The sequence below is a fragment of the Mesobacterium pallidum genome, from assembly GCF_019966535.1.
Lineage (GTDB): Bacteria > Pseudomonadota > Alphaproteobacteria > Rhodobacterales > Rhodobacteraceae > Mesobacterium > Mesobacterium pallidum.
This window is the reverse complement of sequence record NZ_JAIMID010000001.1, coordinates 507,137-562,968: the sequence shown is the minus strand read 5'-3', so window position 1 is coordinate 562,968 and position 55,832 is coordinate 507,137. Positions and strand designations below refer to the sequence as shown.

Genomic DNA, 55,832 nt, shown 5'->3' with positions numbered 1-55,832 from the left:
CACGACGGAAGCCTACGCGGACAATTTCGGCTCGGATTACGAGAACAGCGTGGACAGCCTTTATGCCGAGGTGATCCAGGAATTCGGCGCCGCCACCGTCACCGGCAACCTGCGCCGCGACGAGCATTCGGCCTATGGCACGAACTGGTCGGGCCGCCTGGCGCTGGCCTATGACCTGGGCAATGGCACCACCCTGCGCAGCGCCTATGGCACCGGCTACCGGGCCCCGTCTAACTACGAGCTTTACAGCCCGTGGGAAGGCGATCCGACCCTCCAGGTCGAGCAGAGCCGCAGCTTCGACATCGGGCTGGAAAAGGACTACGGCGCGGGCAGCGTGTCGGTCACCGCCTTCGCGCTCGAGGCCGAGGACGTGATCGCCTACACCTTTGCCTCCGGCTATTTCCAGGCGCCGGGCACGGTCACGCGCCGGGGTCTCGAGATCGCGACCGACTGGAGCTTTGCGAACGGGACCGAGCTGACCGGCGCCTATACCTATGTCACGACCGGCGGCAGCGCCGTGCTTGACCCCTCGGTCGGCTGGAGCACGGCCGTCCCGGCGCATCAGCTCGCCCTTGGCGTCGCGCATGACTACGGCAAGACCACCGTGCGCGCCGACATGCTGGCCGCGCTCGACCGCCCTGGCCTCGACGATTACGCCGTGTTCAACCTTGGCGCGGAATACGAGGTGAACGACACCATGACCGCCTACGTCCGGGTCGAGAACGTCTTCGACACCGAATACCAGACGGTCCCGGGATACGGCACGTCCGACCGGGCGGCCTTCTTCGGCTTCCGTGTCTCGAACTAGGATCATATCCTGTCTCGCGGCCCTGGCGGTTTCCGCCGGGGCCGCGATTGCGGACGCGCCCGGGCGCGTCGTCAGCATGAATCTCTGCACCGACCAGCTGGCGATGCTGGTGGCCGCCCCCGGCCAGCTGGTCGCCGTCTCGGAACTTGGCCGCGATCCGCACCTGTCGGCCATGGCCGAGGCGCGCCCCGAGATCCCCACCCACGGCTCGCAAGCCGAAGAGATCTTCGCCCTTCGCCCCGACCTGGTCATCGCCGGCAGCTTCACCGCCCGCCCGGCGGTCGAGATGCTCAAGCGCCTCGGCCTGCGAGTCGTGGACATGCCACCCGAGCAGACGCTGGACGATGTCGCCGCCCACCTGCGCGAGATGGGCCGCCTGCTGGGGCAGGAGTCGCGCGCCGAAGAGCTGGCGAGCAGGTTCGAATCCGACCTTGCCGCGCTGACTGTCCCTGCCGCCACGCCCCGCCCGCAGGCCGTCGTCTACGGCCCCAACGGCTATTCCGCCGGGCCCAATTCGCTGGCGGGCCAGGTGCTCGAGCTCGCCGGCTACGACAACCTCGCCGCCAAGCTGGGCCTCAGCTGGGGCGGACAGATCCCGCTGGAACGGCTGATCATGGCCGAGCCGGACCTGATGATCACCGGCGGCCGCTACGCTGGCGGCTCGCGGTCCGAGGCGCTGCTGGATCACCCCGCGCTTTCCGCAATCCCGCGCGCCCGCGTGCCCGAGGGGTCATGGTCCTGCGGCACTCCTTATATATTAGGTGCCATCCGCGCGCTCAGCGAGGCGCGGCCATGACCCGCCTGCTGCTGCCCGCGCTGGCGCTGCTGGTCGCCCTGCTGTTCGTCGCCTCGCTGACGATCGGCTACACGCCGGCCGGGCTGGGCGAGAGCCTGGCGGCGCTCGGCACCGGCGACGGCCCGCTGGGGCTGGTGATGCGCGAAATCCGCCTGCCCCGCGCCCTTCTGGGCGTGATGATCGGGCTCTCGCTTGGCCTCGCGGGCGCCGCGATGCAAGGCTACCTGCGCAACCCACTGGCCGAGCCGGGGATCGTCGGCATCTCCTCCGCCGCAGCCCTTGGCGCCGTGTTGTCGATCCAGCTGGGGCTTTCCGCCGCCTTCCCGTTGATCCTGCCCGCCGCCGCGCTTGGCTTTGCCGCGCTGGCCGTGGGGCTGGTGCTGATGCTGGCCGGCCCTCGTGGCGGGTCGATCACGCTGATCCTCGCGGGCATCGCCGTCTCGGCCCTCGCCGGCGCGCTGACCTCGCTGGTGCTGAACCTCTCGCCCAACCCCTATGCGACCTACGAGATCGTGTTCTGGATGCTCGGGTCCCTGTCGGATCGGTCCTTCACCCATGTCTGGATTGCCCTGCCCTTCATGGTCGTCGGCTGGGGGCTGCTGCTGACGCTGGGCCGCGGCCTCGACGCGCTGACGCTGGGCGAGGACGCGGCCGAGGCGATGGGCGTCTCGCCCCGCCGGATGCGCCTGTTGCTGGTGCTAGGCACCGCCGCCTGCGTCGGCGCGGCGACGGCCGTGGCCGGGGCCATCGGCTTCGTCGGCCTCGTGGTGCCGCACCTCTTGCGCCGCGCGGTCGGCGCCCGCCCCTCGGCCCTGCTGCCCGCCTCCGCGCTTGGCGGGGCCGCGCTGGTGCTGGCCGCCGACGTGGCCGTACGGCTGGTCGTGCCCGACCGCGACCTCAAGCTCGGCGTGGTCATGGCGCTGATCGGCGCGCCGCTGTTCCTGCACCTCATCCGCCGCACGCGGGGGGAGGTGCTGTGATGTTGACCCTCGACGCCCTCACCGTCCGGCGCGGCACCTGCCCGGTGGTCGATTCCGTTTCGCTGACCGTCGGCAAGGGAGAGTTCATCGGCCTCATCGGCCCCAACGGAGCGGGCAAGACGACGCTGATGCGCGGCGCCCTCGGGCTACTGCCGGCCGAGGGGCAGTCGTCGCTCGCCGCCCTGCCCGTGGCCGAACGCGCCCGCCAGGTCGCCTGGATGCCGCAAGCGCGCGAGATCGCCTGGCCGGTCAGCGTGGAAACTGTCGTCGCCCTGGGCCGCACGCCCTGGCTGCCCCGCGGTGGCCGCCCCCGCCCCGAGGACCGCGCCGCCGTCGACATGGCCCTTGCGCGCATGGGGCTGGAGGCGTTCCGCGACCGCATCGCCACCCGGCTCTCGGGCGGCGAACAGGCCCGCGTGCTGATCGCCCGCGCCCTGGCGCAGGACACGCCGCTCTTGATGGCGGACGAACCCATCGCCGGGCTCGACCCCGCCGCGCAGATCGCCACGATGGAGGCCTTCGCCACCCTCGCCGCCGAGGGTCACACGATCATCGCCGCGCTGCATGACCTGGGCCTCGCCGCCCGTCATTGCTCGCGCCTGGTGGTCATGGCCCGGGGCCGGAAAGAGGCGGATGGCACCCCGCAAGAGGTGCTGACGCCGGACCTGCTGGCCCGCGCCTTCGGCCTGCGCGCGCATTTCAGCGACGGCCCCGACGGGCCGATCTTTCAACCGCTTTCCGTATTAGGATGATTCCATGCCCTGGACCGAGATCTCCGATTTCCTGACGCGCGGCGGCCCGGCCATGTGGGCCATCGCCGCCCTGTCGGTCCTGACGCTGGCGCTGATCCTGTGGAAGATCTGGCGCCTCAGCCTGATGGGCGCCTGGGGCGGCGCGCGGGCCGAGGCGGCCGTGACGGCCTGGGTGGCGGGCGACCGCGACGGCGCCCGCGCGGCCCTTGCCCGCGCCCGGGGCCTGCGCGCCCGCGCCGTCCGCGCCGCCATCGACGCGCGGCAAAGCCTGCCCGAGGACAAGGCACGCGAGGAAACTGCCCGCGCCGGGCGCGCGATCCTGCTGGGCACCCGCACCGGCCTGCGCGCGCTGGAACTGATCGCCACCATTGCCCCGCTGATCGGCCTTCTGGGCACGGTCCTCGGCATGATCGCTGCCTTCCAGGCCTTGCAGGAGGCGGGCAACCGCGCCGATCCCTCGGCCCTCGCCGGCGGCATCTGGGAAGCGCTCCTGACCACCGCCGCCGGCATGACCGTCGCCATTCCCGCCTCGGTCGCGCTGTCGTGGTTCGAGGCGGTGGTCGAGCGCGTGCAGGCCGACATGGAAGACGCCGCCACCCGCATCTTTACCGCGCCCGATCCCGGTGACGGCGATGTTTGACTTCGCCGTCCCCCGCCGGACCCGCCGCCTCGGCCTCACGCCGATGATCGACGTGGTGTTCCTGCTGCTGGTGTTCTTCATGCTCGCCGCCCGCTTCGGGCAGGACGTCGCGATGGACCTGGCACTTGGCGGCGGCTCGGGCGCGGATTGGCAAGGCCCCCCGCGCCTGCTGACGATTCTGCCCGACGCGATGACGCTGAACGGCGTCCCCGTCGAAGACGCCGCCACCGCCCTCGCCCCGCTGATGCCCACGCCCGACGCGCCGGTGCTGCTGCGCGGCGGCGACGGCACCGACCTGCAACGCCTTCTCGAGGTGATGGAGGCGTTGCGCGCCGCCGGCTTCCCCACCCTCGTGCTGGTGGAATAGGCCATGCGCTTCGCCCTGCCCCTTTCGCCCAGACGTCCACGCGAAAGCGTGGTGCCGATGATCAACGTGGTCTTCCTGCTGCTCATCTTCTTCCTGATGAGCGCGCAGATCGCCCCGCCCGATCCGTTCGAGCTGACCCTGGCCGAAAGCGCGGGTGCCCCAAGCGACCCGCAACCCGGCACAGTGTATATGTCCTCGACCGGCGCGCTGGCGTTCGAAGGGCTTTCGGGCGACGCCGCCCTCGCCGCCGCCTCGGCCAGGCCAGCCCTTGCCCTGCGCGCCGACACCGCCACTCCGGCCGCCGATCTCGCGCGCGTGCTGGCCCGCCTCGCCGCGCTTGGCGCCACCGAGGTGCAGCTGATCGCGGGGGCACGGCCATGATCCTGCGTGCGGCCGAAGCGGTGGGCTTCCTGGCCCTGGCGACCGGGCTGCATGCCCTGGTCCTGCTCCAGCCCGAGGTCCTGCGCCCCGGCGCGCCCCCGGCCCGGGCCGCGGCCCAGCCCGCGCTCCAGGCCGGGTCCGCGCTGTCCGACCTGGTCGCGCGCTGGGAAGCGCCGCCCGAGGTTGCGCCCGCGCCGACCCTGACCAGCCCGGATGCCGACTCGGCGGCCACCCCTGCGCTGCCGGGCCCGCAAGACAGCCCGCGACTCGCGCGCCCCGAGTCGTCAACGCTGACCGCCCCACGCGCCGATTCCGCGCCCGAACGCCCGGCTCAGGCGTTGCGCCCTCCGTCGCTTGCCCCCGAGATGCCGGAGATGGCCGCGATTCCCCTGCCCGACGCCGCGGCGCCGGCTGCCCCCGACTCGCCGCCCGAAGGCCGGGCCACGCCGCAGCGCCCGGCCGTTAGCGCCATCGCCGCACCGCAGCATGATTCCTCCCTGCCCGCGGTCGATACCCGCCCCTCCACGCCGCCGGACTTCGCCGCGCTGGACCGATCCCCGCGTCCGGTTTCGCGCCCGGACCGACCCGCGCCTCGGGCGCAAAAGGCCCCGGCGGCGCCGCGTCCGGCTCCGAATAATCCCCGGCAAAGCGCGGCGCAAAAACCACCCACGGGGCAGGGAACCGTCACGCAAAAATCCCGTCAAGGCTCAGACAAACCGTCACAAAAATCCAATCCCGGCCTGACTGGAACAGCCGCGGCAGCCGCCAGGGACCGCTGGGGGGCCGCGGTCCGCGCGCAGGTCACGGCACGGGCGCAGCGCGACGCGGTCCGCGCCACGGGCAAGGTGCAGATCTCGGTGTCGGTCAGCCCCTCGGGCCGCCTGCTGGGCGCATCCGTCACCCAATCGTCCGGCAGCCCCCGGCTTGATGCTGCAGCGCTGAAAGCGGCCCGCAAAGCCAGCCTGCCGCGCGCGCCCAAAGGGCTTTCAGACGCAAGTACGACTTTCCGCTTTTTCCTGAGTTTTCGTGAGTGACGTAGCGTCAAAACGTTGAAAAGACGTCAATTTTTGGGCACAAAACCCATGCACAAACTGCATGGCAGCTTTGACGAAGCGTCCATTGTGCAGTCGCAGCAAAATACGCATATTCGATGCAACAGAGGGCGGAACAAACCACCACCCACGAGAGACGAAAGACGCAACGATGGCACTCGCAGTTAACAACACCGCCGACTCCGGCTTTGCCGCCAACCTCCTTGCGCGCTTCGGCGCCTACCTGATGGAAGCCTCCGACCGCGCCGCGCGTCGCCAGGTGTACCGCCAGACCTACAACGAACTGGCCGCCCTGTCGCAGCGCGACCTGGCAGACCTCGGCATCAGCCGCGGCCAGATCGGCAGCATCTCCTACGAGGCTGCCTACGGCAAATGAGTTTCGGGGCGCCCGGCCACTCCTCCTCCCGGCCAGGCATCCCACTAAGCGGCGGTCCCCTCTCCTCCTCCCTGGGGGCCGCCGCAAAAGAATGAAGAATACGCAAGCGAACTCCTCCTCCCTTTGTTCGCTTCGTACGCCCGGACCGGCCCACTCCTCCCTCGGGCCCTCCGGACACTGACAGCGGCGGCTCCTCTCCTCCTCCCTGGGGCCGCCGCTTCGTAAGACAGCAGAATTTGCGAGGTCGGACTCCTCCTCCCTTTGTCCGCCTTGCAAGACCAGGGTCGCCGCCTCTCCTCCCTTCGGTGGCGACCCGTTCTAATCGGCGGCGGGGCTTCTCTCCTCCCTCTGGCCCCGCCGCCCCGACATTCGAATTGCACGGCGGCTTCTCCTCCCTTTAGACGCCGGGCATGTCGGGATACCGCCGCCTCCTCCCTCAGGCGGGTCCCGAACACAGACGGCGGTGCCCTCTCCTCCTCCCTGGGCACCGCCGTTTTTCATTTCCAGACATCGCTCTTCAGACAGGCGCCGCCTCCCCGCGCGCCCCCGCTGCTTCATTGTTTCGAAAATACCTCGGGGGAGTCCGCGGCACGCGGACGGGGGCAGCGCCCCCCCCATCAGACCCATCCACCAAACACCCGGTTTCCATTGCCCGCGAAACCCACTAGATCAGGCCCGACAGCCATATTCACATGACGGGGCAGATCCATGGCCATGGAAAAGACCTTTGACGCCGCCAGCGCCGAGCCGCGCCTCTATGCCGCCTGGGAAGAGGCCGGCGCCTTCAAGGCCGGCGCCAACGCGCGGCCCGGCGCCGACAGCTTCACCATCATGTTGCCGCCGCCGAACGTGACCGGCGCGCTGCATGTGGGTCATGCCTTCAACCACACGATCCAGGACATCCTGATCCGCTGGCATCGCATGCGCGGCTTCGACACGCTCTGGCAGCCCGGCCAGGACCATGCCGGCATTGCCACGCAGCTGCAGGTCGAAAAGATGCTGGCCGCGACCCAGCAGCCCGGCCGGCGTGAACTGGGCCGCGAGGCCTTCCTCGACAAGGTCTGGGAATGGAAGGGCGAATACGGCGCCACGATCATCAACCAGCTCAAGCGGCTGGGCAATTCTTGCGACTGGTCGCGCAACGCCTTCACCATGGCCGGCGCCCCGGGCGATCCGCGCACGGGCCACGAGGACAGCCCGAACTTCCATGACGCGGTCATCAAGGTCTTCGTCGACATGTACGAAAAGGGCCTGATCTACCGCGGCAAGCGGCTGGTCAACTGGGACCCGCATTTCGAGACCGCGATCTCGGACCTCGAGGTCGAGAACATCGAGACCCCCGGCCACATGTGGCACTTCAAGTACCCGCTGGCCGGTGGCGAGACCTATACCTACGTGGAAAAGGACGAGGACGGCAATGTCGTCTTCACCGAGGAACGCGACTACATCTCGATCGCCACGACGCGCCCCGAGACCATGCTGGGCGACGGCGCAGTCGCGGTGCACCCGGATGACGAGCGCTATGCGCCCATCATCGGCAAGCTCTGCGAGATCCCGGTCGGCCCCGCCGAGCATCGCCGCCTGATCCCGATCATCACCGATGAATACCCGGACCCGACCTTCGGCTCGGGTGCGGTCAAGATCACCGGCGCGCATGATTTCAACGACTACCAGGTCGCGAAACGCGGCGGCATCCCGATGTACCGCCTGATGGACATGGCCGGCAACATGCGCGCCGACGGCGCCCCCTATGCCGAGGCTGCGACCGAGGCGCAGGGCTATGCGGGTGGCGCCGAATTCACCGAGATGGGCGTCGATGCGCTGAACCTGGTGCCCGACCACCTGCGGGGCCTCGACCGCTTCGAGGCGCGCAAGCGCGTGGTCGAAGAGATCACGGCCGAGGGCCTCGCCGTCATGACCCGCGCCGACGACCCGCGTCTCGGCACCAAGCTGGGCGAAGACGACGATCCCGCCGCAATGGTTCCGCTGGTGGAGTCCAAGCCGATCATGCAGCCCTTCGGCGACCGCTCCAAGGTGGTGATCGAGCCGATGCTGACCGACCAATGGTTCGTCGACGCCGAAAAGGTCGTCGGCCCGGCGCTGGACGCGGTCCGCGAAGGGCGGACCAAGATCATCCCCGAGAGCGGCGAGAAGACCTATTACCACTGGCTCGAGAACATCGAGCCCTGGTGCATCTCGCGCCAGCTCTGGTGGGGGCACCAGATCCCGGTCTGGTACGGGCTCGACCTCTCGGCCCCGCATTTCGAGGATGACGAGGGCGACGGCGATCTCGACATCGTCGAGATGGGCCGCCTGCTGATCGACCAGCACCTGGTGCGACGCGGCGATGTCCACCATTGCGCGGCCAGCTTCGACGAGGTCAAGGACCGCTTCACCGCCGACAACGCGGACATCCCCGTGCCGCTTTCGGCCGCCCGCGTGGTCGAGGTCGAAAGCCGCAGCGCCGCCATCGAGCGGTTCGCGCAAAGCCTGGCCGAATACGCGATGAACCAGGACCCGACGCAGCTGGTCTACCCGGTCTGGCGCGACCCTGACGTGCTGGACACCTGGTTCAGCTCGGGGTTGTGGCCCATCGGCACGCTCGGCTGGCCCGAGCGCACGCCCGAGCTCGCCCGCTACTTCCCGACGGATGTGCTGGTCACCGGTTTCGACATCCTGTTCTTCTGGGTCGCCCGGATGATGATGATGCAGCTCGCCGTCGTGGATCAGATCCCGTTCCACACCGTCTACCTGCACCAGCTCGTCCGCGACGAGAAGGGTAAGAAGATGTCCAAGACCACCGGAAACGTGATCGACCCGCTTGATATCGTTGACGAATACGGCGCAGATGCGCTGCGCTTCACCAATGCCTCCATGGCGGCGATCGGCGGGGTGCTGAAGCTTTCGGAAGACCGGATCAAGGGCTACCGCAACTTCGGCACCAAGCTCTGGAACGCCTCCCGCTTTGCCGAGATGAACGAGGCGCATGCCGCCCCCGCCCCCGACCTCACGGCGCTCGAGGCGACCGTCAACAAGTGGATCGTGGGCGAAACCGCCAAGGTCCGCGAGGTGGTCGACACGGCGCTCTCCGAGTACCGGTTCAACGATGCGGCGAATGCGCTCTATGCCTTCGTCTGGGGCAAGGTCTGCGACTGGTACGTCGAATTCTCCAAGCCGCTGCTGCAGGGCGAGGACGAGGCGCTGAAGCGCGAGACGCAGGGCACCATGGCCTGGGTCATCGACCAGTGCCTCATCCTGCTGCACCCGGTCATGCCCTTCATCACCGAAGAGCTCTGGGGCACGCTTGGCCAGCGCGACGGCATGCTGGTGACCACCGACTGGCCCAGCTACACGGCGGCCGAGATGGTCGACCCGGCCGCGGATGCGGAAATGAACTGGGTCATCGCGGTGATCGACGAGATCCGCTCGGTCCGGGCGCAGATGCATGTGCCGGCGGGCCTGCATGTGCCGCTGATGGTGTCCAGCTGGGACGACGCGGCCAAGGCGGCCTGGGCGACGAACGAGACGCTGATCATGCGCCTCGCCCGGGTCGAGAGCCTGACCGAGACCGCGGCCTTCCCCAAGGGCACGGCGACGCTCAGCGCCGGCGGCGCGACCTTCGGCCTGCCGCTCGCCGACCTCATCGACGTGGCGGAGGAGAAGGCCCGCCTCGAGAAGACCCTCGGCAAGCTGGCCAAGGAAATCGGCGGGCTCAAGGGGCGGCTGAACAACCCCAAGTTCATCGACAGCGCCCCCGAGGACGTGGTCGAGGAAGCCCGCGCCAACCTCGCCGCCCGCCAAGAGGAAGAAGCCGCGCTGAAACAGGCCCATGCGCGGCTGGCCGAGCTTGGCTGAGACCGGGCGTCTGCCTGTATTGAGATGGCAGGAGTGGGGGTTTTGCACCCGTCGCCATTGTCTCTCGGACAAATGGCGCGACAATAGCGACCCCCGCAGAGTTTATCGGCACAATGAAGGGCGGATCGACCCTCCCTTTCATTATTCCCCAAATACTCCCGCCGGAGGCATGGCCCGGGCTTGCTCGGGCCATTTTGCCTGTCCCACGCGCAATCCATTGAGATCACGCGCCAAGTGCCTATCTTGGCCCAAGAGAACACGAGGGCAGCCACTTGGTCATTTCCACCATCGCCGACGGGATCACGCGCACCGCGCAGGGGTTGGGCGACACCGTCTCGGGCGCCTTCTTTGAACCCACCATCCGGCTGGGGGTCACCGGGCTGGCGCGGGCGGGCAAGACAGTCTTCATCACCTCGCTCGTCGCCAACCTGATGGACCGGGGCCGGATGACCGGCCTCGCCGCCCAGGCCGAGGGGCGGATCGAGGCGGCCTTCCTGCAGCCCCAGCCCGACGACACCATCCCGCGCTTCGACTACGAAGAACACCTGGCGCGCCTCACCGGCCGCGCGCCCGAGTGGCCGGACAGCACGCGGTCGGTGTCGGAACTCCGCCTGTCGCTGCGGGTGCGGCCGGGCGGACTGCTGGGCGGGTTCCAGGGGCCGCGGACCATTCACCTCGACATCGTGGATTACCCTGGCGAGTGGCTTCTGGACCTCGGCCTACTGGACAAGTCCTATGCCGAATGGTCGGCCGAGGTGCTGGCCCGGATCGAAGGCCGGACCGAGGCGCAGGCCTACCTGCTCGAGATCGAGGGCGCGACGGGCCAGGACAGCTGGGACGAGCCGCGCGTCAAGGCGCTGGCCGAGCGCTTCACCCGTTACATGCAGGCCGCGCGCAAGGCCGGCTATTACGACCTGACGCCCGGCCGGTTCCTGATGCCCGGCGATCTCGAGGGGTCGCCCGTGCTGACCTTTGCCCCCCTGCCCCCCGAGGACCGCGCCCCGCGCAAGGGCCTCTGGCGCGAGATGGAGCGGCGCTTTGATGCCTACAAGGCGCGGGTGGTCAAGCCGTTCTTCCGCGATCATTTCAGCCGGATCGACCGGCAGGTGGTGCTGGTCGACGCGCTGGGTGCGATCAACGCGGGCCCCCGCGCGGTCGAAGATCTGCAGCACGGCATGGCCGACATCCTGAGCGCCTTCAAACCCGGCCGCAACGCCTGGCTTAGCCAGATCCTGCGTGGGAAGCGGGTGGAAAAGATCCTCTTTGCCGCCACCAAGGCCGACCATATCCATCACACGCAGCATGGGCGGCTGACCGCCTTCATGCAGGCCGTCACGCGCCAGGCCGCGGACCGGGCCAAGTTCGCCGGGGCCAAGACCGAGGCGCTGTCGATCGCCGCATTGCGCGCCACGACCGAGGACCGGATCCGCCATGACGGATCGGACTTGGACGTGGTGCGCGGCCGCCTCATGGGCCAGGACAAGCTGGCCGCCTTCTACCCCGGAGAGCTGCCCGAAGACCCCGGCCAGCTGCTGAACCAGGCCCGCGCCGGGGAGACGAAATGGCTCGACGGCGATTACAAGGTGATGAACTTCGCCCCCGCCAGTGGCACGATGCGCCCCGGCGACGGGCCGCCGCATATCCGGCTGGACCGGGCGGCGCAATTCCTGATCGGGGACCGGCTGTGATCCTGCGCGCGGCGACCCCGCTTGATGCTGGCCCCGTCGGCGCGATCCTGACGGATTTCGCGGAAGCGACGCCCTGGCTGCCGCGCCTGCACAGCGGGGCCGAGGACATCGCCTTTGCCGGACGCATGATCGACCGAGGCTGGGTGACGGTGGCGGAAAAAGGCGCGGTGCTGGGATTTCTTGCCCAGGATGGCGAAGAGGTCGCCTGCCTCTACACCGCCACCCCCGGCAAGGGCATCGGCAAAGCCCTGATCGCCCATGCGAAATCCGGGCAGGGCCGACTCGAGCTCTGGACCTTCCAGGCCAATGCCCGCGCCCGCCGCTTCTACCGCCGCGAAGGCTTTGCCGAGGTCGCGACCAGCGACGGCGCCCATACGGACGAAGGGCTGCCCGACGTGCGGCTGGTCTGGCAACGAAAGGACGTGCCATGAGCGACGACCGCAAGCCCCGTGGCCCGGTGCTGATCGACCTCGAACCCGAGGCCGCCGCGCCTTCGCCCGCTGACGCCCCCCCCGTGGCCGAGCCAGACCTGCCGCAGGCCCGCGCCATGCAGACCGTCGCGCAACTGGCCGCCGGGCGCCCGTCGCGGCTGGCGCGGCTGTTCTGGGGGCTGCTGGTGTCGGTGCTGGGTGCGGTCGTCTCGGTCGCCGCCTGGGATTTCGTGACCGGGCTGATCACGCGCAACTCCTACCTCGGCTACGGCGCCGCGGCGCTGATCGGCGCGCTGCTGCTGGTCAGCCTTGTCATCATCATCCGCGAGCTGGCTGCGTTCGGCCGCCTCAAGCGCATCGACAGCCTGCACCTTGCCGCCGATGCCGCGCTGACCTCGTCCGACCTTGGGGCCGCCCGCGCCCTCAGCGCCCGGCTGCGCGGCTTCTACGCGGGGCGCGACGAGACGCGGCTGGGGCGCGAGACCCTGGCGGCCCGCGAATCCGAGATCATAGATGTCGACGGCCTGCTGACCCTGGCCGAAACCGACCTGCTCGCCCCTCTCGACAAGATGGCCCTGCGCGAGGTCGAGGCCGCCGCGCGCCAAGTCGCGCTGGTCACCGCCATGGTCCCGCTGGCCCTGGCCGACGTGGTGGCGGCGTTGACGTCGAACATCCGCATGATCCGGCGGGTGGCCGAGATCTACGGCGGCCGCTCGGGCTTCTTCGGCTCATGGCGCCTGCTGCGCGCGGTCATGACGCACCTCGTCGCGACCGGCGCCGTGGCCGTGGGCGACGACATGCTGGGCAGCTTCGCCGGCGGCGGCGTGTTGTCGAAACTCTCGCGCCGCTTTGGCGAAGGGGTCGTCAACGGCGCCCTCACTGCCCGCGTCGGCGTCGCCGCGATGGAGGTCTGCCGCCCCCTGCCGTTCCGCGGCGGCCGCCGGCCGTCGGTCTCGGGGATCGTCAGCCGGGCGCTGACCGGCCTCTTCGGGCAAAAGGACTAGCCTCAGGGCGCGCCGAAGCCCTCGGTCTTGGTCAGGTCGTCGCCGGGGTGCATCCAGGGCAGCCGTTCCTCCCAATGGACATGTTCGGTGGGCCTGAGCGACGCGGCCTCGTCCAGCAGGCAGGCGTAGATATGCACCTCGCCCGGATAGCGATCCGCCTGGAAGGCGACGGGGCTGCCACAGGTGCCGCAGAACATCCGCCGCACGCCGGGCGAGCTTTCGTATTCCATCGGCGCCACCCCGGCCCACCGCAGCTGCCGGTCCCGCAACCCGACGAAGGTGGTCATGGGCGAGGCGGTCTGCCGCCGGCAGCTCTGGCAGTGGCAATGCACGGTCCAGCCCAGCGGGCCGGTGATTTCAAGTCGCACCGCGCCGCAGAGGCACTGCCCGTTCGTCGTCATCTCTGGTCTCCCGGCTCTCTTTCCCCCAATCTCTGGCACGACGCGCCGCCAATCGCCAGCCTGACCGGAGCCCGAGCATGAGCCAGCAACAATCCTACCTGCGCGACGCGGTCTACGGCGCGATCGACGGGTCGGTCACGACCTTTGCCATCGTCGCCGGAACCGCCGGCGCCGGGCTCTCGCCGCTGGTGATCGTCGCGCTCGGCATCGCCAACGTGCTGGCCGACGGGTTTTCGATGGCAGCCGGAAACTACGCGGGCATCCGGGCCGAGGCCGAGAATTCCGCGCGTCACCACGCCCTGACCCGGGCCGCGATCACCTCCGACCCCGAGGGCCGACGCGCCGCCCTGCGCGCGCATCTTGCCGAAAAGGGCCTCGCCGGCCCGCTCCTCGACCAGGCGACCCAGGCGCTCAGCCAGGACCCCGAGGTCTGGGCGCAACTGCTGCTCGACAGCGAAGGGCATGCGGCCAGCGGCCTTCACCCCATGCGCGCGGCGCTGACCACCTTCGCGGCCTTCCTGGCGGCGGGGCTCTTGCCGCTGCTGCCATTCCTGCTGTCCCTGCCCTCGCCCTTCATCCTCTCCGGCAGCCTGACCTTCGCCGGCTTCTTCCTGATCGGCGCCATCCGCTCCCACTGGTCGCTGCGCAGGTGGTGGGCTTCGGGCGCCGAGACCCTGCTGATCGGCGGCATCGCCGCGATCATCGCCTTCGTGGTCGGCAGCCTGTTCCACATCTGACGCGCTTCGTGCCCGGCCGCATCTGTGCCCGCACGTCCAAATTGGCGCGACCCCCATTCCTTCATCGTTTAAAAATACCTCGGGGGTATGGGGGCAGCGCCCCCATGCGCGGCGGCTCTGCCGCCGCGCCCCGGTCGGATTGCCCTGGGCAATCCGAACCCTCAAGCCCCGGACCAGTCCACGCCGTCCGCCATCTCGATGGCGAGCGCCCCTTCCGCCGTCGGCACCATCAACTGCCGCACCGCGTCCTCGGTCCCGGTCAGCCACAGCGCCAGGTCCTCCGGTGCCAGCAGCACGCCCATGCGGTGATGGATCTCGGCCACCTCGGCGCTCGGCGCGCAGGTTACCGTGGCGACCTGGTCCAGCACCTGCCCGCCTGGCGCCTCCCACCGGTCGGTGATGGCGGCAAACCACAGCGGGGCCCCGTCGCGTCGCGCCAGCCGCCAGGGCTGCTTGCGCCGTGCGGTGCCCGTCCATTCGTACCAGCCATCCGCCGGCACGACGCCGCGCCCGGTCCCGGCAAAGGCCGACTTGTCGAACAGCGTCTCGGAGCGCGCGTTCACTATGGTCTCCATCACCGGGCGGCCACGGGCATTTACCCGGCCCACCGGCACGATCCCCCAGCGCATCTTCCGCCAGCCGCCAGAGGTCAGCACCAGCACTTCCTGCCCCGGCGCGATGTTGCGGCGCGGCGGGTCGCCGGCGATCCCGGCCTCCACCCCGGCGATCTGCGCCAGATCCTCCAGCGGCGTCTCGAGAAACAGCCGCCCCGGCATCGCCTACTCCACCCGGTCGATCAGCGCCTGCACGCGCGGGCCCAGCGCGGCGACGATCCGCGTGACGCCCTCTGCGTTCGGGTGAATGCCGTCCGCCTGCAAGTAGCCCCGTACCGCGCCCGGATCGCCCTCGGCCGCCAGCCCCTCGAAGAACGAGGGCGCCAGCAGCGCGTCATGCGTCTCGGCCAGGTCCGGGTACATCCCGTCAAAGGCCGCCTTGTAGGCCGCCCCGTAATTGCCCGAGGCCTGCATCCCGACCAGAAGAACCGGCAAGTCGCCGGCCCCTTCGAGGATGGCGTCCAGGTTCGCCCGCGCATCGGCCGGGTCGAGCCCACGCAAGAGGTCGTTCCCGCCAAGCGTCACGATCATCGCGTCGATCTCGGGGTCAAGCGCCCAGTCCAGCCGCGCCAGCGCGCCGGCGGTGGTGTCGCCCGAGACGCCCGCATTGACCAGCACCGCGTCCTCGCCCTGCGCGGCCAGCCAGGCGTTCATCTGCGGCACGAAGCCCTCCGGCTCCGGCAGCCCGTAGCCGGCGGTCAGGCTGTCGCCCAGCGCCAGGATGCGCAGCGGCTCGGCCGACACGGGCAGCGCGAGGCAGATCGCGACAATTGCGGTCAAAACCTTGGATCGCCCCCCCCGCGTCCCATATGTAGAAGCAAAGACAGGCATTTCGGGTGGCTCCTTCTTCATGACCGTCATTCTATCACTTAAGGATGTCTCGCTGTCGCTCAAGGGCAACGCGGGGCCGGTCGAGATCTTGCACGGCATTTCACTGGACGTGACGCAGGGAGAGACGCTGGGGCTGGTCGGGCCGTCCGGCTCGGGCAAGTCGTCGCTGCTGATGCTGATGGGCGGGCTGGAACGGGCGACCGGCGGGACGATCATGGCGCTTGGCCAGGACCTCGGCCCGATGGACGAGGACGCGCTGGCGCGGTTCCGGCGGGACAACATGGGCGTGGTCTTCCAGTCGTTTCACCTGATCCCGACCATGACCGCGCTGGAAAACGTCGCCACGCCGCTGGAACTGGCGGGCGTGCGCGATGCCTTCGACCGGGCCGAGGCCGAGCTGGAGGCGGTCGGCCTTGGCGCCCGGGCCGGCCATTACCCCAGCCAGATGTCGGGCGGAGAGCAGCAGCGCGTGGCCCTCGCCCGTGCCGCCGTAACCCGGCCGCGCCTTCTGCTGGCGGATGAGCCGACAGGCAACCTGGACGGGGTCAACGGCGCGGCGATCATCGACCTGCTCTTCGGGTTGCGCGACCGGTACGGGGCCACGCTGGTGATGGTGACCCATGCGCCCGAGCTCGCGTCGCGCTGCGATCGGGTGATCTCGCTCCGCGACGGGCGGCTCGACCCGGCCCAGAGCGCCGCCGCATGAGCCTACGCATTGCCGCCCGCCTCGCGGCCCGCGAATTGCGCGGCGGCCTTGGCGGCTTCCGCATCCTGCTGGCCTGCCTCGCCCTTGGCGTCGCCGCCATCGCGGGCGTCGGATCGACCCGCGCGGCGATCGAGGCGGGGCTGACCGAACAGGGCGCGGTCCTGCTGGGCGGCGACGCCCAGGCCGAGTTCACCTACCGTTTCGCCGACGCGGCCGAGCGCGCCTGGCTCGAAAGCGTGTCGACCGAGGTTTCGGAAGTCGCCGATTTCCGCTCCCTTGCCACCGTGGGCGACGGCACCGGCGCCGACCGCGCGCTGACTCAGGTCAAGGCGGTCGACAGCGCCTACCCCCTGCTCGGCACGGTCGCGCTGGACCCGCCCATGCCGCTGTCCGAGGCGCTGGCCGGCGACGGCACCCTCCCCGGCGCCGTCATGGCCCGCGTGCTGGCCGACCGGCTGGCGCTGTCGCCCGGAGGAACATTCCGGCTGGGGGATCAAAGCTTTACCCTCTCGGCCATCCTCGACCGCGAGCCCGACAACGCGGGCAGCGGGTTCGCCTTCGGCCCCCGTACCATCGTGCGCCGCGCCGACCTCTCTGCCTCGGGCCTGCTGGCGCCCGGTACGCTGTTTTCCTCGCACTACCGCATGACCCTGCCGCCCGGCACTGACCTCTCCGCGCTGGAAGCCGAGGCCAAGGACCGTTTCGCTGACACTGGCCTGCGCTGGCAGGACGCCCGCGCCGGCGCGCCCGGGGTCGAGCGGTTCGTGGACCGCCTCGGCGCCTTCCTGATCCTCGTCGGCCTCTCGGGCCTCGCCGTGGGCGGGGTCGGCGTGTCGTCGGCCGTGCGCGCCTATATCGGCGCCAAGACCGGCGTCATCGCCACCCTGCGCACGCTGGGCGCCACCCGCCGCGTGGTGTTCCTGACCTACTTCCTGCAGATCGGCGCGCTCTGCGCCTTCGGCATCGTGATCGGCCTCGTGCTGGGCGCCGTCGCCCCCATCGCGCTGGCGCCCCTGATCGAGGCGCAACTGCCCGTCCCCGTCTCCTTCCGCATCTTCCCCGCGCCGCTGGCCGAGGCCGCCGTCTACGGCACGCTCACCGCGCTGATCTTCACCCTCTGGCCACTCGCCCGCACCGAAGAGGTCCGCGCGGCCACCCTCTTTCGCGACGCCCTGTCGGGCGCGCGCAGCCTGCCCGCCCCGCGCTACCTTGTCGCCACGCTGGCTTTGACCGCGCTGCTGCTCGGCCTCGCGGCGCTGTTCACCGGCGCACTGACGCTGACGCTCTGGACCGGCGGCGGCATCCTCTTTGCCCTTGGCCTGCTGACGCTGGCCGGGCTCGGCGTCCGCGCCCTCGCCCGCCGCTCGTCCCGCATCGCCCGCGGCCGCCCGGCGCTGCGATGGGCGCTCGCCGCCATCGGCGGGCCGCGCGACGGGGCGCTGTCGGTGGTGCTGTCGCTGGGCCTTGGCCTCTCGGTCCTCGCCGCCGTGGGCCAGATCGACGGCAACCTGCGCGCCGCCATCGCCCGAGACCTGCCTGACGTGGCGCCAAGCTATTTCTTCGTCGACATCCAGAAGGACCAGATGCCCGGATTCATGGCGCGTCTCGACGATGACCCCGCCGTCAGCCGCGTCGACAGCGCCCCCATGCTGCGCGGCGTCATCACCCGCATCAACGGCCAGGACGCACAAGAGGTCGCGGGCGGCCACTGGGTCGTGCGCGGCGACCGGGGCCTGACCTATTCCGCCGCGATCCCTGACCGCACGACGCTCACCCAAGGCGAATGGTGGCCCGAGGATTACTCCGGCCCGCCCCTCATCTCCTTCGCCGCCGAAGAGGCCGAGGAAATGGGCCTCGCCCTCGGCGACACGCTCACCGTCAACGTGCTGGGCCGTGACATCACCGGCACAATCGCCAGCTTCCGCGAGGTCGATTTCTCGACCGCCGGGATCGGCTTTGTCATGTCCATGAACCCCTCGGCACTTGAGGCCGCGCCGCATTCCTTCATCGCCACGGTCTACGCCGGGGAAGCCGCCGAGGCCGCCATCCTGCGCGACCTGGCCGGGCAATTTCCCAACATCACCGCGATCCGCGTGCGCGACGCCATCGACCAGGTGGCCGAGCTGATGGAGGGCATCGCCGGCGCCACCCGATGGGGCGCGGCAGCCACCCTGCTGACCGGATTCCTGGTGCTGATCGGTGCGGCCGCCGCGGGCGAGCCTGCGCGGGTCTACGAGGCCGCCGTGCTCAAGACCCTCGGCGCCGCCCGGTCGCGCATCCTGCGCAGCTTTGCCCTGCGCTCCGCGCTGCTAGGCGCCGCCGCCGGGCTGGTCGCGCTGGTGGCCGGGATCGCCGGCGCCTGGGCGATCATGACCTTCGTGATGGAGGGCAGCTTTGCCGTGATCTGGCCCAACGCGCTCGCCGTCGTCACCGGCGGCGTGGTGGCGACCCTCGCAGCGGGCCTCGCCTTCGCCTGGCGCCCCCTCGCCGCGCGCCCCGCCCGGGTGCTGCGCGCGCGCGAGTAGGCTTGCTCCTGGCAGCACCGGCTGGCAGGTACGTCCGGGAAGGAGACGCCCATGACCCTCACCCAAACCCAGCAATCGCTGATCGTCGAGGCCGTCCGCGCGGTCGCGCGCGAGGAAATCCTGCCCCGCTTTCGCAACCTCTCGGCCGATGACATCGCCGTCAAGAGCCGCGCCGACGACCTGGTGACCGAGGCCGACCTGCACGCCGAAGCCCGCCTGCGCGCGGTCTTTTCGGACGCCTTCCCGCAGGCGCTGGTCGTGGGCGAAGAGGCCATCGCCGCCGACCCCGCCCTGCGCACCCGCATCGCCGGGGCCGAGCTCGCCCTCATCATCGACCCGGTCGACGGGACGTGGAACTTTGCCCGCGGGCTGCCGGCCTTTGGCGTGATCGTTTCGGCAACCCGGTTCGGCGCGCCGGTCTTCGGGCTGCATTACGATCCGGTGATGGATGACTGGATGATCGCCGATATGACAGGCCCCACGACCCATGTCTTCGCCGACGGCCGCCAACGCTCGCTCTCCACCTCCGCCGGAGGCGCCCCGCAGGAGGTCGCCGGCTACATGCACTACGCGCTCATGCCTCAGCCAATGCGCGAGGCGCTGGCACCACTCCTCCCCCGCATCCGCCGTTCGGATTCCCTGCGCTGCTCGTGTCACGAATACCGGATGCTCGCCTCGGGCGCGGTGGATTTCTGCCTCTCGACCATGCTGAACCCCTGGGACCACGCGGCGGGCGTTCTGCTTTGCACGCAAGCGGGCGGCGTCTCCCGCATGCTCGACGGCCAGGACTACAATGCGCACTTCACCTCGGGCCTCCTGCTCTCCGCCGCCACGGAAGAAACCTGGCTTGGCCTGCGCGACCTTTTCGTCAGCGCCCTCGCCTCGGACGCGGTCACAAGCCGCTAGGGCGAAAGGGGGGCCAGCCCCCCAGCGCGTTCCGCGCTTCCCCCCGAGGTATTTGGAAAACAATGAAGTAACAGATTCTTAACCGCGATCGCCTTACATGAAGTGGCGGTACAGGCGGAGGCGCCGATGACCGCAAACGATGAAGCTCCCCGCGACCGCAAGGCGCGGGGAGTGACGCTTTGACATGCGGCCTGTGGCGCGCGACCACACGGTCTCGGAACACGCGCTCAAAGCATCAAGCTGCATCCATCTTCATTGTTTTCCAAATACCTCGGGGAGCGCGAGGGGCTGGCCCCTCGCTCCCGAACGTCCCACAGGCGCAACTTCCACCGGCCTTTGCCAGCGCCCCAAGTTCCACGGGGCCGGGGGCGTCAGCCCCCGGCCCCGCCGGTCGGATCGCGCAGCGATCCGAAACCCGTTATTCTGCGGCCTCGGCGTAATCCTCCATCGGCGGGCATATGCACACAAGGTTCCGGTCGCCCCAGGCATTGTCCACCCGGTTGACCGGCGGCCAGTACTTGTCGACCCGGAAGGCGCCCGGCGGGAAGCAGCCCTGTTCGCGCGTATAGGGACGGTCCCAGTCGCGCACGAGGTCTTCCATCGTGTGGGGCGCGTTCTTCAGCGGGTTGTTCGCCGGGTCCATCCGCCCGTCCTCGATCGCGTGGATCTCCTCGCGGATCGCCAGCATGGCCTCGCAGAACCGGTCGAGCTCGGCCTTGGTCTCGCTTTCCGTCGGCTCGACCATCAGCGTGCCGGGCACCGGGAAGGACATCGTGGGCGCGTGGAAGCCCGCGTCCATCAGGCGCTTGGCGATGTCATCCACCGTCACCCCGGCCGATTTCTCGAAAGGCCGCGTGTCGAGGATGCATTCATGCGCCACCCGCCCCGTCGGGCCGCGATAGAGCACGTCGAAGGCGCCTTCGAGCCGTTTTGCGATGTAGTTGGCGTTCAGGATCGCCACGCGGGTCGCCTGGGTCAGCCCTTCGCCGCCCATCAACAGGCAATAGGCGTAGGAGATCGGCAGGATCGAGCCCGACCCGTAGGGCGCGGCCGACACGGCGCCGGAGTGTTCCGGCAGGTGCGGCACGAGATGCGCCTTGACCCCGATGGGCCCCATGCCGGGGCCGCCGCCGCCGTGCGGGATGGCAAAGGTCTTGTGCAGGTTCAGGTGGCTGACGTCTCCGCCCAGGTCGCCGGGCCGCGACAGCCCCACCATGGCGTTCATGTTGGCGCCGTCGATATAGACCTGCCCGCTGTGCTCATGGGTGATCTGGCAGACCTCGCGCACTGTCTCCTCGAACACGCCATGGGTCGAGGGGTAGGTGATCATGCAGCCGGCCAGGCTGCCGGAATGTTTCTCCGCCTTCTCGAGGAAATCGTTCAGGTCGATGTCGCCGTTCTCGCGGCTTTTCACCGGGACCACCTTCCAGCCGACCATCTGGGCCGAGGCGGGGTTGGTGCCATGGGCGCTCATCGGGATGAGGCAGACGTTGCGGTGCCCTTCGCCGCGCGACCGGTGGTAATCGGCGATGGTCAACAGCCCCGCGTATTCCCCCTGCGCGCCCGAATTCGGCTGCATGGAGAATCCGTCGTAGCCGGTGATCTGGCACAGCTTGGCGCTGAGGTCGTTGATCAGCTCCTTGTAGCCGGCCGCCTGGTCGGGCGGGCAGAACGGATGCAGGTTGGCGAATTCGCGCCACGAGATCGGCATCATCTCGGCCGCCGCATTGAGCTTCATCGTGCACGACCCCAGCGGGATCATCGCGCGGTCGAGCGCGAGATCGCGGTCGGCGAGGCGCCGCATGTAGCGCATCATCTCGGTCTCGGCCCGGTTCATGTGGAACACGGGGTGCGTCAGGTAGTCGGTCTCGCGCGCCAGCGCCAAGGGCAGGCGGTAACGCGGGGTGTAGTCATCGTCGCTCCGCTCGATGCCGAAGGCGCGCCAGACCGCCTCAAGCGTTTCGGGACGGGTGGTTTCATCCACGGTGATCCCCACCTTGGTCGCGCCGACGCGGCGCAGGTTCACGCCCTCCTTGACCGCGTGTTGCAGCACGCCGCGCTGGAACAGGCCCACATCCACGGTGATCGTGTCGAAGAACTCCGCCGGCTCGATGGCAAAGCCCGCCGCCTCCAGCCCCTCGGCCAGGCGCACGGTCTTGCGGTGGATGCGCTGCGCGATGGCGCGCAGGCCTTCGGGTCCGTGGAACACCGCGTAAAAGGACGCGATCACCGCCAGCAGCGCCTGCGCCGTGCAGACGTTCGACGTCGCCTTTTCCCGCCGGATATGCTGTTCGCGGGTCTGCAGCGACAGCCGGTAGGCGCGGTTGCCATGGCTGTCGACCGAGACGCCGACGATGCGGCCGGGCATGGAGCGCTTGTAGGCGTCGCGGGTAGCCATGTAGGCGGCATGCGGACCGCCATAGCCCATGGGCACGCCAAAGCGCTGCGTAGTGCCGACGGCGATGTCGGCGCCCATCGCGCCGGGTTCCTTCAGCAGGCACAGGGCCAGCGGGTCGGCGGCGACGATGCCGATGGCGTTCGCGGCGTGCAGCGCCTCCATCTCTGGCGTCAGGTCGCGGACATGACCATGGGTGCCGGGGTACTGGAAGATGGCGCCAAAGACCTTGTCCGCCTCGAGCGCGTCTGGCGCGCCAAGGATGATCTCGATCCCCAGGGGCGCTGCGCGTGTCTTCATCACGGCGATGTTCTGCGGATGGCAGTTCTCGTCCACGAAGAACGCCTTCGCCTTGGACTTGGCCACCCGCTGCGCCATGGTCATCGCCTCGGCGCAGGCCGTCGCTTCGTCCAGCAGCGAGGCATTGGCGATCTCGAGCCCCGTGAGGTCACTGACCATGGTCTGGTAGTTCAGAAGCGCCTCGAGCCGGCCCTGGCTGATCTCGGGCTGGTAGGGCGTGTAAGCCGTGTACCATGCTGGATTTTCCAGGATATTCCGCTGGATCGCCGGCGGCGTGACCGTGCCGTGATAGCCCTGCCCGATCAGCGAGCGCAGCACCTGGTTCTTTCCGGCCACCTTGCGCAGGTGGTAGAGCAGTTCGCGTTCCGACATCGGGCGGCCCCAGTCCAGCGGCTGCTCGGCGCGGATGGATTTCGGCACCGTGTCGTCGATCAGCGCATAGAGACTGGACGCGCCGACCGTCTTCAGCATCTCGGTCATCTCGGAGGGCGACGGGCCGATGTGGCGCCGGTTGGCAAAATCGTAGGGCAGGTAGTCGGTCGGGGTGAAGGGCATGGGCTGCTCCGTGCTTGGATGCGCGAGGGTGCAGGGCACCGGTCCCCGAAAGCCTGCGCCCCCGGGGGTGGTCGGGCCATCCGGCCCGCCACGTCACGCGCCGGGGGCGATCAGGAAATGAACTTGTTGTAGGCCGCGTCGTCCATGTACTCGTCCATCTGGGACGGGTCCTCGGGCTTGATCTTGAAGAACCAGGCGTCGCCGATCGGGTCCTCGTTGACCTTGCCCGGGTCCTCGACCAGACGTTCGTTGACCTCGACGATCTCGCCGTCGAGCGGGGCGAGGATGTCCGACGCGGACTTGGTGCTTTCGATCACCACGACTTCGTCGTCCTTACTGACCGTGGTGCCGACCTCGGGCAGTTCGACGAAGACGATGTCGCCCAGCTGCTCGGCCGCGTATTCGGTGATGCCGACGACGATGAGGTCATCCTCTTCGCGCAGCCATTCGTGTTCCTCGGTGTATTTCATCGCGCCTTGTCCTTCTCAGCGTTTGAAATTGGCAGGGACGAAGGGGAGCGGCGCGACGCTGACCGCCAGCCGCTTGCCCCGAAGTTCCCCGTATAGCGTGGTGCCGGGCGCAGAGAGCGCGCTTGGCACGTATCCCATGGCGACCGGGCCGCCGACCGACGGGCCGAACCCGCCCGAGGTGATGCGGCCGACCGGATCGCCGCTCTCGGGATCGGCGTAGAGCGGCACGCCCTCGCGCATCGGCGCGCGGCCCTCGGGTTTCAGCCCGACGCGAATGGTCTCTGTCCCCTTGGCCAGCTCCGACAGGATGCGGGCATCGCCGGGAAAGCCCCCTTCCCGCGCCCCGCCCTTGCGGCGCACCTTGCGGATCGCCCAGGAAAGGCCCGCGTCGACGGGCGAGGTCGCGGGGTCCATGTCATGCCCGTACAGGCACAAGCCCGCCTCGAGCCGCAGCGAATCTCGCGCGCCCAGGCCAACGGGCGCCACGGCCGCATGGCCCAGCAGCGCACGGGCCAGCGTCTCGGCGCCCGCAGCGGGCACGGAAATCTCGTAGCCGTCCTCCCCGGTGTAGCCCGACCGGCTGACCCAACAAGGCTGGCCCGCGATCTCGACCTCGGCCACGTCCATGAAGCGCATCTTGGCCACCGCGGGCGCCAGCCCTGCCAGCACTTCCTCGGCGCGGGGGCCTTGCAGGGCCAACAGCGCCCGGTCGGTGATGTGCTCGACCGTAATGCCTTCGGGCTCCAACGCGCGACGCAGATGCGCCACGTCCTCGTCCACGCAGGCGGCGTTGACGACAAGGAACAGGTGGTCGCCCTTGTTGGCGATCATCAGGTCATCGAGGATGCCGCCCTCGGGCGCGGTGAAGAGGCCGTAGATCTGCCGCCCCTCGGGCAGGTCCACGATATCGGTGGGCACCAAGCCTTCCAACGCCTCGGCCACGCCCGCCCCGCGCAGGATCACCTGCCCCATGTGGCTGACGTCGAACAGGCCCGCCTCGGCCCGGCAATGCAGGTGTTCCTTCAGCACGCCGGGCGCATATTGCACCGGCATGTCCCAGCCCGCGAACGGCCCCATCTTCGCGCCCAGGGCGCGGTGCAACTCGTCCAGCGGCAATCGTTTCAATTCGGTCATTCCGCACTCTCTCTGCCCTCACGCCGGGCCCGTCGGGCGGAATCCGGCATCGCTTTCGCGCACGGATGTCCCCCGTGCGAACGATGCCCCCTCTGTCCTGTCGCCTGAGATCGCTATCCCTTCGGCGGGCGCGGCGCGCCACTCTCCAGAGTTCTTCGTGTCGAAAGCGGTCCCTTTGGCCTGAGAGTTTCCGGGGCGGTTGCTCCTTCGGCACCGGCGTTTGGCCGGTTCTCCCGTTTCGATGGCCGGACGTTAGCGCGGCTGACGGGGATCAGGCAAGCCGGAAAACGCGGCTCAGGCCGGGGTTGCGCAGCGATGCGGCTGCAGGATGCTCAAAAGCGGATTGTTGTCGCAAATCAGGGCATCCAGCGTCACCTCGTCGAGATGGGCAAAGAACGCCTCGGCCGCGTCTGTGAGGGCGAACCGCAGCCGGCAGCTGTCGGTCAGCGGGCAGGTGCAGTCGGTGTCGGCAAAGCATTCGGCCAGCGGCACCGGGCCTTCGAGGGCGCGGAACACCTCGCCCACCCGCATCTCGTTGGCCGGACGGGCCAGGCGCAGGCCCCCGTGGCGGCCACGCTGGGTCTGGACAAAACCCATCTGCCCCAGCTGGTTGACCACCTGCGCCAGGTGGTTTTCCGAAATGTTGCAGGCCCCGGCGATCTCGGCCTTGGTGACAAGCCGGTCGGTGTTGGCGGCGCAATACATCAGCAGCCGCATGGCGATGTTGGTCCGCTTGGTCACTCGCATGGGTCTGGCTCCTCGCCTGCCGGGGGTTGCGTCACCATGCCGCCCGTGGGGCCGGGACGCCTTGACATGGATCAACCGAAAGGCGTCTCTCAGGTCCATGTTTGGGCAGGAGGGCGCGATGACCGATCCGTATTTCTTTGGCTATGGCAGCCTGGTGAACCGGCGCACCCATGACTACGCGGCGCCCCGGCGGGCGCATGTGACCGGCTGGCGCCGGGCCTGGCGGCATTCGCCGATGCGGCCGGTCAGCTTCCTGACCGTGCTGCCCTGCGAAGGCAGCCGGATCGCCGGCCTTACGGCAGCGGTGCCCGGATCGGACTGGGCCGCGCTGGATCTGCGCGAGGCGGCCTACCGGCGCCAGCTGACCCTGGCGCATCACGACGACGGCCCGCTGGACGGGGTGGCGATCTACGCCATTCCCGACGGGCACCACCACGATCCGGGTGACGACAACCCGGTGCTGCTAAGCTATCTCGACGTGGTCGTGCAGGGGTTCCTGGCCGAGTTCGGGCCCGAGGGCGTCATGGACTTCTTCGACACGACCGATGGCTGGACCGCGCCGATCCTCGACGACCGCGCGGCGCCCCGCTATCCCCGCCACCAACCCCTGACCGAAGAGGAACGCGCCCTCGTCCACGACGGCCTCGCCCGGGTCAGGGCGCGCATCGTCAAGGGCTGAGGAACCGGGGCCGGGCCCCGCGCGTTGGCCCCCTGGTCCAATGGCGGATCCAAGAGGGACACACCACATGCTGTCACGCACATTCGTCCTGGCGCTGCGCTACCTGCGCCGGCTCTGGGTCCGGGTCGTGGCCATCGCGCTCTTGTCGCTGGTGGCCGTGGTCACAGCGCCGCTGATCCCGACGCCGATCCAGTGGGACCGCGGGACCGAGGCGGTGCTGCCGGTGCTGTCGATCCTGGCCAGCTCGATGCTGGCGGTGACAACGTTCTCGCTGAACGTCATGGTCAGCGCCTACCGCGCGGCGGCCGACACGGCGACCCCGCGCAGCTACCGTCTGCACCTCGAGGACACGGTGACGCAGAACGTGCTGGCGACCTTCACCGGGGCCTTCATCTTTGCGCTGACGGGGATCATCCTGTTCCGCTCGGGGATCTACGGCGAGGACGCGACCCTGTCGATCTTCGCCGCCACGGCGCTGGTGGTCGTGCTGATCGTGGTGGCGATCCTGCGCTGGATCGACCACCTCTCGCGCCTCGGCTCGCTCGACCACACGCTCGAACTGGTGACGACCCGCGCTGCGGCCTCGCTCTCTGCGCACCTGTCGCAGCCCCATCTCGGCGGCCGTCCGCCGGCGCATCGGGACGGCGGACAGCCGGTGCCCGCCCCGCGCACCGGCTACCTGCAACTCGTGGACATCGCCGCGCTGCAAAAGAAGCTGGAGCAGATGGACGCCACCGCCCATCTCGCCCTGCGCCCCGGCGGACATGTCTTCAAGGGCGATCCGCTGGCCTGGATCACCGGCACGGCGCAGACTTGCGAGCACCTGCAATCGGCCTTCACCCTCGCCGATCAGCGCAGCCACGAGCAGGATTCGCGCTACGGCTTCGTGGTCCTGTCCGAGATCGGCGAGCGTGCGCTCTCGCCCGGCGTCAACGATCCCGGCACGGCGATCGACGTGATCGCACGCGTCTCGCGCCTTTTGTGGGATTCCGACCCCGCGCCGAGGCCGCCGCGCTGCGACCGCATCCACGTGCCCGACTTCGACAAGGGCGAGCTGGTGGACGACGGCTTCGCCCCCATCGCCCGTGACGGCGCCGGTAATATCGAGGTGATGCTGCACGTCGTGCGCAGCCTCAAACGTCTGTCGGACCACCCCGACCCGCATATGTCCTCGGCCGCCCGCCGGCTGCTTGGCCACGCGCTCGACCTCGGCCGCGATGCCTTGCCCGTGGCGGCGGATGTACAGCGCCTGGAACAGGCCGCCACCTGAGCGGCCGATGCGCCGCCACAGGAACGCCTCCGGCGGGAGTATTTGCGGAATAATGAAAGCAGGGCGCGTCCTGGCCGTTGCACGCCCGTCCCCTGCATCACCGATCCCGGCGAGCCAATCCGACGAAAGGTGAAAGACGGGCGCCCCGATCCCCCTTCATCTTGCCAATAAACTCCGGGGAGTGTGAGGGGCTGGCCCCTCACTCCGACAGCGCCACGCGTGCAAAGGTCGACGATCAAGCTGCGCCCCAACCACCCGGCGCAGCCGATCCCATTCACCTTCCACAAATATCCAGGGGAGCGCGAGGGGCCGGCCCCTCGCATCTTCTTGGTGCCGCGCCTGTGGCGCGAGGGGCTGGCCCCTCGCATCCGACACCGGCCAGCAAGCGCCGCGGTCAGCCCCTGGCGCGCACGACCTGCAGCAGGCGCATCACGTCGCGCATCTCGGGTCCGCTTTTCTGGCCGGTCAGCGCAAGGCGCAGCGGCATGAAGAGGCCCTTGCCCTTGCGACCCGTCGCCTCCTTGACCTCGGAGGTCCATTTGCCCCAGGTCTCGCCGTCATAGGGCGGCGGGGGCAGCAGGGTCATGGCCTGGGCCACGAAGTCACGGTCCTCGTCGGCGATCACCGGCTCGGCGCCGTCGCGGAAGAGGTCCCACCACTTGGCAAGGTCCTTGCGGGTGGTGATGTTGTCGCGGGCAACGGTCCAGAAGGTCTCGGCCAGGTCCGCCGGCACGCCGAGCGCGGCGATATCGTCGGCCACCGCCTCGAAGGGCAGTTGCTGCAGCTTGTGGGCGGTCAGCGGGTAAAGGTCGTTCGCATCGAACTTGGTCGGGGCCGAGCCGAATTGCCCGAGGTCGAACCCCTCGGCGATTTCGTCGAGGCTCATCCGCAGTTCCACCGGCTGCGACGATCCCAGCCGCGCCATCAGCGACAGCAACGCCTCGGGCTCGATCCCTGCCTCGCGCAGGTCGCGCAGCGCCAGGGTGCCGAGCCGTTTCGACAGCGCCTCGCCCTGCGGGCCGGTCAGCAGCGAATGGTGGGCAAAGTCCGGGACGGTCCCGCCCAGCGCGCGCATGATCTGGATCTGCGTCGCCGTGTTGGTCACGTGGTCCGAGCCGCGCACTACATGGGTCACGCCCATCTCGGTATCGTCCACCACTGAGGCCAGGGTATAAAGCATCTGCCCGTCCGCGCGGATCAGCACCGGATCGCTGACCGAGGCCGCGTCGATGGAGATGTCGCCAAGGATGCCATCGGTCCAGTCGATCCGCTCCTGGTCGAGCTTGAAGCGCCAGACGCCGGGGCCGCGCTCTTCGCGCAGTTTCGCCTTGGCCCCGTCGCTGAGGTCCAAGGCGGCGCGGTCATAGACCGGCGGCTTGCCCATGTTCAGCTGCTTCTTGCGCTTGAGGTCCAGTTCCGTCGGGGTCTCGAACGCCTCGTAGAAGCGGCCCATCTCGCGCAACTTGTCTGCCGCCGCTTCGTAGCGGTCCAGCCGCTCGGACTGCCGTTCGATCCGGTCCCAGGACAGGCCCAGCCATTCCAGATCCGCTTGGATCGCGTCCACGTATGCCTGCTTGCTGCGCTCGGGATCGGTGTCGTCGATGCGCAGGATGAAGGTGCCCCCCGCCTTGCGCGCGATGAGGTAGTTCATCAGCGCGGTGCGCAGGTTGCCGACATGGATATAGCCCGTCGGAGACGGGGCGAAACGGGTGGTGGTCATGGCGCTCTCCGGGTGAACGGGGGGCATGTCGCACTTATCGGGCGCTTTGTCCACCTGTCTCGGGGCGCCAGAGCCTTGCGGCAAGGGCCGCGGCGGCCAGCGCCGACAGGGCCAGGAGCGCCAGCGTGGGGCCGAGGCCAGCCCCCGCGCCAAGGCTGCCCGCGAGTGGATAGGTGACCAGCCAGCAGGCGTGGCTGAGCGCGAAATGCGCGGCGAAGAGCGCGGGGCGGTCAGAGGCTTCGGCGCTGCGGCGGATCAGCCGGCCCGCCGGGGTGGCGATGGCCGAGTAGCCCGCGCCCATCAGCGCCCAGCCGGGCAGCAGCACGGCCCAGCCGCATGGGATCCCGGCCAAGAGCCAGGCGGCCAGGGCCAGTTCCACCGCCCCCAGCGCCAGCGCGGCGCGCAGCATCACCGGCCGGTCGGGGCGGCGGTCCAGCCAACGCGGCAGCGCCAGTGCGACGACCATCGACCCGGCTCCGAAGGCCGCCATGGCAAGGCCCAGCGCGCTGTCCCCGCCGCCCAGCTGCGCGCGGGTCAGCACCACCGTGTTGACAAGGACAAAGGCGCTGGCCCCCGCCCCGGCAAAGGTCAGCGCCAGGAGCCCGCGCAGGCGGGGCGTGGCGAGGTAAAGCCGCAGCCCCCGCGTGAGGCGATCCATGAATCCCTGCGCTGGCGTCTGCCCCAGCGCCGGGATGCGCGCCCGCCAGACCAGCAGCGCCGACCCGGCAAAGCCCAGCGCCGTGCCAAGGAAGAGGTCGGAATAGCCGATGACCAGCAGCATCAGGCCCGCGAGGGCCGGGCTGACCAGCATTTCGAGGTCATAGGCCAGGCGCGACAGCGACAGGGCGCGGGTGTAGCGCGCCTCGTCCGGCAGGATGTCGGGCAGCACCGCCTGGTAGGTCGGCGTGAAGGTGGCCGAGGCCGCCTGCAGCGCGAAGATCAGCGCGTAGACCTGCCAGGTCTCGCTGACCAGCGGCAGACACAGCGCCACGGCAAGGCGCACAAGGTCCGCGCCGATCAGCACCGCCTTGCGTGGCAGGGCATGCAGCAGCGCTTGCGCCAGGGGCGACAGGCCCACGTAAGCCACCATCTTGATCGCATAGGCCGTGCCCAGCACCTGCCCCGCCTGCGCCCCGGCGAGGTCATAGGCCAGCAGGCCCAGCGCAACGGTCAGCAGGCCGGTACCCAGCAGGGCCACCACCTGCGCGCCGAAAAGCGCGGCATAGGTCCGGTTGCGAAACAGCGAAAGCATGGGCAGGATGATAGGCGATCCCGGACGCCGGGAAAGCCTGTTCGCGCAGCCAGGAGGTCCGACATGCGCACCTTCGTCGCCCTGCCCCTTCCGGACGCGATCCGGGACCAGGTCGAGCAGTTGCAGGACGGTCTGCGCGCCGGACGCGCCGTCGCCTGGGACAACCTGCACCTGACGCTGGCCTTCCTCGATGACCAGCCCGTCGACAGGCTCGAAGCGCTGCACGAGGCGCTGGAGCGCCTCCGCCCCGCGCCGCTCGAACTCCGGCTTGCCGGGCTCGAGGTCTACGGTGCGAAGAAGCCTTCAGCCGTGGTTCTGCGGGCCGAGGGGGGCGCGGCGCTGACCGGGCTGCAGGCCAACGTGATGCAGGCCGCACGCATGGCGGGGATGGACCTGCCGCGGCGCCGGTTCCGGCCGCATGTGACCATCGCCCGGTTCAACGCCGGATCGCGCGGCACCGAGGACGCGGCGCGGATCGGGGCCTTTCTGCAGGCGCGGGGCGATTGGGCCACGGCGCCCTTCGAGGTGGACGCCTATTGCCTTTACGCCTCGCACCTGATGCGCGACGGGCCGTGGTACGAAGAGCTCGGCCGCTACGAACTGGCGTCCAGCCACGTCGCCTGAGCCGCCGCGCAGTGCGATTGCTGCGGATTGCCCCGCCCGAATCACTCGTGCTAGACAGGGACACAGGCAAAGAGGCAGAGCAGCCCGTTCCATGACGGCATTGACCGAGTATCAGAGGCTGGAAAGCACCGGCCTGTGGCGCGAAAGCCCCGAGGCGCAACGCCGCGAGGTCTACGTGTCCATCGGCGATGCGACGCTTGTGGTAATGGACAAGGCCGAACGGGCGCTGAGCCATTGGTCGCTGGCCGCCGTGGTCCGCGCCAACCCCGGCAAGATGCCCGCGATCTACCACCCCGATGGCGACCCGAACGAGACGCTCGAGCTGCGCGAGGACGAGGCCGAGATGATCGACGCGATCGAACGGCTGCGCAGCGCGATCGAAAAGCGGCGGCCCCGGCCCGGGCGGCTGCGCTGGGTGATGGCAACGGTCTCGGTGACGGTCGTGGCCGCGCTGGCGATCTTCTGGGTGCCGGGGGCGATCCAGCGCCACGCGCTGACCGTGGTGCCGGATGTCAAGCGGGCCGAGATCGGCCAGGCGCTGCTGGGCCGCATCAGCCGCGTGGCGGGCCAGCCCTGCGCGACGCCCGGCGGCAGCGCGGCGCTGACGCGGCTGGGCCGGCGCCTGCTGGGGCCCGAGGGGGGCGAACGGCTGGTGGTGCTGCGCTCGGGTGTCACCGTCTCGGCCCACCTGCCCGGCGGCTGGATCCTGCTGAACCGTGCGCTGGTCGAGGACCCGGAAGAGCCCGACGTGGTCGCCGGGTTCGTCATCGCCGAGGCGCTGAGGGCCCAGCTGCACGACCCGCTTCAGGATTTCCTCGAGGCGGCGGGGCTGGTCGAAAGCTTCCGCCTGCTGACCACGGGGCATGTGACCGACGCCGCGCTCGACGCCTATGCCGAGAGCTTCCTGTCCCGCGCGCCCCGCCCGCTGCCGGATGACCTGCTGCTGCAGGCCTTCGGGGCAGCACGGGTGCGAGCGGCGCCCTATGCCTATGCGCAGGACGTGTCGGGCGAGACGACGGTGGCGCTGATCGAGGCCGACCCCTTCGCCTCGGCCGCGCCGGAACTGGTGCTGCGCGACGCCGACTGGCTGCGGCTGCAGGGGATCTGCGAGGGCTAGGCGCGCCTCATCTGGCCTGTTCGCCAGCCACGGCCCGGGCCTGAGCCCACGAAAAAGGCCGCCCGGTTGGGGCGGCCTTTTCCCATCTCGGGGCTGGTGCCTTCAGCGGGTGAAGGCGTCGCGGTAGCCCGCGCTCTTCAGCTTGGCCAGCGCGCGGTTCAGGTCGGCCGCGCCATCGAAGGGGCCGGCCAGGACAACCTGCATCGGCTGGCCCTTGCGCGTCACCTTCTGCTGCGCCGCCGGCAGGCCCATGGCCTGCACGGACCCGATGGCCTTGCGGATGTTGGCCGCATCGCCAAAGGTTCCGATCTGCACGTAGCGGTGCCCGGTCGCCGCCGGCTTGGCCGGGGCCGCGCTGCGGCTCGACACCGTGCCGGTCGCCTTTTTCTCGACCAGCCGCACGGTGCCCTTGGTGCTGACCCGCACCTCGTAGGCCGCGGGGTTCGCCTCGTAGCGGCGCTGCATCGCGAGATCGGTGAACGGGTAATAGAGCATCGGGTAACGGGCCGAGGCATCCTGGCCGGACTGGTCGACCAGCCGGCGCGGCACGGTACTTGTCCAGACCAGCCGGGTGGCGACGATGCCGGCGACGCTCTGTTCTGCCCGGCGCGGGTTCAGCCGGCCGTCGTCCCAGGCCTTGCGGTAGCCCTCGGGCACGTAGAGCCCGGATCGGTCGCGGCTCGGGTCCTCGAACAGGTGCTTAGGCAGCACGCGCGTGCCCGCGTCCGCCGGTGTCGCGCGGCGCACGGCCCGGTAGCCGGTGCCGCCCACCAGCGGCGCGGAGCCCGCGGTGGGGGCCGCGGGGTCCGCCATGAAGCGGTATCCATTGCCGCCGACCAGCGGCGCGCTGCCCATGGGCAGTTGACGGCCGGCGTTGAGACGCGCGGCCTGCTCGGGGGTCAGGGTCACGGGGCGGGTCTTGATGCCCGGGCCGGGATAGCCGCGCGACGAGGGCGCGCCCTCGGGGTAGAGCGAGCGTTCACGCACCGGCTCCGTCATGGTGACGGCGCGCGGCAGCGGCGCGGTCTCGGCCGGTTCCTCGGCGATTTCGGGCTCGACCAGGATCACGTCGGTCTCCGACCCGGCCGCGGGGTCGGTGCCGAGCGTGACGGAGGTCGGGGTCGCATCGGGGTCGAGCGCATCGACCGCCGGGGCCCCAGCGACCTCGGCCACGGGACGCTCGGGCCGGGCTTCGGGCTTGGTGGTGGAAACCGGTGCGGTTTCGGATGTCGCGGCCGTCTCGGTCTCGGACGTCGCCTCGGCAGGCCCGGTTTCCGGCGCGGCGGTTTCGGGCAGGGTCACGGCCGTCTCGGTCTCTGGCGCGGGCACGACTGCGGCCGGCGCCGCCGTCACATCCGTGGGCGTCAGGCCGCAGACCGGCTCGCGGGTGCGGGTCACCCGTGGCACCCAGACCACGCTGCCATCGACACCGGCGCGCACGTAGACACAGCCCAGGCTGTCCACGTATTCCGGGCCTTCGAACGTCTCGGGCGGCAGCTCGGCCGGCGGCGCGAACTCTGCCGCAGATTGTGCCGCAAGCGGCGAAAGCGGCAAGGCCAGGAGGCTTGCCGCGGTCAGCCGCGCCAGGATGGCGCGGGGTGCATGTGTCTTTGGCATCGAACCCCCCAAGGCAGATGTGCTGCCTCAGACTGCCCGATCCGACGGCCTGCGTCTAGAGGATATCCCTCGGGAATATCGACCTATTTCGTGCCGAACATCCGGTCGCCCGCATCGCCGAGGCCGGGAACGATGTAGCCCTTGTCGTTCAGCCGCTCGTCCAGCGAGGCGGTGACGATCGGCACGTCCGGGTGCGCCTCCTTCATCCGGGCCACGCCTTCGGGGGCGGCCAGCAGGCAAAGAAAGCGCAGGTTGTTCGCCCCGGCCTTCTTGAGCATGTCGATCGCCGCGACCGAGGAATTGCCGGTGGCCAGCATCGGGTCGACCGCGATCACCATGCGGTCCTGCAAGCCTTCGGGCACCTTGAAGTAATACTGGACCGGTTCCAGCGTCTCCTCGTCTCGGTAAAGGCCGACAAAGCCGACCCGGGCCGAGGGGATCAGCTCGAGCACGCCGTCCAGCAGCCCGTTGCCGGCGCGCAGGATCGACACCAGCGCCAGTTTCTTGCCGGCGAGCACCGGCGCTTCCATCTCGGTCAGCGGCGTCTGGACGGCGCGGGTGGTCATCGGCAGCTCGCGCGTGATCTCGTAGGCCAGCAGCTGGCTGATCTCGCGCAGGAGCTGGCGGAAGACAGCGGTCGAGGTCGTCTCGTCCCGCATCAGGCTCAGCTTGTGTTGCACCAGCGGGTGATCGACGACGGTCAGGTGATCTTTCATGGGCGGCCTCTTTCGGTGGATCGCCCCTGCTTTAGCCCCATGCGGGCGCAGGGGGCAATGGGCGGCGTCGCCGGGACCACCCCGGACCACGCAGGATGGGCCCCTTCGGCGGACCGGACCTGGGCCGGGCCGGACGGGATGCCCCGGACTTCGGTCAAAAGATTCGACATTTCTAGTTTTATAGTTTAATGAGTCGGTCATGACAGATCTCGCCACCCATGCCCGCGCCCTTGCCGCCCTCGGCCACGAGGCCCGCCTTGCCATCTTCCGCCTGCTGGTGCGTGCCGGGCCATCCGGCCTGCGCGTCGGCGACATCGGTGCCCATACCGGGCTGCCCGCCTCTACCCTCGCGCATCACCTTGCCGCGCTCGCCAAGGCCGGGCTTGTCACCCAGGAACGGCGCGGACGCGAAGTGCTGACCCGCGCCGATTACCCCGCCATGCAGCGCCTCACCGATTTCCTGGGCGCGGAATGCTGCGCCGGCGTGGCCACCACCGACCTCGAGGAGTCCGAGACATGACCGACGCCGCCCTGCCCCGCCGCCCCGCCGGTGCCTTGCTGCACCGGGCCTGGACCCGGCACCGCGTCTGGCTCGCCTCGGCCGCGATCCTGGCCGTGCTGGCGCTTGTCGACCCGGGCCAGGCCGGCGACAGCGCGCTGTTCGCCGCGGGCTCGCTCGCCCGCGTCGCACCCTACCTCCTGCTCTCGATCGCCATCGCGGCCTGGGCGGGCGCGACCGGGGCCGACAACCTGATCGCCCGCGCCTTTACCGGCGCGCCGCTCCTGATGATCGGGCTGGCGGCGCTGGCGGGCGGGCTGTCGCCCTTCTGCTCCTGCGGGGTGATCCCGCTGATCGCGGCGCTCTTGGCGATGGGCGTGCCGCTCTCGGCCGTGATGGCCTTCTGGCTGGCCTCGCCGGTGATGGACCCGTCGATGTTCTTCCTCACCTCCGGGGTGCTGGGGGTCGAGTTCGCCCTGGCAAAGACCCTGGCGGCGCTTGGCCTCGGGATCTACGGCGGGCTGGTGGTGCACCTGCTCGACCGCCGGGGCACGCTGTCGGCGGCCCTGCGCGACGGGATCGGCAACGGCGGCTGCGGCGGCGGCAAGATCCGTGCGCCGAAGCCGGTGGTGTGGCGCTTCTGGACCGACCCCGGGCGGCGCGCGAAATTCGGCTCGGAGGCGCTGAAGACCTCGCTATTCCTCGCCAAGTGGCTGCTGCTGGCCTTCGTGCTGGAAAGCCTGATGCTGGCCTATATCCCGGCCGAGACGGTCACGGCCACGCTGGGCGGCACGGGCCTGGCCCCCATCGCCATCGCCACGCTGGTCGGCGTGCCCGCCTATCTCAACGGCTACGCGGCCCTGCCGCTGGTCGGCGGGCTGATCGACCAGGGCATGAGCCCCGGCGCCGGCCTCGCCTTCCTCGTCGCGGGCGGCGTCACCTCGATCCCCGCCGCCGTCGCGGTCTGGGCCTTGGTGAAACCTCGGGTCTTCGCGCTCTACATCGCCCTGTCGCTGACCGGCGCCTTCGCCGCGGGCCTTGCGATGACCCTCGCCACGTAGCCGGGCCCTGCTTTCACTTTTCCGGAAATACTCCAGAGGGTGAATGCCGCAGGCAGAGGGGGACAGCGTCCCCCTGCCTCTTCAACAAACAAGCATGCGCCACTCGGGGCGCATTCCGCTGGATCAAGACTGTTCGGGACTGGCTGCGCCGCCTGCGGCGTCGACAGTCACATGTTTGCGCCGCCTGCGGCGTCGCCGGGGGGCGGGGGCGCCGCTGCGCGGCGCCTCCGCCCAGCCCTATCCCAGCCGCTTCGCCACCTCGGCCCGGGTGGCGTCGTCGCAGAAGGCCGCCGCCAGCGCGGTCTGGTTCAGCTGGGCAAAGACGTCCTCCTGCCAGCCGAACGCCTCGCTCAGGTCTCGGAACTCGCGGGTCATCGTGGCATGAAAGAACGGCGGATCGTCGGTCGAGACCGTCACCTTCACCCCCGCATCGCGCAGCTTCGCGATGGGATGGGCCGCAACCTTCGGCCAGATCCCCAGCGTCACGTTGCTGCCCGGGCAGACCTCGAGCACGATGCCGCGCTCGGCCAGTTCCTCGACCAGCGCCGGGTCGTCGATGCTTTGCACCCCGTGGCCGATCCGCTCGATCCCCTGCAACTGCGTCAGCGCCTCGCGCACGCTTTTCGCCCCGCCCCATTCGCCGGCATGGGTGGTCAGCCGCAGCCCCGCCTCGCGCGCCGCGTCGAAGGCCCAGGCGTAATCGCCCTGGTGGCCGACCTTTTCGTCCCCGCCCATGCCGAAACCGACGATCCAGTCGCCCGCCGTCTCGGCCGCGCAGCGCGCGATGGGCTTGGCCTTGTCGGGGCCGAAATGGCGGATGCAGGTGACGATGCCGCGCAGGGTGATCCCCATCTCACGCTCGCAGGCCTCGGCCTCTTCGCGGATCGCATGCAGGTACTCCTTCCAAGCGCCCACGTCCCCGCCGCCGCAGAAATCGGGGCTGAGGAAGGTCTCGGAATACACCACCCCGCTCTCGGCGCTCTGCTCGAGGATCGCGCGGGTCAGCCGGGCGAAATCGCGCGGGGTCTTCAGCACGCTGGTCGCGGCCTCGTAGACCTCGAGGAAGTGCCAAAAGTCGCGATAGGCATAGCTGCCGTCCGGGGCGAAGATGCCCGACAGGTCGACCTTCTTTTCCTTGGCGAGGCCGCGGATGAAGGCCGGGGGCGCGGCGCCTTCGAAGTGCATGTGCAGCTCGACCTTGGGCAGGGCCGCGACCCGGGCCAGCCGGTCTTCGAGTTCCTCGTTCACAGAAATGACCTCCCCGGTCCTTGAGATGGGACGCCAAGATGCGCGGCCAGGCTGGCCGCCACGTCGGCGAAGTTCACGATGCCCAGCGCCCCCGTCCCGGCCCCGGCGCAAAGCACCGGAACCCGTTCGCGGGTGTGATCGGTACCGGTCCAGCTGGGGTCGTTGCCGTGGTCGGCGGTGATGACCAGCAGGTCTTCGGGCCGCAGCGCCGACAGTACCGCGCCGAGGCGCGCGTCGAACCATTCGAGGTGGCGCGCATATCCCGCTATATCGCGGCGGTGGCCATATAGGCTGTCGAACTCGACGAAATTGGCGAAGGTCAGGCTGCCATCGGGCATGTCCCGCACCGCCGCGTCCAGCGCATCCATCAACGCGGCGTCGCTGCCCTTGGCATTGCTGTCGATGCCTTCCATCGAGAAGATGTCCCCGATCTTGCCGATCGCATGGACGGCGCGGCCCGCGTCCTGCACCCAGTTGGTCAGCACCGGGGATGGCGGGCGGATCGCGTAGTCGTGGCGGTTGGTGGTGCGGGCATAAGACCCCGGCGCGCCCAGAAAGGGGCGCGCGATGACGCGGCCGACGCGCATCTCGTGCAGGGTCGGCGCCAGGTCCTCGCAGAGCATCAGCAGGCGGTCGAGGCCAAAGCTTTCCTCATGCGCGGCGATCTGGAAGACGCTGTCGGCCGAGGTGTAGCAGATCGGCCAGCCGGTGCGCTGATGCTCTTGCCCGAGCCGCGCCACGATCTCGGTCCCAGAGGCGTGGCAATTGCCCAGGATGCCCTCGGTCCCCGCCAGCGCGCAGACCTTGGCCACGAGGTCCTCGGGAAAGGCCGGGTCGGCTTTCGGGAAATAGGTCCATTCGAAGGGCACCGGCAGGCCCGCCAGTTCCCAATGGCCCGAAGGGGTGTCCTTGCCCCGGCTGTGCTCAGTCGCCGCCGCATAGCGGCCGGTGGGCTGCGCGGTGAGGCCCGGCGCGGTCTCCCCGCAGGCCAGGTCCAGCGCCGCGCCAAGGCCCAACGCATCGAGGTTTGGCAGCGTCAGCGGGCCCGTCCGCCCCGCCTCCGCCCGTCCCTCGGCGCAGGCCTCCGCGATGTGCAGCAGCGTGTTGGCGCCGGTGTCAGGGCGGCCGTCGTTGAAATACTCGGCCGCATCCGGCGCGCCGCCGATGCCGACCGAATCCATCACAACGAGAAACGCGCGCGCCATCATCCGATCCTTTCATGCACGAGCGGCGGCAGCTCTGGCGCGCCCTCGCCGATGGTGAGGGCCGCAAGGAACGCCGCCTCGGCTGCCTCGGCCTGCCCTTCGCGCGCGGCATGGACGCGGGCGAGCGACTGGCCCGCCACGACCTCCGTGCCCAGCCGCAGCACCTCGCTGAAGCCGACGGAGGGGTCGACCGGGTCGCTTTCCACCTTGCGCCCGCCGCCCAGGTCGACGACGGCGAGGCCCAGCGCCTCTCCGTCCATCGCCCGGAGGATGCCCGCGCGTGGAGCGAGGACCTGCCGGATCACCGGCGCTTCGGGCAGGCAGTTCGCCCAGCCGCTGGCGAAATCCGCCGGCCCGCCCATGGCGGCGACCATGCGGGCGAAACACTCGGCGGCCTCCCCGCCCGTTATCGCCCGCGCGATGCGCGCCGCGCCATCGTCCACGCCGCCCGCGATGCCGGCATTGTCCAGCAGCACCGCGCCCAGCGCCACGCTCAGCTCGAAAAGCGGGCCGCGCGCATCGCCCGTCAGCACGCGCATCACCTCGACCACCTCGAGCGCATTGCCAAGGCTCGGCGCCAGCGGCTGGTTCATGTCCGTGACCAGCGCGGTCGTGGGACAGCCGGCGGCATTGGCCGTGCCGACCAGCGCCTCGGCCAGGGCCCGCGCCTCGGCGGCCGTCTTCATGAAGGCGCCCGAGCCGACCTTGACGTCCAGCACCAGCCCCTCGAGCCCCGCCGCCAGTTTCTTGGACAGGATCGACGCGGTGATGAGGTCGAGGCTTTCGACCGTCCCCGTCACGTCGCGCACGGCGTAAAGCCGGCGGTCGGCAGGCGCGATCTCTCCGCTGGCCGAGACGATGGCGCAGCCGGCGGCGTCCAGCACCCGGCGCAGACCCGCCTCGTCCTGGTTCACGTTCAGCCCCGGGATCGCCTCGAGCTTGTCGAGCGTGCCGCCGGTATGGCCCAGCCCCCGACCCGAGATCATCGGCACCAGCGCGCCGCAAACGGCCAGCGCGGGCGCCAGCACGAGAGACACGCAATCGCCCACCCCGCCCGTCGAATGCTTGTCGAGCACCGGCTTGTCGCCCGACCAGCGCAGCACATGCCCGCTGTCGCGCATCGCAAGGGTCAGCGCGGCGCGGCCTGCGTCCGAGAGGCCCCGCAGGCAGACGCCCATGGCAAAGGCCCCGGCCTGCGCATCGGTCACCGCACCGCTCGCGATGCCCTGCGCGAACCAGGCGATTTCCTCGGCCGAGGGCTCCTCGCCCCGGCGCAGGTGCGCGATGATCTGGCGGGCGTCCATCAGGAACCCTCCATGTGCCCCGCGTCGAAGGCGCCGGGCAGCAGGTCCGCGAGGGTCATGACCTCTTCCGCCCCGTCCATCGTCGCCATGGTGACGCGCACCTCGGGCCCGCCGAATTCGCGCAGCTTCTGGCGGCAGCCACCGCAGGGCGGCACGGGCGTCGGCGAGGCGGCGACGACGTAGACCTCTGCGATCTTGGTCTCGCCCGCCGCGATCATGGCGGCGATGGCGCCGGCCTCGGCGCAGGTGCCCTCGGGGTAGGCGACGTTTTCCACGTTGACCCCGGTGTGCACCCCGCCCCCGGCGCCACGGATCGCCGCGCCGACCTTGAAGTTCGAATAGGGCGCGTAGGCCCGGCTCCAGACGTCGCGGGCCGCTTGCTTCAGCGTCATTGGGGGACCTTTCGTTGAAGACTGGCAGCCAGTATCTGCGCGGCCCCGAACGGATGCAAGCGCGCCGCCGCGGAAAGCGTCAGTCGACGCTGGTCCAGACCTCGAGATGGCCGGGCGGGACGCTGCCCTCGAACCCGCGCAGCAGGGCGACGGAGAGCGGCTCGAACCCGTCCCAGACGCCCAGCGCGTTATAGGCGCGGGCCAGCGCCATGGCGAGTTCGCGATCCGCGGGACGGAAATAGCGCACCTGGTCGACCCCGTTGGCGGCCGCCGTCCGCTCGCCCCCGCTGTCGGCCCCCTGCACGTTCCAGCCGAGCGTGTCGCGCAGGGCCTTCGACACCCAGATGACCTTGTCGCGGGACAGGGCCCCGGCGAACTGGACGAAGACGCGGTTCGTCTGGCCATCGGGCGTGTAGGCCGTCCCCAGCCCCTCGGCGATGGCCCGCACCCCGGCCTCGCTGTCGCGCTCGGGCGCCGGCGCGGTGCCGGTGGGCGGGTTGGTGTCGGGATCTTCGGGATCGTCGGGGCCGGACGGATCGCCGATGACGACCGATTGCTCCTCGGGCGGCACGACCTCGACCGCCGCCACCTCGGCCGCGACGAGCGGCCCGAGAGGGCAGCCCTGGTGCCAGGGGTTGGCGAAACACCGCGCCTCGATCAGCAGCGGCACGGGGGTGCGCAGCACGGTCTGCATCCAGGCGATCGAGGTGGTCAGCAGCACCAGCGCGGTGGCATACCAGACGATCACCTGCGGCACCCGCGTGCCGTCAATCGCCTTGAAGAAGATGACGAAGCCCGCCAGCCCCAGCAGGATCGTGCCCAGCATCCGCAGCACGCCCCCGACGCCGGCCACGCCCAGGTTGCCGCCGAAGGCCTGCACGAACCAGGCGCCGACCGTCAGGAACAGCACAAAGACCGCCATGAGCAGACCCAGCCGCGCATCCTTGTCGCCGATGAAGCCCAGCAGGTCCTTGACCGACGGCACCTTGCCCCCGTCCGACGGCTTGGTGCCAGTCTCTTGCCCCGCGGGCGTTTCGCCTGTCATGATACCCCCACCCATGTCGGTCATTGGCCCAAGCGTATCCCGGACCGCCGATTCGATCCAAGGTTGCGGCACCCAGGCGCTCCGCATTTTTCAGATGCAGAGCGCGCCGCTTCGTGGCATCCCCTGCGGCAATCGACTCAGCACATGGTTCAAGGCTGAACAAACTGCCAGGAAGGCCAAGTTATGTCCGACTCCAGCACCGACAACCTGCGCAAGGCCGCGCTGAATTACCACGAATTCCCCCGGCCCGGGAAACTCGAGGTCCGCGCGACCAAGCCGCTGGCCAACGGGCGCGACCTGAGCCTCGCCTATTCGCCGGGCGTGGCCGAGGCCTGTCTCGAGATCAAGGCCGACCCGCTCACCGCCCGAAACTACACGTCGCGCGGCAACCTCGTGGCCGTTGTATCGAACGGCACGGCAGTGCTTGGGCTGGGCAACATCGGCGCGCTGGCGTCGAAACCGGTGATGGAAGGCAAGGCGGTCCTGTTCAAGAAGTTCGCCGGGATCGATTGTTTCGACATCGAGGTGGACGAGCCCGACCCCGAGAAGCTGGCCGATATCGTCTGCGCGCTGGGGCCGACCTTTGGCGCGATCAACCTCGAAGACATCAAGGCACCCGATTGCTTTATCGTTGAACGAATCTGCCGCGAACGGATGAACATCCCCGTCTTCCACGACGACCAGCACGGCACGGCCATCGTCGTCGGCGCCGCCGCGATGAACGCGCTGCGGGTCGCGGGCAAGACGTTCGAGGATATCAAGGTCGTCTCGACTGGGGGCGGCGCGGCGGGCATCGCCTGCCTCAACATGCTGGTGAAACTGGGCGTGAAGCTCGAGAACATCTGGCTTTGCGACATCCACGGGCTGGTCTGGAAGGGCCGGCGTGAGGACATGACCCAGCAGAAGGCGCATTTCGCGCAAGCGAGCGACAAGCGCACGCTGGACGAGGTGATCGACGATGCCGACCTGTTCCTCGGCCTCTCCGGCCCCGGCGTGCTGAAGCCCGAGCAAGTGGCGCGGATGGCCGACAAACCGATCATCTTCGCCCTCGCCAACCCCACGCCCGAGATCATGCCGGACGCGGTGCGCGCCGTGGCCCCCGACGCGATCATCGCCACGGGCCGCAGCGATTTCCCGAACCAGGTCAACAACGTGCTCTGCTTCCCGTTCATCTTCCGGGGCGCGCTGGACGTGGGCGCCACGACGATCAACGACGAGATGGAGATCGCCTGCGTCGAGGGCATCGCAGAGCTGGCCCGCGCCACCACCAGCGCCGAGGCGGCCGCCGCCTATTCGGGCGAAGAGCTGACGTTTGGCCGCGACTACCTGATCCCCAAGCCCTTCGATCCGCGCCTGTCGTCGGTCGTGTCCTCGGCCGTCGCCAAGGCCGCGATGGAGACGGGCGTCGCCGCGCGCCCCATCGAGGATCTCGACGCCTACCGCGAAAAGCTCAAGCAATCGGTGTTCAAATCCGCCCTGCTGATGCGCCCGGTGTTCGAGGCCGCCGCGACCGCCTCGCGCCGCATCGTCTTTACCGAAGGCGAGGACGAGCGCGTGCTGCGCGCCGCCCAGGCGATCCTCGAGGAAACCACCGAAAAGCCCATCGTCATCGGCCGCCCCGAGGTGATCGAACAGCGCTGCGAACGCTTCGGCCTCACCGTGAAACCCGGCCGCGACTTCGAGATCGTGAACCCTGAAAACGACCCGCGCTACCGCGATTACTGGGGCAGCTACCACGAGATCATGTGCCGCCGCGGCGTGACGCCCGACCTCGCCCGCGCGATCATGCGCACCAACACCACCGCCATCGGCGCGGTCATGGTGCATCGCGGAGAGGCCGACAGCATGATCTGCGGCACCTTCGGCGAATTTCGCTGGCACCTCAACTACGTGAACCAGGTGCTGGGCAGCGACACCGTCCAGCCCCATGGCGCCCTGTCGATGATGATCCTCGAGGACGGGCCGCTGTTCATCGCCGACACCCATGTCTGGTCGCTGCCGACACCCGAGCAGATCGCCCAGACGGTGATCGGCGCCGCGCGCCACGTGCGCCGCTTCGGCCTCAAGCCCAACATCGCGCTCTGTTCGCAATCGCAGTTCGGCAACCAGGCCGAGGGGTCGGGCAAGCGGCTGCGGGACGCCATGCGCATCCTCGACAGCACGCCGCGCGACTTCTGCTACGAGGGCGAGATGAACGTGGACACCGCGCTCGACCCGGCCCTGCGCGCGCGGATCTTCCCGCAAAGCCGGATGGAGGGCGCGGCCAACGTGCTGATCTTTGCCCATGCCGACGCCGCCTCGGGCGTGCGCAACATCCTCAAGATGAAGGGCGGCGGGCTCGAGGTCGGCCCGATCCTCATGGGGCTGCAGAACCGGGCGCATATCGTGACGCCCTCGATCTCGGCCCGGGGTCTTCTGAACATGGCGGCCATCGCCGGCACGCCGGTCGCGCATTACGGCTGAGCCGTGACAGCGCGGGCGTCCCGGCAGCAGGGCGCCCGCGATACCGCCCGCCCGATTCCATGGCAGCGGGCCGGCCAGGCCAACCGGCCTGCAAATTCGCAAAATTTGCAAATCGGCAGCAGATTTCCAGTTATCGTCGCAAGACGCCATACTTTGCAAAAATTTGCAAAGCAAATTCCCCCGTTTCTGCAAATTTCTTGTGCCATTCGGTCGCGCAGGGCGCTAACAGGCTTGCCCGGCCCGAGGCGAACCCGCTACCCGTTCTTTCAAGCACAGGAGGAGCACACCATGGGATACCGGGACGTCTACGACAGCTGGAAATCCGACCCCGAGGCATTCTGGATGGAGGCCGCCCAGGCCATCGACTGGGACGAGGCCCCCACCAAGGCGCTGACCGACAAGGGCGACGGCCTGTATGAATGGTTCGCCGATGCCAGGGTGAACGCCTGCTGGAATGCCGTTGACCGCCATGTCGAAAACGGCCGGGGCGAGCAGACGGCGATCATCTACGACAGCCCGATCACCCATACCAAGCGCGAGATCTCCTATGTCGAGCTGCGCAACCGGGTCGCCACCCTCGCCGGCGCGCTGCGCGCCAAGGGGATCGAGAAAGGCGATCGCGTCATCATCTACATGCCGATGATCCCAGAGGCGCTCGAGGCGATGCTGGCCTGTGCGCGCCTTGGCGCCGTCCACTCGGTGGTCTTTGGCGGCTTTGCCGCGAACGAGCTGGCGGTGCGGATCGACGATTGCACCCCCAAGGCGATCATCGCGGCGTCGTGCGGGATGGAGCCGAACCGGGTTGTCCATTACAAGCCGCTGCTCGATGGCGCGATCGAGATGGCGACCCACAAGCCCGACTTCTGCGTGATCTTCCAGCGCGAACAGGAAGTGGCCGCGCTGCTGCCCGGCCGTGACGTGAACTGGCACGGCTTTCAATACGGGGTCGAGCCCGCCGAATGCGTGCCGGTCGAGGGCAATCACCCGGCCTATATCCTTTACACCTCGGGCACCACTGGCGCGCCCAAGGGCGTCATCCGCCACACCGCCGGCCACCTCGTGGCGCTGAACTGGACCATGAAGAACGTCTTCAACGTCGATCTTGGCGATGTCTTCTGGGCGGCCTCGGACGTGGGCTGGGTCGTGGGCCATTCCTACATCTGCTATGCGCCGCTGATCCACGGCAACACCACCATCGTGTTCGAGGGCAAACCGGTCGGCACGCCCGATGCGGGCACCTTCTGGCGGGTAATTGCCGAGCACAAGGTGCGCACCTTCTTCACCGCGCCCACGGCCTTCCGCGCCGTGAAGCGCGAGGATCCCAAGGGGGAGTATGTCGGCAAGTACGACATGTCGCATCTCGGGCAGGTCTTCCTGGCCGGGGAACGCGCCGACCCCGACACGATCATCTGGGCGCAGGAGCAGCTCAAGGTGCCGGTGATCGACCATTGGTGGCAGACCGAGTTGGGCTATCCCGCCATCTGCAACCCCGTGGGGATCGAATTGCTGCCGATCAAGCTAGGCAGCCCGACCGTGCCGATGCCGGGCTATGACCTGCGGGTCCTGGACGACGAGGGCAACGAGCTTCCGGCCGGAGAGCTGGGCGCCATCGTCGCCAAGCTGCCGCTGCCGCCGGGCACCCTGCCGACGCTGTGGAACGCCGAAGACCGGTTCCGCAAGAGCTACCTCGCGCATTTCCCCGGCTATTACGAGACCGGCGATGCTGGGATGATCGACGAGAATGGCTATGTCTACATCATGGCGCGCACCGATGACGTCATCAATGTCGCCGGGCACCGCCTGTCGACCGGCGGGATGGAAGAGGTGCTGTCGGGCCACCCCGACGTCGCCGAATGCGCGGTGATCGGCGTGGCGGACGACCTCAAGGGCCAGATGCCGCTGGGGTTCCTGTGCCTCAACGCCGGCACCAACCGGCCGCATGACGAGATCGTCAAGGAATGCGTGAAACGGGTGCGTGACCAGATCGGCCCCGTGGCGGCCTTCAAGCTGGCCTGCGTGGTCGACCGCCTGCCCAAGACCCGGTCGGGCAAGATCCTGCGGGCGACCATGGTCAACATCGCCGACGGCAAGGAGTTCAAGATGCCGGCCACCATCGACGATCCGGCCATCCTGGACGAAATTCGTGTCGCGCTTCAGGGGCTTGGCTACGCCAAGGCCTGAGGTTCGGCCCGGATAGGGAGGATGCGGGCGGGCCTTGGGAGGGCCCGCCCGCAACCGTTTCCGGCCCCCGTCCGCCCATCACGAAAGCGTGTCCGTGACGCCGGCATTCGGCGCCCTACCCTCCCTCCATCCACAAACAGGGAGAGTTCCATGCTGTCACGTCGTCGTTTCCTGGCCACCACGGCCGCCGCCACGGCCGGTGTCACCGTCCTGCCCTACATCGCCGGCGCCGCTGCCCATGCGGGCAACATGTTCGAAACCGGCGCGGGCCCAGTGACCGTGCACCCGGTCAGCCATGCCTCGATCGTGCTCGAGACGCCCATGGGCGTGATCTACGTCGACCCGGTGGGCGAGGCGTCGCTTTACGAAGAGATGCCGCCCGCCGACCTCGTGCTGATCACGCATGAGCATGGCGATCACTACAATGCCGACACTCTGGCGGCGGTGATGGGCGAAAACACCGCCCTGCTCACCAACCCGGCCGTGCACGAGATGCTGGCCGACGCGATGAAGGACGGCGCCATGGTCCTCGCCAACGGCGAAAGCACCGAGGCAATGGGCATCACCATCGACGCGATCCCAGCCTACAACATCTCCGAAGACCGGCTGAACTTCCACCCGCAGGGGCGCGACAACGGCTACGTGCTGACCATGGGCGATTTCCGCATCTACATCTCGGGCGACACCGAAGGCACCCCCGAAATGCGGGCGCTGGAAGACATCGACCTCGCCTTCGTCTGCATGAACCTGCCGTTCACGATGGATGCCGAAGCGGCGGCTTCGGCCGTGTCGGACTTTGCGCCGACCTATGTCTACCCCTACCACTACCGCGGCCGCGACAACGGCACGCAGGACCCGGCGGAGTTCGCCGAAATGCTGCAGGGCGAGATCGAGGTCAAGATGGGCAACTGGTACGGCGACAGCACCGGCTGATCCCCGTCACGCGGGGCCGGCCTGCGGGTCGGCCCCGTGCTCTTGGCGCCCGTTTTCCCCGTGGCCGTGATGGCTGTCGCGGGGGTCCATCATCCCCTCCTTCACACCGAAATGGATCAGAGCCACGTTCACCGGGTAGGCTGTCAGCAGCCCGCAGCTGAGCGACAGGATAAGGGCCGACCAGAACAGCGGATCGCCCAGCCCCGCAGCGCCGCCGATCAGCAGGCTGACGCTGATCGCCGTCACCTCCATCACCGTGATCGACGGCGTTTCGGCCACGAAGGCCTCCCACAAGGCCTTTCGCAGCGGCACCCCGTCCTGCACCAGCGGGCCCACGGTCAGCGCGTAGCCGAAGACATAGGCCAGACTGAAGGTGACGACAGAGACCCAGACAGTGCCGAGGCTCAGCAGCCCGGCCGCGAGGATCACCCCCAGGATCTCGCCCATGCCGCAGCCGGAATAGCAATGCGCCACCGACCGGAAGCTGCGTCGCCAAAGGTGATCGTCCGCGATCTCCTTGCGCCCCGTGAGCCAGTAGATGCCTAGGCCCAGCGGCCCGGAGTAGAGCACGGTCAGCACCCAGACCACCTTCATCAGGCTCATCAGGTGGGCGTTGCGGGTGGCAAGGTCGTGGACCACGATGGCGAGGCAGGGCAGCATCAGCGCCACCCAAAGTGCCAGGGTCCAGGGGCTTGCGGCGATCCCGTGCAGCATCGGCTTGTCCTTTCATCTGCGGGACAGCAAACCAACGGATGCCGCGCCGTGGCGGTTCCACCCCTCTTGGCAATCCCCCGCGCCCGGGCATAGGCTTTGCCGCAAAGGAGACGCTCCATGACCGACACCCCCCTCTGGCAACTCGATGCGACCGCCCTGGCACAACTGACCCGCTCGGGCGAGGTCTCCGCCCTCGAGGCCACCCGCGCGTCGCTCGCGCGGATGGAGGCGGTGAATCCCGGGCTGAACGCCGTGGTCGAAAGCCTGGCGGACGAGGCGCTGGCGCGGGCCGAACGGCTCGATGCCGCCGTTGCCGCCGGGGGCACGCCCGGGCCGCTGCACGGCGTGCCGGTGACGATCAAGATCAACGTGGACCAGGCGGGGCATGCGACCTCGAACGGGGTGGTGGCACTGAAGGACCTGATCGCGCCCGACGACGCGCCGGTGGTGCGCAACCTGCTGGTCGCGGGCGCGGTGCCGATCGGGCGGACGAACACGCCCGAGTTTTCCTTTCGCGCCGACACCGACAACCCGCTGTTCGGCCGCACCCACAACCCATGGGGCGACCATGTCTCGCCCGGCGGCTCCTCCGGCGGGGCCGGATCAGCGGTGATGGCCGGCATCGGCGCGCTGGCCCATGGCAACGACATCGGCGGCTCTCTGCGCTTTCCCTCGGCGGCTAATGGTGCGGTGACGGTCAAGCCGGGCCTTGGCCGCGTGCCGGCCTGGAACCCCAGCCAGACGGCCGAACGCGGGATGCTGGCGCAGAACATGTCGGTGCAGGGGATCATCACCCGCTCGGCCCGCGACCTGCACACGGCCATGCCCGCGTTGATCGGCCCCGACCCGCGCGATCCGTGGCACGTGCCGCTGCCCTGGAACGGCCCCGCCCCCGCCGGCCCCCTGCGCGTCGCGCTCAGCCGTGACAGCTTCGGGTTCGACCTGCACCCCGAGGTCAACCGCGCCCTCGACGCAGCGGCCAAGGCGCTGGAGGACGCCGGCTACGAGGTCGAGGAGATCGCGCCGCCGCTGGCCCGAGAAACCGGCCTCACCGGCTACCGCGCGCTGATGGGCGAGATGCACGCCACCATGGCCGAGACGCTGCGCACCCATGGCTCGGACACTTTGAACGCGATCTTCGACGAGTACTGGCGCGAGTTCCCGCCGCTCGAAGGCACCGAGTTGTTGAACGCCATGGCCCGCCGTACCCATTACGCGCGCGAATGGTCGCTGTTCATGCAGGAATATCCGCTGGTTCTGACCCCCTTCCTGCCCCAGCCCTTCTTTGCCCCCGACCGCGACACCCAAGGGCCCGAGGGCGTGCGCGAGGTGCTCGGCGCGGCGATCTGGTCCTACGCGATGAACTTCCTCGGCCTGCCCGCCGGCATCGTCCCCGTGGGCCTCGCCGAACTGGACCGCGGCCCCGTCCCGATCCCCGTGCAACTCGCCGGCCGCCGCTGGCGCGAGGACCTCGTCACCGACGCGCTGATCGCGATCGAAGAGGCCGTCGGCCCCATGGCCCCCCGCCTCTGGTCGCGCATGGCCGGCTAACCGGGCAGCATGACGGGCAAGCCCCTCATGCCTGCGGCGCGCATATTTGAAGAAAGATGAAAGCAGGGCCCCCTCTTACCCTTCATCTTTCCGCAAATATGCCGGGGAGTTTGAGGGGCAGCGCCCCTCATTCCTGCCCCATGATTTCGCGCCACGGCGCGAAAGCCTTCGGCGAGAGTACTTGGAGAAAAGTGAAAGCAGGAACGCTGTAAACCCCTTTCAATATTCCAAAAAATACTCCGGGGGGCGCGAGGGGCAGAGCCCCTTGACCTGCTTGTGCCGCGCCTGCGGCGCGAGGGGCAGCGCCCCTCGCTTCCACCCCGACGGCTTGAGCAATCCTCAGAGGAATTGCTCCCGGATCAACCGCTCCTCCAGCCCGTGCCCGGGATCGAACAGCAGGTGATGCGCGACCTCGGGCTCCGACCGGATCGTGACCTCGGCCACGTTGCGGACCGAGCGGGAATCGGCATCGGCCATGACCGGGCGCTTTTCCGGCTCCATCACCTCGAACTTTACCTCGGCGGTCTTGCGCAAGAGCGCGCCGCGCCAGCGCCGGGGGCGGAAGGGCGCGATGGCGGTCAGCGCCAGCACGTCCGAGCCGACCGGCAGCACCGGCCCGTGGGACGAGTAGTTGTACGCGGTCGATCCCGCCGGCGTCGCCACAAGTGCGCCGTCGCAGACCAGCTCTTCCAGCCGCACGCGGCCGTCGACGCTGATCCGCAGCTTGGCCGCCTGGGGCCCGGCACGCAGCAGCGACACCTCGTTGATCGCCAGCGCGCGGGTGACCTCTCCGTCCACGCCGAGTGCGGTCATGGCCAGCGGGTTGATCACCGTCTCCTCGGCCGCGGCCAGACGCGCGGGCAGGTCGTCCTCGGCGTAGCTGTTCATCAGGAAGCCGACCGTGCCGCGGTTCATGCCGTAGACCGGCACGTCCAGCGCCTGCGTGCCATGCAGCGTCTGCAGCATGAACCCGTCGCCGCCCAAGGCCACGATCACCTCGGCCTCGGTCATCGGCACATCGCCGTAGCGCGCCGCCAGGCGTTCGCGCGCAGCCTGCGCCAGATCGCCCTCGCTGGCGGTGAACGCGATGCGCACCTCGTCGATCATTGCCCCAGGTCCCCGTTTCCTGCCTGCCCCGCCTGTTTCCGAAACAAGCACAAGTTTCCGCCGGGCACCAGCTTTGCCGCGGCCGATCCGCCGAATGCCGCATATGGGTCTTTGCGCCCGCGCAGGGTTGCGGTAAACCCCGCCCAACTCAACGCGCGCCACACGGGAGACCGCCCATGAACGCCCCCACCATCCGTGACTCCGGCTTTTTCACCGAAAGCCTTGCCGACCGCGACCCCGAGCTCTTCGGCTCGATCACCGGTGAACTCGGCCGCCAGCGCGACGAGATCGAGCTGATCGCCTCCGAGAACATCGTGTCGAAAGCGGTGATGGAGGCCCAGGGCTCCGTCATGACCAACAAATACGCCGAAGGCTACCCGGGCCGACGCTACTATGGCGGTTGCCAGTGGGTCGACGTGGCAGAGACCCTGGCCATCGAGCGCGCCAAGCAGCTCTTCGGCTGCGACTTTGCCAACGTGCAGCCCAACTCGGGCAGCCAGGCCAACCAGGGCGTCTTCACCGCCCTGCTGCAGCCGGGCGACACGATCCTCGGCATGTCGCTGGACGCGGGCGGCCACCTGACCCACGGCGCCAAGCCGAACCAGTCGGGCAAGTGGTTCAACGCGATCCAGTACGGCGTGCGTCAGCAGGACAGCCTGCTCGACTACGACCAGGTGCAGGAGCTCGCGACCGAGCATCAGCCGAAACTGATCATCGCCGGCGGCTCGGCCATCCCGCGCCAGATCGACTTTGCCAAGATGCGCGAGATCGCGGACAGCGTCGGCGCCTATCTCATGGTCGACATGGCCCACTTCGCCGGCTTGGTGGCCGCGGGCGAACACCCCTCGCCCTTCCCCTATGCCGATGTCGCCACCACGACCACGCACAAGACCCTGCGCGGCCCCCGCGGCGGCATGATCCTGACCAACAACGAAGAGATCGCCAAGAAGGTGAATTCGGCCATCTTCCCGGGCATCCAGGGCGGGCCGCTGATGCATGTCATCGCCGCCAAGGCCGTGGCCTTCGGCGAGGCGCTGCGCCCCGAGTTCAAGACCTACCAGAAGGCCGTGCGCGCCAACGCGGTCGCCCTGGCGGACCAGCTGATGAAGGGCGGGCTCGACATCGTCACCGGCGGCACCGACACCCATGTCATGCTGGTCGACCTGCGCCCCAAGGGCGTCAAGGGCAACGCCACCGAAAAGGCCCTGGGCCGCGCCCATATCACCTGCAACAAGAACGGCATCCCGTTCGACCCGGAAAAGCCGATGGTCACCTCGGGCATCCGCCTCGGCACGCCCGCCGGCACGACCCGCGGCTTCGGTGAGGCCGAGTTCCGCGAGATCGCCGACCTGATCGTCGAGGTGGTCGATGGCCTCGCCGCCAATGGCGAAGAGGGCAACGCCGAGGTCGAGGCCTCGGTCAAGGTCAAGGTCGAGGCGCTCTGCGCCCGCTTCCCGATCTACCCGACGCTCTGATCGGTTCACCGTTTTGGACGAAAGGCCCGACGCCCCGCGCGCCGGGCCTTTTTTTCATCCACTCCTGGAACATCCGCGCCCTCGGTACCGAGGCCTCCGGCGGAGTATTCAGGCACAATTAAGATCCGATCCCCCTTCATTGTGCCTCTAAACTCCGGGGAGCCCGAGGGGCAGAGCCCCTCGACATCCTGTTGCCGCGCCTGCGGCGCAAGGGGCTGGCCCCTTACTCCGACGCCAGACGACCAGAGGCTACGTCAGGACAGCCTCCGGCGGGAGTATTTTGGGAATAATGAAAGCAGGGAGGCCCGTGATGACCATACGAGCGCGCGGAGTGGAGAAAGCAGGATCGCCTCCGGCGGGCATATTTGGAGAAAGATGAAAGGCGGGGGCGCCTTGGTCCACCGTCGTCGTCCCAAGTGAGCCCCGGGGGGCATGGCCGCGCCATTGGTCCGCGTGGCGAGCAACCGCCCCGGGATGCCGGCCCTCACGCTCAGCGTTTCGCCGCGAATTGGCGCACTGTGAGAGAGATCATCTCCTCGATCTGCCCGGTGGTCAGCGCCCCGCCCGAGCCGCGGATGCCCGCCTCGACGATGCCGTGGACGGCGTAGAACAGCGCCCGGGTCAGGGCGCGCAGCTGGCGGGGGGAGCGGTCGGGGTGAATCTCGGCCAGGGGCGCGGCGATCTGCGACAACAGCCCCTCCATCGAGCGGCGGTACCATCGCGGGATGCCGCTTTCGGGCATCTTCGCGGCAAAGAGCGCGTTCCAGAGGTGCCGTTGCCGGACAGCGAACTGGAAATAGGCATGTGCCATCATCGACAGCCGCGCCGCAGGCCCCGCCTTGCCCGCCCCGGCCGTGGCGGCCGTGACGCTCATCCCCAGGGTGGCGAAGGTGCGTCCGTTCACCTCGAGCACCAGCGCGGCCATGTCGGGAAAAACGTTGTAGAGCGTGCCGACGGCGCAACCCGCCTCGGCCGCGAGATCGCGCGCGCGCAGGGACTGGGCCCCGTCCGATGCGATCTTGCGCGACGCGATCCTGACCAGATCCGCCCTGAGCCGCGCGCGCCGCGCCTCGGTCCCGACATGGGACATCGCCTTCCAGTCATGGTCCACGACCGGCCATCCCTTTCGCCTTGCTTGCCTTTTTCCCGTCCTTCCGCCCGGCCAGAAGCCGCGTTCTGGACAGGCCCGGCCCGAGGGCGTCAAATGCCCTCCATGAGTAACGCAAAGACAGTTTCCAAGTTCCTAAGACCCGAAGCGCATCCGCGGGCGGACACGGCCGCCCCGGGTCGTCCCGAGACCGCCCGAAAGGGCGGGCGACGCCCTGCCCGGCCGGCGGATCCCCGCGCGTGACGGCCCCGCAGACCCCCACCCGCCGCCTGGAACGCCGCCTGGGCGACGGCATGCGCCGCCTGTTGCCGCATTGGGCGGCCGAGCTGGTGATGTTCATTCTCAAACAGGGTTGGGCGGCGCTGTTCGGCGGGATGATCCTGATCGGCATCCTCGTGAGCGCGCGGATCTGGCAGGACGACTGGGTGCTGGCGCGCTACGACGCGCTCGTGCTCTACGCGGTGGGCCTGCAGGCGTTGTTTCTCTGGCTGCGGCTGGAAAGCTGGCGCGAGGTCAAGGTGGTCTTTCTGTTTCACCTGACCGGCACCGCGATGGAGATCTTCAAGATCCAGGCCGGGTCCTGGGCCTACCCCGAGCCGGGGCTGCTGAAACTCGCCGGCGTGCCGCTGTTCTCGGGCTTCATGTATGCCAGCGTCGGCAGCTACATGGCGCGGGTCATCCGCATCTTCGACATGCGGTTCGCACCCTTCCCGCCGTTCTGGGCCAGCCTTTTTCTGGCCACGCTGATCTACGTGAACTTCTTCGCGCATCATTTCCTGCCCGACATCCGGCTGTCACTTTTTGCCGCCACGGTGCTGCTCTACGGCCGCACGCGGGTCTGGTTCCGGGGCGGACAGGGGTATTACTGGATGCCCCTGCCGCTGGCGGCGGCCCTGTCCTCGGGGTTCCTGTGGCTGGCCGAGAACATCGGCACCCACACCCGCACCTGGGTCTACGCGGGCCAGCAGCCATGGGAATGGGTGAGCCTTGGCAAAATGGGGTCGTGGTACCTGCTACTGTACGTCAGCTTCACGACCGTACTGGTGGTCTTTCGCGATGCGACGCAGCCGAGTCCGTTCAGACCAGCCCGCGCCAGCGCAGCAGTCCCAGCACCAGAAGGATCAGCACGAACAGGTTGACCGAGACCACGGCGAGGAAGGACAAGAGCGCCCCCTTGCGCCGGTCGGCCACGTCGATCGATTCGAGCCGCGCGACGGCCCGGGCATGGGCAGCCGCGACCTCATGCGGGGCGAACCGGGCCGAGAGCACCGGGTGCCCCGCCAACCGCCCGGCCTGCCCGAGATAGGTGATGTCGCGGCGCACGGCACGCGGCAGCCTGCGGCCCGCCCGCGCGGCCCGCCGGTCCAGCGGGCCCCGGCGCAGGCCAAGTTTCTGCGACAGCAGCGTGTCGAGCTGGGCCAGCTTGCCCGAAAGGTCCTGTGGGTCGATCATGGAACCGAGGTCTAGCGCAGCCCGTGCGGCCGCAAAAGCCCCTGCGTGGCCGAAATCTGCGGTTCCCTTGCCCCGCGTTGCGTCCTAAACCCGGGCCCATGTTGAACATGCTCACTCATGGCGCCGAGACCGGGGCGCCGCCGCTCGTCATCGTCCACGGCCTGTACGGGTCGGCCCGCAACTGGGGCGTGATCGCCAAGCGCCTGTCCGATCGCGGCCTCGTGGTGGCGGTCGACCAGCGCAACCATGGCGATTCGCCGCGCTCGGACCGGCACGGATACGAGGACATGGCCGGCGATATCGCCGAGGTCTGCGAAAGCCTCGGGCGCCCCGTCGACCTCTTGGGCCATTCCATGGGCGGCAAGGCGGCGATGGTCATGGCCGTGACCCGGCCCGCGCTGGTGCGGCGCCTCGTGGTGGCTGATATCGCGCCGGTGGCCTATGAGCATGACCAGACCCGCTATATCCACGCGATGAGGGCGGTAGACCTCGGTCAGGTCGAGCGCCGCTCGGACGCGGTCGAGCAGTTGAAGGCGTTGGTGCCCGAGCCCGCCTTGCAGAGCTTTTTCACCCAGTCGCTGGACGTGGCCGGGAAACGCTGGAAGCTGAACCTCGACGTGCTGGAAGCCGAGATGGACAAGACCGTCGGCTTTCCCGAGATCCACGGCCGGTTCGACGGGCCCACGCTGTTCCTGTCGGGGGCCGAGAGCGATTACGTCAAGCCCGAGCACCGGGGGCGGATCCGAGAGCTGTTCCCCCACGCGCGCTTTGCCAAGCTGACCGGCGCGGGGCACTGGCTGCACGCCGAGAAGCCGCGCGAGTTCGAGGCGGCGGTGCGCGCGTTTCTCGACGCGGAGATCTGACGGCCGGCCGGGCATGGGGGCGCTGCCCCCGTCCGCCATGGGCGGACTCCCCCGGAGTTTATCGGCAAGATGAAGGGGGATCCGGCGCGCGGATCGTAGCGCCTGCGCAGGCAGGAAAGGCAGGGAGTGAGGGGCCAGCCCCTCACACTTCCCGGAGTTCAGGGGCACAATGAAGGGCGGATCGGGCGCGCCGCTGGCCTCGCGCGGGGATCATGGTCTCTCGACAGCCCCGGCGCTGCCCGGCCCGGGACGGTCGCAGAGCGCGCCGCCCTGCATCGGGCGCGCCTTGTTTCACTTTTCCGCAAATACTCTCGCCGAAGGCACCCTTGGCATGGCGGCAGCCCCACGGGAGAAGCTTGCGGACCTCGTGCGGGTCAGAACTTGGTGGCGTTGACCGGCGGCGTGATGGCGCGGCGCTTGAGGACCGCCTCGCGCCAGGTCAGGAAGATGACCGAGCCGACGATGATCAGCCCGCCGGTGACCACGTAGGGGTCGACCCCTTCGCCGAAGACCAGCGCGCCGATGAGCACCGCCCAGACCAGTTGCAGGAAGCTCACCGGCTGGGTCACGGTGATCGGCGCCGCGCGGAAGGCCAGCGTCATTGTGAAATGGGCCGTGGTCGCGAGGACCGCGACGATCGATAGCGTACCGATCTGCGACCAGCTCGGCGTCACCCAGTTCATGATCGCCAGCGGCGCAAGGCCCACCGTCACCCAGGTCGAAAGCATGAAGAGCACGACGCGGGGGTCGGTCTCGTCCGCCATGACCTTGGCGATCAGGTAGGA

At 69.2% G+C, this 55,832-nt stretch carries 51 protein-coding genes and 1 riboswitch (2 of these 52 running past the window's edge); of the genes, 30 read left to right on the top strand and 21 right to left on the bottom strand.

The features are described from left to right. From MF270_RS02555 to MF270_RS02495, 13 genes are all read left to right on the top strand, one after another. Positions 1-808, top strand: the 3' portion of a protein-coding gene (locus MF270_RS02555; RefSeq protein WP_238364275.1) for a TonB-dependent receptor plug domain-containing protein. 956 nt of this gene lie to the left of the window's left edge; the window shows 808 of its 1,764 coding nt (coding positions 957-1,764); its start codon lies off the left edge, out of view; it ends in the stop codon at positions 806-808. Between the two features lie 76 nt (positions 809-884). Beyond that, positions 885-1,604, top strand: a complete 720-nt coding sequence (locus MF270_RS02550; protein WP_238364274.1) for an ABC transporter substrate-binding protein — start codon at positions 885-887, stop codon at positions 1,602-1,604. Further along, positions 1,601-2,584, top strand: coding sequence for a FecCD family ABC transporter permease (locus tag MF270_RS02545; protein WP_238364273.1), 984 nt, complete (start codon positions 1,601-1,603; stop codon positions 2,582-2,584). The genes MF270_RS02550 and MF270_RS02545 overlap by 4 nt, the downstream gene beginning before the upstream one ends. Further along, entirely contained in the window at positions 2,584-3,336 is a 753-nt protein-coding gene (locus MF270_RS02540; RefSeq protein ID WP_238364272.1) for an ABC transporter ATP-binding protein, read from the top strand. Before MF270_RS02545 ends, MF270_RS02540 begins: the two co-directional genes overlap by 1 nt. 4 nt (positions 3,337-3,340) lie before the next feature. After that, a complete protein-coding gene (locus MF270_RS02535; RefSeq protein ID WP_238364271.1) occupies positions 3,341-3,976 on the top strand; it encodes a MotA/TolQ/ExbB proton channel family protein in 636 nt (211 codons plus the stop codon). After that, positions 3,969-4,343 carry an ExbD/TolR family protein gene (locus MF270_RS02530; RefSeq protein WP_238364270.1) on the top strand — a complete coding sequence of 125 codons (375 nt, stop codon included), beginning with the start codon at positions 3,969-3,971 and terminating at the stop codon, positions 4,341-4,343. The genes MF270_RS02535 and MF270_RS02530 overlap by 8 nt, the downstream gene beginning before the upstream one ends. 3 nt (positions 4,344-4,346) lie before the next feature. Next, on the top strand, positions 4,347-4,724 hold the full coding sequence (locus MF270_RS02525; protein WP_238364269.1) for an ExbD/TolR family protein: 378 nt from the start codon (positions 4,347-4,349) through the stop codon (positions 4,722-4,724). Continuing rightward, positions 4,721-5,758, top strand: coding sequence for a TonB family protein (locus MF270_RS02520; RefSeq protein ID WP_238364268.1), 1,038 nt, complete (start codon positions 4,721-4,723; stop codon positions 5,756-5,758). The genes MF270_RS02525 and MF270_RS02520 overlap by 4 nt, the downstream gene beginning before the upstream one ends. 169 nt (positions 5,759-5,927) lie before the next feature. Continuing rightward, positions 5,928-6,152 (top strand): DUF1127 domain-containing protein, encoded by a 225-nt coding sequence (locus MF270_RS02515; protein WP_238364267.1) that lies wholly within the window; start codon positions 5,928-5,930, stop codon positions 6,150-6,152. A 708-nt stretch (positions 6,153-6,860) separates the two neighbouring features. Continuing rightward, positions 6,861-10,007: a valine--tRNA ligase gene (locus MF270_RS02510; protein WP_238364266.1), complete on the top strand. Its 3,147-nt coding sequence runs from the start codon at positions 6,861-6,863 to the stop codon at positions 10,005-10,007. Between the two features lie 272 nt (positions 10,008-10,279). Beyond that, positions 10,280-11,695 carry a YcjX family GTP-binding protein gene (locus tag MF270_RS02505; protein WP_238364265.1) on the top strand — a complete coding sequence of 472 codons (1,416 nt, stop codon included), beginning with the start codon at positions 10,280-10,282 and terminating at the stop codon, positions 11,693-11,695. After that, a complete protein-coding gene (locus tag MF270_RS02500; protein ID WP_238364264.1) occupies positions 11,692-12,126 on the top strand; it encodes a GNAT family N-acetyltransferase in 435 nt (144 codons plus the stop codon). Before MF270_RS02505 ends, MF270_RS02500 begins: the two co-directional genes overlap by 4 nt. Beyond that, positions 12,123-13,130, top strand: coding sequence for a YcjF family protein (locus MF270_RS02495; RefSeq protein ID WP_238364263.1), 1,008 nt, complete (start codon positions 12,123-12,125; stop codon positions 13,128-13,130). Before MF270_RS02500 ends, MF270_RS02495 begins: the two co-directional genes overlap by 4 nt. Positions 13,131-13,132: 2 nt before the next feature. Here the strand turns inward: MF270_RS02495 and MF270_RS02490 are convergent, their stop codons facing one another. Continuing rightward, positions 13,133-13,531 carry a GFA family protein gene (locus MF270_RS02490; protein WP_238364262.1) on the bottom strand — a complete coding sequence of 133 codons (399 nt, stop codon included), beginning with the start codon at positions 13,529-13,531 and terminating at the stop codon, positions 13,133-13,135. Between the two features lie 77 nt (positions 13,532-13,608). On the opposite strand from MF270_RS02490, the gene MF270_RS02485 reads away from it, so the two are divergent. Next, positions 13,609-14,268: a VIT1/CCC1 transporter family protein gene (locus MF270_RS02485; RefSeq protein WP_238364261.1), complete on the top strand. Its 660-nt coding sequence runs from the start codon at positions 13,609-13,611 to the stop codon at positions 14,266-14,268. Positions 14,269-14,429: 161 nt separating this feature from the next. On the opposite strand, the gene MF270_RS02480 is transcribed toward MF270_RS02485, so the two are convergent. Together MF270_RS02480 and MF270_RS02475 are read right to left on the bottom strand one after the other, a co-directional pair. Continuing rightward, a complete protein-coding gene (locus MF270_RS02480; protein WP_238364260.1) occupies positions 14,430-15,044 on the bottom strand; it encodes an SOS response-associated peptidase in 615 nt (204 codons plus the stop codon). A gap of 3 nt (positions 15,045-15,047) precedes the next feature. After that, positions 15,048-15,713, bottom strand: a complete 666-nt coding sequence (locus MF270_RS02475) for an arylesterase (protein ID WP_238364259.1) — start codon at positions 15,711-15,713, stop codon at positions 15,048-15,050. A 19-nt stretch (positions 15,714-15,732) separates the two neighbouring features. On the opposite strand from MF270_RS02475, the gene MF270_RS02470 reads away from it, so the two are divergent. From MF270_RS02470 to MF270_RS02460, 3 genes are read left to right on the top strand one after another with little or no spacing between them, the layout of a single operon-like run. Beyond that, entirely contained in the window at positions 15,733-16,419 is a 687-nt protein-coding gene (locus MF270_RS02470) for an ABC transporter ATP-binding protein (protein ID WP_238364258.1), read from the top strand. Beyond that, positions 16,416-18,944: an ABC transporter permease gene (locus MF270_RS02465; RefSeq protein WP_238364257.1), complete on the top strand. Its 2,529-nt coding sequence runs from the start codon at positions 16,416-16,418 to the stop codon at positions 18,942-18,944. The genes MF270_RS02470 and MF270_RS02465 overlap by 4 nt, the downstream gene beginning before the upstream one ends. A gap of 51 nt (positions 18,945-18,995) precedes the next feature. Beyond that, on the top strand, positions 18,996-19,850 hold the full coding sequence (locus MF270_RS02460; RefSeq protein ID WP_238364256.1) for an inositol monophosphatase family protein: 855 nt from the start codon (positions 18,996-18,998) through the stop codon (positions 19,848-19,850). 418 nt (positions 19,851-20,268) lie between these two features. Here the strand turns inward: MF270_RS02460 and gcvP are convergent, their stop codons facing one another. The 4 genes from gcvP to MF270_RS02440 all read right to left on the bottom strand — a co-directional run bounded on the left by gcvP (position 20,269) and on the right by MF270_RS02440 (position 25,451). Beyond that, positions 20,269-23,100 (bottom strand): aminomethyl-transferring glycine dehydrogenase, encoded by a 2,832-nt coding sequence (gene gcvP, locus MF270_RS02455; RefSeq protein WP_238364255.1) that lies wholly within the window; start codon positions 23,098-23,100, stop codon positions 20,269-20,271. 110 nt (positions 23,101-23,210) lie between these two features. Next, on the bottom strand, positions 23,211-23,570 hold the full coding sequence (gene gcvH, locus MF270_RS02450; RefSeq protein ID WP_238364254.1) for a glycine cleavage system protein GcvH: 360 nt from the start codon (positions 23,568-23,570) through the stop codon (positions 23,211-23,213). 15 nt (positions 23,571-23,585) lie between these two features. Beyond that, complete coding sequence (gcvT, locus tag MF270_RS02445) at positions 23,586-24,704, bottom strand: glycine cleavage system aminomethyltransferase GcvT (protein WP_238364253.1); 1,119 nt, start codon at positions 24,702-24,704, stop codon at positions 23,586-23,588. A 156-nt stretch (positions 24,705-24,860) separates the two neighbouring features. After that, a riboswitch (glycine riboswitch) is annotated at positions 24,861-24,950 on the bottom strand. A 48-nt stretch (positions 24,951-24,998) separates the two neighbouring features. After that, positions 24,999-25,451, bottom strand: coding sequence for an RrF2 family transcriptional regulator (locus MF270_RS02440; RefSeq protein WP_238364252.1), 453 nt, complete (start codon positions 25,449-25,451; stop codon positions 24,999-25,001). Between the two features lie 118 nt (positions 25,452-25,569). On the opposite strand from MF270_RS02440, the gene MF270_RS02435 reads away from it, so the two are divergent. Together MF270_RS02435 and MF270_RS02430 are read left to right on the top strand one after the other, a co-directional pair. Then, positions 25,570-26,130 (top strand): gamma-glutamylcyclotransferase family protein, encoded by a 561-nt coding sequence (locus MF270_RS02435; protein WP_238364251.1) that lies wholly within the window; start codon positions 25,570-25,572, stop codon positions 26,128-26,130. A gap of 67 nt (positions 26,131-26,197) precedes the next feature. Continuing rightward, entirely contained in the window at positions 26,198-27,400 is a 1,203-nt protein-coding gene (locus tag MF270_RS02430; protein WP_238364250.1) for a DUF2254 domain-containing protein, read from the top strand. Between the two features lie 394 nt (positions 27,401-27,794). On the opposite strand, the gene gltX is transcribed toward MF270_RS02430, so the two are convergent. Together gltX and MF270_RS02420 are read right to left on the bottom strand one after the other, a co-directional pair. Next, positions 27,795-29,120, bottom strand: a complete 1,326-nt coding sequence (gltX, locus tag MF270_RS02425; protein ID WP_238364249.1) for a glutamate--tRNA ligase — start codon at positions 29,118-29,120, stop codon at positions 27,795-27,797. A 34-nt stretch (positions 29,121-29,154) separates the two neighbouring features. Continuing rightward, complete coding sequence (locus MF270_RS02420; RefSeq protein WP_238364248.1) at positions 29,155-30,372, bottom strand: MFS transporter; 1,218 nt, start codon at positions 30,370-30,372, stop codon at positions 29,155-29,157. Positions 30,373-30,435: 63 nt separating this feature from the next. On the opposite strand from MF270_RS02420, the gene thpR reads away from it, so the two are divergent. Further along, a complete protein-coding gene (gene thpR / locus MF270_RS02415; protein WP_238364247.1) occupies positions 30,436-30,996 on the top strand; it encodes an RNA 2',3'-cyclic phosphodiesterase in 561 nt (186 codons plus the stop codon). A gap of 91 nt (positions 30,997-31,087) precedes the next feature. Beyond that, positions 31,088-32,113, top strand: coding sequence for a hypothetical protein (locus MF270_RS02410; RefSeq protein WP_238364246.1), 1,026 nt, complete (start codon positions 31,088-31,090; stop codon positions 32,111-32,113). 102 nt (positions 32,114-32,215) lie between these two features. Here MF270_RS02410 and MF270_RS02405 read toward each other — a convergent pair whose 3' ends face one another. After that, positions 32,216-33,730, bottom strand: a complete 1,515-nt coding sequence (locus MF270_RS02405) for an SPOR domain-containing protein (protein WP_238364245.1) — start codon at positions 33,728-33,730, stop codon at positions 32,216-32,218. Between the two features lie 83 nt (positions 33,731-33,813). After that, on the bottom strand, positions 33,814-34,446 hold the full coding sequence (upp, locus tag MF270_RS02400) for a uracil phosphoribosyltransferase (RefSeq protein WP_238364244.1): 633 nt from the start codon (positions 34,444-34,446) through the stop codon (positions 33,814-33,816). 199 nt (positions 34,447-34,645) lie between these two features. Between upp and MF270_RS02395 the strand changes: the two genes are divergently transcribed. Both MF270_RS02395 and MF270_RS02390 read left to right on the top strand, forming a co-directional pair. Next, entirely contained in the window at positions 34,646-34,966 is a 321-nt protein-coding gene (locus tag MF270_RS02395) for an ArsR/SmtB family transcription factor (protein WP_238364243.1), read from the top strand. Continuing rightward, positions 34,963-36,006, top strand: coding sequence for a permease (locus tag MF270_RS02390; RefSeq protein WP_238364242.1), 1,044 nt, complete (start codon positions 34,963-34,965; stop codon positions 36,004-36,006). Before MF270_RS02395 ends, MF270_RS02390 begins: the two co-directional genes overlap by 4 nt. A gap of 237 nt (positions 36,007-36,243) precedes the next feature. Here the strand turns inward: MF270_RS02390 and MF270_RS02385 are convergent, their stop codons facing one another. The 5 genes from MF270_RS02385 to MF270_RS02365 all read right to left on the bottom strand — a co-directional run bounded on the left by MF270_RS02385 (position 36,244) and on the right by MF270_RS02365 (position 41,200). After that, positions 36,244-37,254 carry an adenosine deaminase gene (locus MF270_RS02385; RefSeq protein ID WP_336245978.1) on the bottom strand — a complete coding sequence of 337 codons (1,011 nt, stop codon included), beginning with the start codon at positions 37,252-37,254 and terminating at the stop codon, positions 36,244-36,246. Further along, on the bottom strand, positions 37,251-38,459 hold the full coding sequence (locus MF270_RS02380) for a phosphopentomutase (RefSeq protein WP_238364241.1): 1,209 nt from the start codon (positions 38,457-38,459) through the stop codon (positions 37,251-37,253). The genes MF270_RS02385 and MF270_RS02380 overlap by 4 nt, the downstream gene beginning before the upstream one ends. Beyond that, on the bottom strand, positions 38,459-39,763 hold the full coding sequence (locus tag MF270_RS02375; RefSeq protein WP_238364240.1) for a thymidine phosphorylase: 1,305 nt from the start codon (positions 39,761-39,763) through the stop codon (positions 38,459-38,461). Before MF270_RS02375 ends, MF270_RS02380 begins: the two co-directional genes overlap by 1 nt. Further along, on the bottom strand, positions 39,763-40,155 hold the full coding sequence (locus MF270_RS02370) for a cytidine deaminase (protein WP_238364239.1): 393 nt from the start codon (positions 40,153-40,155) through the stop codon (positions 39,763-39,765). The genes MF270_RS02375 and MF270_RS02370 overlap by 1 nt, the downstream gene beginning before the upstream one ends. A 79-nt stretch (positions 40,156-40,234) precedes the next feature. Then, positions 40,235-41,200 (bottom strand): hypothetical protein, encoded by a 966-nt coding sequence (locus MF270_RS02365; RefSeq protein WP_238364238.1) that lies wholly within the window; start codon positions 41,198-41,200, stop codon positions 40,235-40,237. Positions 41,201-41,383: 183 nt separating this feature from the next. Between MF270_RS02365 and MF270_RS02360 the strand changes: the two genes are divergently transcribed. From MF270_RS02360 to MF270_RS02350, 3 genes are all read left to right on the top strand, one after another. Continuing rightward, positions 41,384-43,663 (top strand): NADP-dependent malic enzyme, encoded by a 2,280-nt coding sequence (locus tag MF270_RS02360; protein ID WP_238364237.1) that lies wholly within the window; start codon positions 41,384-41,386, stop codon positions 43,661-43,663. A gap of 288 nt (positions 43,664-43,951) precedes the next feature. Beyond that, the gene (gene prpE / locus MF270_RS02355; protein ID WP_238364236.1) at positions 43,952-45,844 is read left to right on the top strand and encodes a propionate-CoA ligase PrpE; all 1,893 of its coding nucleotides are present in this window, start codon (positions 43,952-43,954) and stop codon (positions 45,842-45,844) included. A gap of 150 nt (positions 45,845-45,994) precedes the next feature. Further along, on the top strand, positions 45,995-46,777 hold the full coding sequence (locus tag MF270_RS02350; protein ID WP_238364235.1) for an MBL fold metallo-hydrolase: 783 nt from the start codon (positions 45,995-45,997) through the stop codon (positions 46,775-46,777). 6 nt (positions 46,778-46,783) lie between these two features. On the opposite strand, the gene MF270_RS02345 is transcribed toward MF270_RS02350, so the two are convergent. Further along, positions 46,784-47,491, bottom strand: coding sequence for a DUF4396 domain-containing protein (locus tag MF270_RS02345; protein WP_238364234.1), 708 nt, complete (start codon positions 47,489-47,491; stop codon positions 46,784-46,786). Positions 47,492-47,608: 117 nt separating this feature from the next. On the opposite strand from MF270_RS02345, the gene MF270_RS02340 reads away from it, so the two are divergent. Further along, a complete protein-coding gene (locus MF270_RS02340; protein ID WP_238364233.1) occupies positions 47,609-49,042 on the top strand; it encodes an amidase family protein in 1,434 nt (477 codons plus the stop codon). Between the two features lie 339 nt (positions 49,043-49,381). On the opposite strand, the gene MF270_RS02335 is transcribed toward MF270_RS02340, so the two are convergent. Continuing rightward, positions 49,382-50,146, bottom strand: coding sequence for an NAD kinase (locus MF270_RS02335; protein ID WP_238364336.1), 765 nt, complete (start codon positions 50,144-50,146; stop codon positions 49,382-49,384). Between the two features lie 179 nt (positions 50,147-50,325). On the opposite strand from MF270_RS02335, the gene glyA reads away from it, so the two are divergent. Continuing rightward, the gene (gene glyA / locus MF270_RS02330) at positions 50,326-51,624 is read left to right on the top strand and encodes a serine hydroxymethyltransferase (RefSeq protein ID WP_238364232.1); all 1,299 of its coding nucleotides are present in this window, start codon (positions 50,326-50,328) and stop codon (positions 51,622-51,624) included. A 490-nt stretch (positions 51,625-52,114) separates the two neighbouring features. Here the strand turns inward: glyA and MF270_RS02325 are convergent, their stop codons facing one another. After that, positions 52,115-52,735 carry a TetR/AcrR family transcriptional regulator gene (locus MF270_RS02325; protein ID WP_238364231.1) on the bottom strand — a complete coding sequence of 207 codons (621 nt, stop codon included), beginning with the start codon at positions 52,733-52,735 and terminating at the stop codon, positions 52,115-52,117. 290 nt (positions 52,736-53,025) lie between these two features. On the opposite strand from MF270_RS02325, the gene MF270_RS02320 reads away from it, so the two are divergent. Continuing rightward, positions 53,026-53,871, top strand: coding sequence for a DUF817 domain-containing protein (locus MF270_RS02320; RefSeq protein WP_238364335.1), 846 nt, complete (start codon positions 53,026-53,028; stop codon positions 53,869-53,871). Here the strand turns inward: MF270_RS02320 and MF270_RS02315 are convergent. Continuing rightward, positions 53,810-54,184 carry a hypothetical protein gene (locus MF270_RS02315; RefSeq protein ID WP_238364230.1) on the bottom strand — a complete coding sequence of 125 codons (375 nt, stop codon included), beginning with the start codon at positions 54,182-54,184 and terminating at the stop codon, positions 53,810-53,812. The genes MF270_RS02320 and MF270_RS02315 overlap by 62 nt on opposite strands. A gap of 98 nt (positions 54,185-54,282) precedes the next feature. Here MF270_RS02315 and MF270_RS02310 point away from each other — a divergent pair, with 98 nt between their 5' ends. Continuing rightward, entirely contained in the window at positions 54,283-55,047 is a 765-nt protein-coding gene (locus MF270_RS02310) for an alpha/beta fold hydrolase (protein ID WP_238364229.1), read from the top strand. A 374-nt stretch (positions 55,048-55,421) separates the two neighbouring features. Here MF270_RS02310 and MF270_RS02305 read toward each other — a convergent pair whose 3' ends face one another. Then, a protein-coding gene (locus MF270_RS02305) for a DMT family transporter (RefSeq protein ID WP_238364228.1) crosses the window boundary here: on the bottom strand, positions 55,422-55,832 show its end. Its footprint extends 495 nt past the window's final position; only the last 411 of its 906 coding nucleotides appear in the window; the start codon falls outside the window, past its right edge; its stop codon occupies positions 55,422-55,424.

What these genes read in the sequence shown, in the direction of transcription:
- gcvH (WP_238364254.1), bottom strand. Translation starts at nt 23,570, where the DNA reads ATGAAATACACCGAGGAACACGAATGGCTGCGCGAAGAGGATGACCTC.
- MF270_RS02485 (WP_238364261.1), top strand. Translation starts at nt 13,609, where the DNA reads ATGAGCCAGCAACAATCCTACCTGCGCGACGCGGTCTACGGCGCGATC.
- MF270_RS02470 (WP_238364258.1), top strand. Translation starts at nt 15,733, where the DNA reads ATGACCGTCATTCTATCACTTAAGGATGTCTCGCTGTCGCTCAAGGGC.
- MF270_RS02460 (WP_238364256.1), top strand. Translation starts at nt 18,996, where the DNA reads ATGACCCTCACCCAAACCCAGCAATCGCTGATCGTCGAGGCCGTCCGC.
- MF270_RS02365 (WP_238364238.1), bottom strand. Translation starts at nt 41,200, where the DNA reads ATGACAGGCGAAACGCCCGCGGGGCAAGAGACTGGCACCAAGCCGTCG.
- MF270_RS02480 (WP_238364260.1), bottom strand. Translation starts at nt 15,044, where the DNA reads ATGCCGGGGCGGCTGTTTCTCGAGACGCCGCTGGAGGATCTGGCGCAG.
- MF270_RS02490 (WP_238364262.1), bottom strand. Translation starts at nt 13,531, where the DNA reads ATGACGACGAACGGGCAGTGCCTCTGCGGCGCGGTGCGACTTGAAATC.
- MF270_RS02420 (WP_238364248.1), bottom strand. Translation starts at nt 30,372, where the DNA reads ATGCTTTCGCTGTTTCGCAACCGGACCTATGCCGCGCTTTTCGGCGCG.
- MF270_RS02370 (WP_238364239.1), bottom strand. Translation starts at nt 40,155, where the DNA reads ATGACGCTGAAGCAAGCGGCCCGCGACGTCTGGAGCCGGGCCTACGCG.
- glyA (WP_238364232.1), top strand. Translation starts at nt 50,326, where the DNA reads ATGAACGCCCCCACCATCCGTGACTCCGGCTTTTTCACCGAAAGCCTT.
- MF270_RS02440 (WP_238364252.1), bottom strand. Translation starts at nt 25,451, where the DNA reads ATGCGAGTGACCAAGCGGACCAACATCGCCATGCGGCTGCTGATGTAT.
- MF270_RS02320 (WP_238364335.1), top strand. Translation starts at nt 53,026, where the DNA reads ATGCGCCGCCTGTTGCCGCATTGGGCGGCCGAGCTGGTGATGTTCATT.
- MF270_RS02390 (WP_238364242.1), top strand. Translation starts at nt 34,963, where the DNA reads ATGACCGACGCCGCCCTGCCCCGCCGCCCCGCCGGTGCCTTGCTGCAC.
- MF270_RS02345 (WP_238364234.1), bottom strand. Translation starts at nt 47,491, where the DNA reads ATGCTGCACGGGATCGCCGCAAGCCCCTGGACCCTGGCACTTTGGGTG.
- MF270_RS02545 (WP_238364273.1), top strand. Translation starts at nt 1,601, where the DNA reads ATGACCCGCCTGCTGCTGCCCGCGCTGGCGCTGCTGGTCGCCCTGCTG.
- MF270_RS02515 (WP_238364267.1), top strand. Translation starts at nt 5,928, where the DNA reads ATGGCACTCGCAGTTAACAACACCGCCGACTCCGGCTTTGCCGCCAAC.
- MF270_RS02340 (WP_238364233.1), top strand. Translation starts at nt 47,609, where the DNA reads ATGACCGACACCCCCCTCTGGCAACTCGATGCGACCGCCCTGGCACAA.
- MF270_RS02430 (WP_238364250.1), top strand. Translation starts at nt 26,198, where the DNA reads ATGCTGTCACGCACATTCGTCCTGGCGCTGCGCTACCTGCGCCGGCTC.
- MF270_RS02535 (WP_238364271.1), top strand. Translation starts at nt 3,341, where the DNA reads ATGCCCTGGACCGAGATCTCCGATTTCCTGACGCGCGGCGGCCCGGCC.
- MF270_RS02375 (WP_238364240.1), bottom strand. Translation starts at nt 39,763, where the DNA reads ATGGACGCCCGCCAGATCATCGCGCACCTGCGCCGGGGCGAGGAGCCC.
- MF270_RS02465 (WP_238364257.1), top strand. Translation starts at nt 16,416, where the DNA reads ATGAGCCTACGCATTGCCGCCCGCCTCGCGGCCCGCGAATTGCGCGGC.
- MF270_RS02405 (WP_238364245.1), bottom strand. Translation starts at nt 33,730, where the DNA reads ATGCCAAAGACACATGCACCCCGCGCCATCCTGGCGCGGCTGACCGCG.
- MF270_RS02530 (WP_238364270.1), top strand. Translation starts at nt 3,969, where the DNA reads ATGTTTGACTTCGCCGTCCCCCGCCGGACCCGCCGCCTCGGCCTCACG.
- MF270_RS02410 (WP_238364246.1), top strand. Translation starts at nt 31,088, where the DNA reads ATGACGGCATTGACCGAGTATCAGAGGCTGGAAAGCACCGGCCTGTGG.
- MF270_RS02550 (WP_238364274.1), top strand. Translation starts at nt 885, where the DNA reads ATGAATCTCTGCACCGACCAGCTGGCGATGCTGGTGGCCGCCCCCGGC.
- MF270_RS02350 (WP_238364235.1), top strand. Translation starts at nt 45,995, where the DNA reads ATGCTGTCACGTCGTCGTTTCCTGGCCACCACGGCCGCCGCCACGGCC.
- gcvT (WP_238364253.1), bottom strand. Translation starts at nt 24,704, where the DNA reads ATGACCGAATTGAAACGATTGCCGCTGGACGAGTTGCACCGCGCCCTG.
- upp (WP_238364244.1), bottom strand. Translation starts at nt 34,446, where the DNA reads ATGAAAGATCACCTGACCGTCGTCGATCACCCGCTGGTGCAACACAAG.
- gcvP (WP_238364255.1), bottom strand. Translation starts at nt 23,100, where the DNA reads ATGCCCTTCACCCCGACCGACTACCTGCCCTACGATTTTGCCAACCGG.
- MF270_RS02540 (WP_238364272.1), top strand. Translation starts at nt 2,584, where the DNA reads ATGTTGACCCTCGACGCCCTCACCGTCCGGCGCGGCACCTGCCCGGTG.
- MF270_RS02525 (WP_238364269.1), top strand. Translation starts at nt 4,347, where the DNA reads ATGCGCTTCGCCCTGCCCCTTTCGCCCAGACGTCCACGCGAAAGCGTG.
- MF270_RS02315 (WP_238364230.1), bottom strand. Translation starts at nt 54,184, where the DNA reads ATGATCGACCCACAGGACCTTTCGGGCAAGCTGGCCCAGCTCGACACG.
- gltX (WP_238364249.1), bottom strand. Translation starts at nt 29,120, where the DNA reads ATGACCACCACCCGTTTCGCCCCGTCTCCGACGGGCTATATCCATGTC.
- MF270_RS02520 (WP_238364268.1), top strand. Translation starts at nt 4,721, where the DNA reads ATGATCCTGCGTGCGGCCGAAGCGGTGGGCTTCCTGGCCCTGGCGACC.
- MF270_RS02380 (WP_238364241.1), bottom strand. Translation starts at nt 38,459, where the DNA reads ATGGCGCGCGCGTTTCTCGTTGTGATGGATTCGGTCGGCATCGGCGGC.
- MF270_RS02510 (WP_238364266.1), top strand. Translation starts at nt 6,861, where the DNA reads ATGGCCATGGAAAAGACCTTTGACGCCGCCAGCGCCGAGCCGCGCCTC.
- MF270_RS02435 (WP_238364251.1), top strand. Translation starts at nt 25,570, where the DNA reads ATGACCGATCCGTATTTCTTTGGCTATGGCAGCCTGGTGAACCGGCGC.
- MF270_RS02310 (WP_238364229.1), top strand. Translation starts at nt 54,283, where the DNA reads ATGTTGAACATGCTCACTCATGGCGCCGAGACCGGGGCGCCGCCGCTC.
- thpR (WP_238364247.1), top strand. Translation starts at nt 30,436, where the DNA reads ATGCGCACCTTCGTCGCCCTGCCCCTTCCGGACGCGATCCGGGACCAG.
- MF270_RS02395 (WP_238364243.1), top strand. Translation starts at nt 34,646, where the DNA reads ATGACAGATCTCGCCACCCATGCCCGCGCCCTTGCCGCCCTCGGCCAC.
- MF270_RS02495 (WP_238364263.1), top strand. Translation starts at nt 12,123, where the DNA reads ATGAGCGACGACCGCAAGCCCCGTGGCCCGGTGCTGATCGACCTCGAA.
- prpE (WP_238364236.1), top strand. Translation starts at nt 43,952, where the DNA reads ATGGGATACCGGGACGTCTACGACAGCTGGAAATCCGACCCCGAGGCA.
- MF270_RS02475 (WP_238364259.1), bottom strand. Translation starts at nt 15,713, where the DNA reads ATGCCTGTCTTTGCTTCTACATATGGGACGCGGGGGGGGCGATCCAAG.
- MF270_RS02360 (WP_238364237.1), top strand. Translation starts at nt 41,384, where the DNA reads ATGTCCGACTCCAGCACCGACAACCTGCGCAAGGCCGCGCTGAATTAC.